The following is a 45,000-nucleotide window of genomic DNA, read 5'->3' as shown; positions in this document are numbered from 1 at the left end:
ATCTTATATCGTTCTTCATACTTATTGACCAGCTCTGAATCGGGTTTTACTGTATCCACGACTTTCACCAGTTTCTTCGCTGCCTCTTCCACGGAACTATACTCACCGCATCCAACTGCTGCAAGAATTGCTCCTCCATATCCAGGACCTTCTTCACTTTCTATAATATTAATTTCAAGATTCAGGACATTAGCCATGATTTTTCTCCAGAGCAGACTCTTTGCCCCTCCTCCGCAGATAGTTGTTTTCTTGATATCAATTCCCAGAGATTTTGCTATTCCCAGTGAGTCTTTCATTGCAAAAGCAACACCTTCCAGCACTGCCAGTGTCATATCCGATCTCTTTGTGTCCATAGACATGCCGATGAATGCCCCTCTGGCATCCGGATCATTATATGGGGAGCGTTCTCCCATCAAATATGGCAGGAAAAACACATGATTTTCTCCAAGCACCTGAAGAGACTCCTGCTCTTTTCCATACTCTTTTGTTCCAATGATATCTTCCATCCACCACTTATTGCAGGATGCAGCACTCAGCATACAGCCCATCAAATGAAAATGTCCGTCCGCATGGGCAAAAGAGTGAAGTGCATTATTTTTATCCACTCTGAAATTTTTGCTTGATATAAAAATAGTCCCTGATGTTCCCAGAGAAATATTGCATTTGCCGTCTCCCACGGTTCCTGTTCCGATGGCTGCTGCCGCATTGTCCCCTGCACCTGCTATAATTTTTACAGCTTCAGAAAGTCCCAATTCTTTTGCAGCTTCAGGCGTCACTGTGCCCACTGCTTCATAACTTTCATAAATATCTGCCATCTGTTCTCCCTTTATACCGCAGATATTCAACATTTCTTCCGACCAGCGTTTATGTTCCACATCAAACAGAAGCATTCCTGATGCATCTGAAACATCAGTACAAAATACACCTGACAGACGGTAGGCAAGATAATCCTTCGGCAGCATAATTTTATGAATCTTGCTGAAATTCTCAGGCTCGTGTTTCTGCATCCATAAAATCTTAGGCGCGGTAAAACCTGCAAAAGCAATATTGGCAGTATACTGAGACAGTTTTTCTGTGCCCACCACTTCATTTAGAAACTTACATTCTTCTGATGTCCTGCCGTCATTCCACAGAATTGCGGGACGGATGACATTATCGTCTTTGTCCAGAACGACCAGTCCATGCATCTGGCCTCCGAAGCTGATCCCCTTGATCTGATCTTTATCCACATCTCGGACCAATTCACGGATTCCATCCACAGCAGCATTCCACCAGTCCACAGGATTCTGTTCCGACCACCCTGGTTTTGGGAATGAAATGGGATACTCTTTGGAAATAATCTTACAAATCTCACCCTGCCCGCTCATTAATAATAGCTTCAGTGCAGAAGTCCCTAGGTCAAGTCCTATGTAATACATCTTCCAACTCCTTTCCTCTATTATGCAAATGGATTCTCGGAAGGATACAACATTCCCTTCGGCCGGTTAAAATCGAGTTCCGTCTGTTCCACCCCCAGATACCTAAATACCTCAAACAGAAGCTTTCCAAAATGTCCAAAAGCAACTGCTCCGTGATGCGGGAAATTCTTTTCTATAAGTACGTGACGGTAAAATCTTCCCATTTCCGGTATGGCAAAAACACCTATCCCTCCAAATGATCTTGTCCTCACCGGGAGTACTTCTCCCTGTGCGATATATGCTCTTAATTTTGAATCTGATGTACTCTGAAGCCGGTAAAATGTAATGTCTCCCGGTATGATATCACCTTCCAGCGTTCCCTGTGTAGATTCCTCGGGCAGCGTTCTCGTCATGATCAGCTGATTTTTCATTTCGCAGGAAGAGAGCTTTTCTGAAGCCGTATTTCCGCAGTGAAATCCCATGAACACATCTCTGCGGCTGTATTCATAACTATCCCTGATTTCTGACTCATACATATCATCAGGTACTGTATTGTTAATATCCAGAAGAGTCACAATATCCTGGCTGACTGCCATTCCGATAAATTCGCTCAGAGCTCCGTAAATGTCCACCTCACAGGACACCGGGATTCCCTTTGCCGTCAGCCTGCTGTTGACATAGCATGGAACAAAGCCGAACTGAGTCTGAAAAGCAGGCCAGCACTTCCCTGCAATGGCCACATATTTCCTGGAACCCCTATGCTTATCGATCCAATCCAGGAGGGTCAACTCATACTGTGCAAGTTTAGGCAGTATCTGAGGTTTTTTATTTCCCTCTCCCAGCTCCTTCTCCATGTCCTTTACCACATCCGGAATCCTCTCATCACCCTCATGTGCCTTAAAAGACTCAAACAAATCCAGTTCAGAATTTTCTTCAATCTCGGCTCCCAGATTATAAAGCTGTTTGATCGGTGCGTTGCAGGCAAGGAAATCCTGTGGTCTCGGACCGAAAGAAATAATCTTTAAGTTACGCACGCCGATCACTGCCCTTGCCACCGGTACAAAGTCATGAATCATGTCTGCCACTTCCTCGGCAGTCCCCACCGGATATTCCGGAATATAAGCCTTTACATTTCTAAGCTTTAAATTATAGCTGGCATTGAGCATACCACAGTAAGCATCACCCCGGTCATCGGTCAGCTTATTCTGTGTCTCTTCGGCTGCCGCCGCAAACATCACCGGCCCGTCGAATTCTTTAGCCAGTAATGTCTCAGCCGTCTCAGGTCCGAAATTTCCCAGGTAAACAACCAATGCGTTGCATCCTGCTTTTTTAAGCTCTTCAAGGGCTTTCTTCATGTCCAATTCATTTTCAATACAAGTCTCACATTCAAAGATTTCCCCGTATTTCTCCCGATAGGCTTTTGCAGCAAGTTTTCTCCTGTTCTCGGACAGTGACATAGGGAAACAATCCCTGCTGACCGCTGCAATTCCTAAAACTACTTCTGGTATATTTTCCATAAACGTCCCTCCTGGTCAATGGATTTAAGTAATTATGATATCTCTTTTATTTTACCACTGTTATACCTAAAGAGCCACAAAAACAAACCTATCGAATACCGAATGAATAAGTCGTCCGGTGACGGAAAATCTCTCCCTTTCTGAGAATGGGCTGAGGAAAATGAGAATAAGTAAGGCCTGAAGGAAAAAAGTGAGCTTCCAGGCAAAAACCATCACGTTTATGGTACACCGTCCCGTTCTTGCCCAAAGGCTCTCCATGGATATGATTTCCGCTGTACAGCTGCATTCCGGGAAGGGTTGTCTCCACAATAAGACTTATCCCCGTTGTGCTGCACCATGCCCTGGCTGCTTCCCCATAGCTTTCCTTTTCTTTTGCAAGTACAAAGTTATGGTCATATCCGCAGCCGTATTCCAGCTGTTGATTTTCTTTGTTTATATCTTTCCCTATTTGTTTTTCTTCTCTGAAATCAAACGGGGTGCCCTCCACACTCATAATTTCCCCGGTGGGAACAGAATCCGCTGCTCCCGGAGTATAGAAATCGCTGTTGACTTTCAAAAAATGGTTTTGGATGTTACCCGCATCATGACCCGCAAGATTAAAATAAGCGTGATTGGTCAGATTAATGATTGTATCCTGATCGCAGACGGCGGTATAATCAATATGCAGTGTATGGTATTTTGTAAATGAATAAATAACACTGACTTGTAAACTGCCGGGATACCCCTCCTCCATGTGGGGACTGAAAAGGGAAAAGATAATCTTGTTATCCCGGCTCTCTCCTTTCCATAACTTCTTCTGAAAGCCCGAATTGCCTCCGTGCAGGTGATTGCATCCTTCGTTCGCACACAGCCTGTATTCTTTTTCGTTCAAAGTGAAAGATGCCCCTTTGATCCTGTTTGCATGTCTTCCAATAACCGATCCCATAAACATATCCTGCTGTTCATAATCCTTGACATTCTCATATCCCAAAACAACATCTGTCATCTTTCCGTCTTTGTCAGGAACCACACAGGATACGATACTGGCTCCGTAGTCGGTGGCGGAAAATGAACTTCCGTCTTTAAATGCAATTGTGTATAAATTTGCTTCCTCTCCCGCAGAAGTTGTGCCAAATGGCTGTATTCCTATTTTCTTCATAATATATTCCTTTTCTGTGAAAAACAAATAGGACAAAGCCGTAAAACAAAATGTTCTGCGGCTTTATCCAAGTGCTGTTGGAAACAGACCCGGTTAGAGTCTGTCTCCGTCTAAGAAGGAGTAAAAAGTTACTTTTACTTTATGAAAAAGGATTTTCCGTCGGATATAACATACCCTTCGGCTGGTTGAATCCTATTTCACCGACATCCACACCGATGTACTTGAACACTTCATATAATGTTTTTCCAAAGTGTCCGAAAGCGACTGCCCCGTGATGCGGGTAGTTCTTCTCAATCAGTACATGGCGGTAAAATCTTCCCATCTCTGGGATGGCAAACACTCCGATGGATCCAAAGGATTTTGTCGCTACCGGAAGAACTTCTCCCTGTGCCACATAGGCCCTTAATTTTGTGTCTGCCGTGCTCTGTAAACGGAAGAATGTAATATCTCCCGGTGTTATATCTCCTTCCAGGGTTCCCTGAGTCACTTCCTCCGGCAGTGTCCTTGCCATGATCTTCTGATATTTCATCTCGCAGAAGGACAGCTTGCTCTTTGCAGTGTTCCCACAGTGGAATCCCATGAAGGTATCTTTCTGTGTATAGTCAAATGTTCCTTTGATATCTTCTTCATACATATCGGCAGGAACAGAATTGTTAATGTCAAGAAGCGTTACCGCGTCTTCACTTACCGCAGTTCCGATAAACTCACTTAGCGCTCCGTAGATATCCACCTCACATGACACAGGGATTCCCTGGGCAGTAAGACGGCTGTTTACGTAGCATGGAACAAAACCGAATTGGGTCTGGAATGCCGGCCAGCATTTGCCCGCGATGGCAACATATTTCCTGTAGCCTCTGTGCTCTTCCACCCAGTCTTTCAATGTCAGTTCATACTGGGCAAGCTTAGCAAGGATTTCAGGCTTCTTATTTCCCTGACCCAGTTCTTCTTCCATTTCTTTTATTATAGAAGGAATCCGTTCATCATCTTTATGATTGTTGAACGCCTCGAACAGATCCAGCTCTGAGTTTTCTTCAATTTCGATGCCCAGATCATATAATGGCTTGATCGGTGCATTGCAGGCCAGGAAGTTCAGCGGTCTTGGACCGAAAGAAATAATCTTAAGCTCACTCAGTGCTTTTACCGCTCTCGCGATCGGTACAAATTCATGGATCATATCCGCACATTCCTGCGCAGTTCCAACCGGATATTCCGGGATGTATGCCTTAATATTCCGAAGCTTTAAGTTATAACTTGCATTCAGCATTCCGCAGTAGGCATCTCCCCGTCCGTCCAGCAGATTGTTTCCGCTTTCCTCAGCCGCCGCAACGAACATTTTTGGTCCGTCGAAATGTTTGGCGAGAAGTGTCTCTGAGATCTCCGGTCCGAAGTTTCCGAGATATACTGCCAGCGCGTTGCACCCTGCCTTTTTGATATCCTCCAGTGCCTGCACCATATGGATCTCGCTCTCTACGATGCAGACCGGACATTCATAGATGTCTTCTTCCCCATATTTTTCTTTATAAGCTTTCACTAAAGCTTCTCTCCTGGAAACGGAAAGGCTTTCCGGGAAGCAGTCACGGCTGACTGCTACGATCCCGATTTTTACTTTCGGCATGTTATTCATTTTCCTACCTCCTGCTAATCTTCACTTTGGGCCAGCCGTTTTTCACGGATGGATTTAAATACGCTCTGTAAGATGACGAAGAAGCAAAGCAGGGCTGCAATGGCAATCCTCGTCCACCAGGATGACAATGTACCCTGGAATGTGATGATCGTTTCAATGATACCTTTGATCAGAGATCCGAAAAGTGAACCGATAACAGTTCCTACACCTCCGGTCAGCAGTGTTCCTCCGATGACAGCTGCCGCAATGGCATCCATCTCGAATCCGCGGGCCTGCTCTACAAATCCTCCGCAGGAGTTTAAGCAGAAAGCAAAACCGGCCAGGGATGCTAAAAATCCGTTTAATACATAAACCTTTAATTTTGTTGTTCTCGGATTCAGTCCCATGAGCAGTGCAGACTGTTCATTTCCACCCACGGCAAATACTGCACGTCCGAACTTTGTAAACTTCAATAGTACAAATGCAATTGCCACAACCAGGAGTGCGATAACAACGCTCAGGTAAATATACGGGTGCATTGCGATTCCTCTGTTGTTATAGTAAGTGATAAAGCTTAAGTAAATTTTATTATTTGCAAGGTTTAAGAACGTCTCATTTTTAATACTGATCATGTCAGAACTGATCACGGCGGTCAAACCTCTGGCAAAGAACATACCTCCCAGTGTTACGATGAAAGGCTGAATTTTTAAATATGCTACCAGGAATCCCTGTACCAGACCGAATATAATTCCAAATGCCAGCACTAAGACTATTGCCAGCCCTGCGCTCATATGTTTGATCTCCATCATCCATGCAAGCATCATACATACAACGCCGATGACAGAACCTATGGAAATATCAATCCCTCCAGTGATAAGGACAAAGGTCATGCCGACTGCTGCAATGATCAGCCCTGCGTTGCTGATAAACAGGTTTAAAAATACCTGAGGACTTGTGAAGTTACGGTCACCATAGGCGATGGCTCCTGCGATATACAAGATGAAGAACAGCACGATGGTGACAAACAGCAGGAAACCATTCCCGCGCAGTTTGCTCTTGATTTTCTCTATCATGATGCCACCTTCTCTCCAGCAGCTTTCGCCGCTCTTTTTGCTTTGTATCGATTCATAAATTTCTTGAATTCCGGAGACTGCAGTGTCACAATAATGATAACTACGATCGCCTTATAAAGCGGAAGCTGATCTCCGGTTACTTTCAGTGCATAGAGTGTCGTTGACAATGCCTGGATCGTGATCGCTCCGATGACACTTCCTCCAAGAGAAAACTTTCCTCCTGCCAGTGAGTTTCCTCCAAGGGCTACTGCAAGGATTGTATCCAATTCCATCAGATTACCTACGTTATTGGCATCAATGGATGAGATTCTTGATGTAGCGATCATACCTGCGATTCCTGCACAGAGTCCGCAGGCTGCATATGTCAGCCAGATGATCCTGTTGGAATTCAGTCCGAACAGACGGCTGGCTTTCGGGTTAATACCGACACTTTCAACATATAATTTTGTCGCTGTTCTGTTTAAGAATAAACTTACAAGCACTACCACAATAATTGCTACAAGAATCGGGGTCGGCACCGGAATATGCGGAAGAAATCCTCCTAAATATTTAAAGTTCGGCACTTTGATGTATAAAATATTTCCTCCGGTGATCAGCTGTGCCATACCGCGCCCGGCAGTAAACAGTATCAGTGTGGCCACCATGGGCTGTATTTTCATTTTTGCTACCAGGAATCCATTCCACATTCCGCATACGATTGAGACAAGAAGTCCGGCCAGGATTGCAAGAATCCACGGCATATTATATGTATTTCCTGTTCCCAGAAGATATACAGATACACCTCCTGCCAAAGCCATTGTAGCACCGACGGAAATATCGGTTCCTGCACTGGATGCCACACAGAGAGTCATCCCGACTGCCAAAATGATCAGCTCACTGGATCTGTTGAATATGTCTACCAGATATCCGTATAACACACCGTTGTTCATTGAAATCTTAAAGAATGACGGTGATTTAATAAAGTTAAACAGCAGTACGAGAAACAGACATACAAGAGGCCAAAACAGGCGGCAGGTTGTCAATTTTTTCAACTTATCCATTACTTGTCACCTCCTGCGATTGCTTTCATAACATTCTCCTGTGATAATTCACTTTCTTCCAGCTCTCCGACCTTTTTTCCGTCTCTCAGGATACCCATGTGATTTACGGTACGGAGCATTTCCTCAACTTCAGAGGAAATGAACATGACAGACATTCCTTCTCCAGCCAGTTTTACAACAAGCTTCTGAATTTCTGTCTTTGTACCGACATCAATACCTCTTGTAGGCTCATCCAGAATCAGGAAATCCGGGTCGGTCATCAGCCATCTTCCAAGAATGACTTTCTGCTGGTTTCCTCCGCTCAAAGTCTTGATTGGCACCTCTCTGTTGGCCGTCTTGACCTGGAGCATTTCAATATATTTATCTGTTAATTCTTCCTGTTCTTTCTTGCTCATCAGCTTAAACATTCCACGTTTTGCCTGCAGCGCAATGATCATGTTCTCTCGTACGGACAAGTCGGCGATGATACCTTCGGCCTTTCTGTCTTCCGGACAATATGCCATTCCTTTCTGCATTGCTTCGATCGGAGCCTTTACGTGAAGTTTCTCTCCATTCACATAGAGTTCTCCGCCTTCCGGTTTATCTGCTCCATAAATAACTCTTGCCAGTTCAGATCGTCCTGACCCTAATAGTCCTGATAATCCAATGACTTCTCCCTTATGTATAGTCAGATCAAATGGCTTGATAGATCCTTTATGATATAACCCTTTAGCCTCGATCACAGCTTCATTGTTTCTCCTGGAACCATTTCCGGCTTTATTCTTAATATCAGCCAGATCATCAAACTCTTTGCCCATCATGGTCGCAACCAATTTGACTCTCGGAAGTTCTTCAGTCTTGTATTCCCCTACAAAATATCCGTTTCGCAAAACAGTGATCCTGTCACATACTGCATAAACCTGTTCAAGAAAATGAGTAACAAACACGATCGCTGTTCCTCGTTTTTTCAGCATGTTCATAACTTCAAATAATTTTTCTACTTCTCCTTCATCCAGGCTGGAAGTAGGTTCATCCAGAATCAAGACTTTTGCCTGTGTATCTACAGCCCTTGCAATGGCAACCATCTGCTGGATTGCAACAGAATAGTTTTCCAGAAGCTCTGTGGCGTCAATTTCTAATTTTAAGTTGTCAAGGATTTTCTGTGCTTCCCTGTTGATCGTCTTCCAGTCGATATGTCCCATTTTCATAGGTTCTCGTCCGATAAAAATATTTTCCGCAACCGTAAGATTCGGACAGAGGTTTACTTCCTGGTAAACTGTGCTGATTCCATTCATGCCCGCTTCCTGCGGAGATCCGTTTACGATGCTCTTTCCATCCATAATGATTTCGCCGGTTTCAAATTCTTCCACACCAGTCAGGACTTTGATCAGAGTTGATTTTCCTGCACCGTTTTCTCCCATCAATGCATGAATCTCACCTTCCCGTAAAGTCAACTGCGCATCGGATAATGCTTTTACACCGGGGAAACTCTTACTGATATTTTTCATGGAAAGAACTGTCTTTTTTTCATCACTCATGACAATTCCACCTTTCTTTTCACTGTTATTAGGTCTGCCCCTGGGCAATCTAAGTATAAAAATTACAGGGTAGGCCAGAAATCGGCTTTCTGGTCCAGAGCCTGCAATTTTTATGTACATCCAGCTGATTTTTAGTACTGGCGTTCGTTGATAAACTTGTCTACGTTATCTTTTGTAAATACCTGTTCTTCTACATACTGAACCTTCTCTACTTTCTCACCGTTCATGAGCTTCTTAGCAAGGTCTGCTACGCGAGGTCCATGCAGCGGATTACATTCAAACTCAGCATTGATCTGTCCGTTCTGTACTTCTTTTAATGCTGCTTTTACAGCGTCGAAGGAAATGATTGTGACATCTTTTCCAGGTTTTTTACCTGCTGCCTTTAATGCATCAATCGCACCAAATGCCATGTTGTCATTCTGAGCCACTACGACATCAATGTTTTTGTACTGTTTCAGGAAGGATTCCATTACTTCCTGTCCTTTAGCCTGTGTAAACTCGCCTGTCTGAGAAGCTATGATCTTAAAGTCCTTAGCGTCTTTAATGCCTTCTTTAAATCCTTTTGTACGTCCGATCTCAGCGGAAGAACCGATTGTTCCCTGTAAAACTGCGATGTTGGCAGCTTTCTTACCCTTTTTTTCCATGTCTTTGATCAGCCATTTTCCTGCTTCCACTCCTTCTTTCTTGAAGTCGGAACCTACCCAGCAGGAAACCAGTGAATCATCAGATGTCTTGATCTGTCTGTCAACAGTGATTACCGGGATGCCTGCTTCCTTTGCTTCTTTCAGAACAGTTTCCCATCCGGTCTCTGTTACCGGCGCGATCGCGATGACATCCACACCCTGTGAAATAAACTCGCGGACAGCCTTTGTCTGGTTCTCCTGTTTCTGCTGAGCATCAGCAAAAGATAATTTGAAACCATTTCCCGCAGACAGTGCTTCCTTCATGGACTTTGTGTTGGCAACACGCCAGTCACTCTCCGCACCTACCTGTGAAAATCCGATCGTGATCTCCTTGTTATCTTTCTTAGCGGCATCCTTTTTTCCACCTCCGCCGCAGGCTGTCAACATGGTGCCCATCATTGCTGCACAAAGAGCAATACTAAGAACTTTCTTAAATCCTTTTCTCATGACTTTCTCCTCCTTAAATTTTCTGAACTTCATGCGGTTCTTACTTACAATATACATTTTACTTGTATCTGCACTTGTTTCAATGCAATATCTTTTGAGTTAAGTACACTTTTTTATTTTTTTTCAATATGAGGTTAAAAAAGTTTTTTTTCTTTTGAAATGAGTTCATTTTTTTACTTAAACATGGTTCATAGCCCTTAAGGTGAACATACAACATAGCACACAAGAAACAAAAAGTCAGAATGAACCATTTTTATTTCAGATTCATTCTGACTTTCATAAAATCAGGTCTCTCTTGGCAGAACAGCAATCACTCTTGTACCTGCAGATTCTTCACTTTCTACGATTAGTCCATACTCTTCTCCAAACTGCAGTTTCAGCCTCTGGTTTACACTGGACATTCCAAATCCGGTTACTCTGCGGTCCCGGCTTCCGCCCATCATCTCTTGATTGATTCTCGCCACATGATCTGCATCCATGCCCGGACCGTCATCTTCCACCGACAGATAAATATTATCCTCATCATAGACTCCATTGATCTCAATCTTTCCTTTTTCTCTCCGCCGCTTAATGCCGTGATACAGTGCATTTTCCACAAGAGGCTGAAGGGTCATTTTAATAATGTTGCTGCCTAAGATTTCTTCTGGCACGTCAATTGAAAAATCGAGTATATCCTGATAGCGGACACTCTGGATCTTAAGATAGCTTTCTACATGCAGAAGTTCATCCTTTAGAGAAATCAGGCCTTCACCCTTACTTAAACATTCCCTGAAAAATGTGGACAGATCCTGTACCATCTGAACCACCTGTTCATTCTGTCCGTCTGCCGCAAACCAGATGATCGTATCAAGAGTATTATACAAAAAATGGGGGTTAATCTGGGACTGGAGAAGTTCCAGCTCTGTTTTCCTCAGATTCATCTGCTCCTTAGTCACATCCTCCACAAGCTGTTCAATCCTTCTCACCATCTGATTAAAGTTTTTGCTCAGAATCCTGACTTCTTCTGTCTCACTGTTTAAGGCTCTTACTGTAAAATCCCCTTTTCCGACAAGCTTTGTCTTATTGCACAGATCCACGATCGGCTCCGAGATACTTTTGGCGATCCGATTTGTGAATATCCAGATAAAAACGATAAGAAATGCGGAAATAGCCGCAGAAACAGCGACTGCAGTCATAATATTTTTTCTCAGACCGCTCCTCAGTTGTTTTAAGTTGCCTGTCTCAAAATAAATATACTCGCTAATCTTCTTCTCAATGATTTCAGTAAAGATATTCACATCATCCCTTAAAATACGGTCATTGACCTTATAGTCTTTCATAATATCAGATGTCTGTATTTTCTGAATATACGTTTCCAAGCTGGCCAAAAGGCGGTTGATCTGATCCAGACGGTCTCTGCTCTCCTGTTTTAAAGCAGTCTTTCTGAGCTGTTCCAGTGTCATCCTGGCCTTAAAGATTTCCACATAAGGGTTCATTTCCTCAAAGGTATCTGCTCCTATTACTACCCTGTACATCTTGTTATCAATGTCTTCCCTGAACTGAAAATTAAATTCACTTGCCTGACTGATATTCTGTACACTTGTGTCATACTGTTCATTGAAACTGACCATCATGACAAGAAGAGCCAGCACCATTCCAAAGAATGGCACCAGCACACATAAACGAATCCAGTTTAGTTTTTTCTCCAGAGAGGATACTGAAAGCTTTATACTAAATCTTTTCATCAGATTCCTTTCATGCGGTACTCTTTCGGAGTACATTTCTGAGTCTTTTTAAACAGAAAACTAAAATAATGGGGATCTTTATAACCAATTCTGTAACCAATCTCCGAGCTTTTCAAACTTGTGCATTTGAGAAGTGTCTTCGCTTCCTCCATACGCACCATGGTAAGATATTCTACAAAGGTACTTCCAACCTCCTGACGAAAAACCGTGCTGAAATGGCTCGGGCTCAGCCCCACAATAGAAGCAACAACATTCAGCGAAATGTCATCATCACTGAAGTGCTTCCTGATGTAATCCGTAGCATCCTCGATCATCGGCTGATACTTTTTAACAACACTCTCGCTCCGCAGTTCTATGGCCATTCTTATTAATCTCTTTACATAAGCTTTTGTCTTATCCAGAGTATCCACATCGGTAAACTTATAGTTCTCTCCGAACATCTGATCAGCCACTTTCTTCTTTGCACCATGGATTTGTTCCAAAAATTCATTGATAATAAAACAAATATCAAGAATAATATACTGTCGGAATAAAAAAGACTCCATGTTCTTCTCTCCAAAAGCTTTGAAATAGTCCTCAACAAATTCGTCTACATCTTCTCCTGTTCCATTTTTCAAAAATTTGACCAGGACTGCTTTGTCTGTTTTTTCCATATTAATCTCCCGAAAATCAATATTTACGGAGACGTCCTCTATTTCTTCTCTTTTATCAAGCTGGCTGTAATATAAGACTCTGTTTTTGCCCATCTCATACTGCTTTGCGAAAGCCACACTTGCCGTGTCATAGCTGCGGGAAATCTCATGCACTCTGTGGACTGTCTCTCCGACTCCGATAAAATATCCAAGATCCTCAAAGCCGGAAGCAATTTCAACCACTTTTTTTACAAATCTCTCTCTAATCTTATCAATATCTTCGTCACTCTGTACCTTCAAAAGAAAGATGTATCCTTCTGTCGCTCTCTGGAACATAACAACATGTTCCTGACTGTCTGTATGTGAAAGCAGCCTGTTTGCTTCCTCTGCCTTCCGTTTTCTCTCTTCATCGTCCGAATGATTAAAATAGTACTTTAAAAGTATTACCGTATAAGCAGATGCCATCACAGAAATACCCAGTTCATTTCCCATTCTGATCAGCTTTGATACCGGCATCTTGCTGCGCACAAGTTCTCCGAAAAAACGGTATCGTTTGATCTGTATATTTTTCTGACTCTCCTGCTCAAGTCGTGTCATATTGTCTGTCAGTATCTTTTTCTTTTCAATCTGATTTTTCACTTTGTCAAGTGCGGCAATGAGCTGTTCTCCTGTGACAGGCTTCATCAAATATTCTTCCACCCCGATGGAGATTGCCTCTTTTGCAAAAGAAAAATCATCATAGCCGGTCAGAAAAATAACAGACAGATCCGGCATCTCTGTTTTTAAAATCTTTCCAAGTTCCACACCGTCCATGAAAGGCATTTTAATGTCTGTAATCAATATGTCCGGTTTCAGTTCTTTAATGAGCGGAAGCGCCATCTCTCCGTCGCCTGCTTCTCCAACCAGCTCATATCCATGCTTTTCCCACTCCACATTGTTCTTTATACTTTCCCGTATAATTACTTCATCTTCCACTAAAAAAACCTTTATCATATGCCGCATCCTCTCCTGCTGTAAAGCTCCAGGTACAACTATTATTTCCACCGATCAGATCCCAGATTCCGATCTCTATTGACCATAATAAGCGTTTTCCCCATGTTTGCGGAAAAAATGCTTATCCTGAATAACCCGAGGTGCAGGGCTGATCCCGTCTTTTAAATGCTCCGCCCGATACGCCATCTTAGCCACTTCCTCCAGTACAACTGCGTTATGAACTGCTTCACCGGCATCTTTACCCCATGTAAAAGGTCCATGATTTGTACAGAGTACTCCAGGTACATAGATGGGGTTTTTATCCTTAAATGTCTCTATGATGACCAACCCGGTGTTTTTCTCATAATCCTTTTCTATTTCTGCCTTTGTCAGTCCTCTGGCACAAGGAATATCCCCATAAAAGTAATCTGCATGAGTTGTTCCGTAACATGGAATACTTCTTCCTGCCTGTGCCCATGAAGTGGCCCACGGGGAATGGGTATGTACCACTCCGCCGAGATCTTTAAATGCCTTATATAGTTCCAGATGAGTCGGTGTATCAGAAGAAGGATTCATCTCTCCCTCGACCTTATTGCCGGAGAGATCCATCACAACCATATCTTCCGGTGACAGCTTTTCATACTCCACTCCGCTCGGTTTGATGACAAACAAACCTCTTTCCCTGTCAATCCCGCTGACATTGCCCCATGTGTAGGTGACAAGCCCCTTCTGTGGGAGCTCCATATTTGCCTCATAAACTTGTTTTTTTAACTCTTCTAACATATTATTTTACCCCACTTTTACATTTGTTTCAATGCATTCACTGCCGCACGTTCAATTGGAAGTCCCTCTGTATATCTTTTTATAAATGTATCAAAGCCTTTTACGTCTTTTTCATCCGGTTCCATACTGATTCCTTCGTCTTCTGCAAATACTTCTTGAATCAGATAATCATCCAGTGTTTCCCCTTCTGTTTTATTTTTCATATAAGATGCCAACAGGGCAATTCCCCAGGCTCCGCCTTCTCCCGCGGTTTCCATAACAGAAACCGGTGCGTTGACTGCCGCAGCCATAATCTTCTGACCGACACCTTTTGTCTTAAATAACCCTCCATGGCCAAGCAGCTTTTCCACCTGTACATTTTCCTGCTTCATCAGAATATCCAGGCCGGTCTTTAACGCACCGAGGGCCGTAAACAGGTGAACACGCATGAAGTTTGCCAGATTAAATTTGCTGTCCGGCTGTCTCACGAACAGAGGACGTCCTTCCTCAAATCCGGTGATATGCTCCCCGGAAAAATAGTTATATGCCAGAAGTCCTCCGCAGTCCGCATCCCCTTCCAGGGCTTTACTATATAACTTACCAAAGAGCTTGTTCATATCTGTGTTTTCAATACCGAAGCTTTCAGCAAATTCTTTAAACAGATTCACCCATGCATTCAGATCCGAAGTACAGTTGTTGCAGTGGACCATGGCCACCAGATTTCCGGTCGGCGTAGTTACAAGGTCAATCTCAGGATAAACCTTGGAAAGCTCTTTCTCCAACACGATCATGGCAAACACACTCGTTCCGGCAGAAACATTTCCAGTCTTCACGGCCACACTGTTGGTCGCAGCCATGCCGGTTCCCGCATCTCCTTCCGGAGGGCACATCGGAACTCCCGCCTTAAGTTTTCCGCTCGGGTCCAGGAGTTGCGCACCTTCTTCCGTCAATACTCCGGCATTTTCTCCTGCCACAAGGACTTCCGGAAGAATCTCTTTTAATTTCCACGGATATCCTTTGTCCGCAACAAGTTCATCAAATTTGGAAATCATTGTTTCATTGTAATTTTTCGTTTCGATGTCAATCGGGAACATACCGGAAGCTTCTCCTACTCCCAGAACCTTGCTTCCGCAAAGTTTCCAGTGCACATAGCCCGCCAGAGTCGTAAGATATGTAATCTCTTTCACATGCTCTTCCCCATTGAGAACCGCCTGATAAAGATGCGCGATACTCCATCTCTGAGGAATATGATAGTTAAATTCCTCTGTAAGTTTTTCTGATGCTTCCTCTGTCATGGTATTTCTCCACGTTCTGAATGGCACAAGAAGTTCTCCGTCTTTGTCAAACGCCATATAACCGTGCATCATAGCACTGAACCCAATGGCTCCAATGGTTTCCAATTCAATTCCATACTTGCTCTTCACATCCTCGGCCATCTTCCGGTAGCTGTCTTTAAGCCCGGTCCAGATATCATCCAGACTATAAGTCCAGATATTGTTCTCCAGCCGGTTTTCCCAGTCATGACTTCCGGATGCAATCGGAGCATTGTCCTCCCCTACGAGGATCGCCTTGATCCTTGTGGAACCAAATTCAATCCCAAGCGCTGTTTTCCCGTTTTCAATTGCACTTTTTACACTGTTCATTTCCATTTGATCTCCTCCTGCTGTGGACCCAAGGCCCTCAGAATTCTATCTGAAGGCTGCTTCGTTCCATCTTAATTCATTTTTAAAGTTACGGATATTGGTATTGGCATCTATATAAACAGCCTCAATTCCCATAGCATCTGCCCAATCTCCCATCTGCTGTGCGGTCAGATCATATGAGAACGCTGTGTGATGGGCTCCGCCTGCCAGAATCCACGCCTCGGCGCCTACCGGAAGATTCGGTTTCGGAGTCCAGAACGCAGTGGCAACCGGAAGCTTCGGCATCGGCTGTTCCGTCTTTTTGCAGTCAACCTCATTAATGATCAGGCGGAACCTGTGTCCGAGATCAACTAAAGATGTGGCAACTGCCGGCCCTTCTTTTGCCGTAAAGACAAGTCTTGCGGGGTCTTCCCTGTCTCCCATGGAGAGAGGATTTACTTTGATGCTTATCGGTCCCTCCGCAATCGTCGGACATACTTCCAGCATATGAGCCTGAAGAATTCCCTCTTTTCCAGGCACAAAGTTATAGGTGTAATCTTCCATGAAAGAGGTTCCCTTTGCGTCTTTCTTTCCTGCCGTCATAATCTTCATCAGACGCACCATAGCAGCCGTCTTCCAGTCTCCTTCCGCTCCGAAACCGTATCCTTTCTCCATCAGTCTCTGAATCGCAAGACCCGGAAGCTGTTTTAAAGAGCCGAGATCCCCAAAATGAGTCACAATGGCCTGATAATCTTTTTCCGTCAGGAATTTCTCGAATCCGAGTTCGATCTGAGCCTGAACGGCGGCATGTTTTTTAAATTCTCCGGCATCTCTTCCCTCCAGAAGAATTTCGTATTTGTCGTAATATTCTTCTACCAGCGCATCCGTATCACCTTTAGAGACAGCCTCAACATAATCTGCGATTTCATTGACTGGATATGCGTCGATCTCCCATCCGAATTTGATCTGGGCTTCTACTTTATCTCCCTCTGTGACCGCTACATTCCTCATGTTGTCTGCCACACGCGCCACACGTATATGGCTGCTCTCCATGATTCCGACAGCAGTTCTCATCCAGGAAGCAATTTCTCTCTTTACTCTCTCATCGTCCCAGAATCCTACGACAACTTTCCGCTCAATTCCCATGCGTGAAACAATATGTCCATACTCTCTGTCGCCATGTGCTGACTGATTCTCGTTCATAAAATCCATATCAATTGTCTGATACGGAATCTCCTGATTAAACTGCGTATGTAAATGAAGCAGCGGCTTTCTGTATTCCTGCAGCCCCAAAATCCATGATTTTGCAGGAGAAAACGTATGCATCCATGTGATGACTCCGGCACAGTTCTCATCTGAGTTTGCTTCATTAAAAGTTCTTCTTATGGATGCATTATCAATCAGAGTAGGCTTCCACACAATTTCATAGGGAAGGATACCTGACTTATTCAGTGCTTCCACGATTATTTTTGAGTGTTGTGCTACATGAAAAAGACATTCTTCTCCATATAAATCCTGTGATCCTGTTGCAAACCAAAATTGATATTTTTTTGTGTTCATCTTTTTTCCTCCATCCTGCGTCTGTCTTTACACGAGTTCCTGACGATGAGTTCAGGCTCGATCACTCTTGTTACTTTTGATTTTTCATTTGGTATTCCCTGAATCTGTTCCAGCAGAAGCTGTCCGGCCATCTCCCCGAGCTTTTTCTGCGGATGGGCAATTGTGGTCAGTTTAATGACTCCCAGCCTTGCCAAAGCCGAATTATCATATCCAGTGACAGATATATCATCCGGTATGCTGATCCCCAAAGCCTCCAGCTCGTAAATAATCTCCAGCGCGATCTGGTCGTTATAACAGACTACCGCGTCCATCGGGAATCCCTCTTTTGTCATTCTGTGAATTTCTCCCCTGGGCTTTGATGCCCTGTCTTCTGTGTGGAACCATATGACCGCATCAGGATTATACGGGATACCCGCCTCATTCAGAGCCATGACATAGCCCCTGTGGCGTTCTTTTCCCTGATAATCGTCCGCCTTAAAAATTCCTGCGATAAATCTGTGCCCTGTTTCAATCAAATGTTTTGTCAGAAGATATCCTCCCTTACAGTCATCCATTACGATATAAGGTTTATCTGTCATCTCAGAGTAAACACCCTGAATAAAAACATAGGGAATCTCATATTGATCCAGCGTCTGATAAAGATTCGGATGTTTACAAAACAGTTCACTCTTACTCGGTTCTATGATTAGACCGTCAACATCTTTCGTCAGAATATCCTCCAGACATTTTGTCTCATTGACACGGCTGTTTCCTGTTGTCTTAAACATCAGACTGTAACCGTTTTCCGTGAGAACCTGGTTAATCCCGTTTAGCACCTGCGGAAAAATATAATCTGATATATAAGTTGTGATAACGGCAATATTTCTGGACTGCTTTTTATGGATTGCCCGCTCCGTACAAAAAGTGCCCTTTCCGTGATATGCAACGATATACCCTTCGTCTTCCAGAATTGAGAGTGCTTTTCTCACTGTATGCCGGCTGATAGACAGCTCCCGCGCCAGCTGATTTTCTGAAGGCATTTTGTCTCCGGGCTTGTAAATTCCGGATAAAATATCATTTTTCAGATCTTCTTTCAGCTTAAAATATTTCATTGAACCCGCTTTATTAGCCATATGTTTCCTCCCTGCAAAATTTATTTTAAAACTTGTACGGTGGTACGCACAAGTTGTTTATATTGCATGATATTTTGTTAATGCGTCATATATTTTAGCTAAATTTACAAATTATATTACATAAAATCCTTCTTTTTGTTTTCCATTTTTGTATAAGATTGCGCCAATGTTTATGCTATAATAGAATTCTAAGAAGGAGTAACATAAGAATGGAGGAGACATTTATGAAACTACTTTGTATCACAAAATGCCCGACCGGAATGGTCCAAACCTATGTTGCTGCTGAACAGCTTGAATCGGCTGCTGAAGCCCTTGGTTATGAAATCAGGACAGAGACACACGGCGCACAGGGAATCGGTGGAGAATTTACTCCGGAGCAGATTGATGAGGCTGATTATGTAATCATCGCATCCAACACAGAAGTTGAAAAGACGACAAGGTTTGGGAACAAAAAGCTTCTTGTTGTTCCCCTGGAGGATGCCACAAATAACGCTGAGTCTGTGCTCGGACGTGTACTCGAGGAATCTGAAACATATGAACAATCAAAGAAACAGTTTCCCAAAATCCTGAAATAATCAAAAGGGGATTTCCTCAGTTGCTCAATTATTGAACAAAGACAGTCTCAATGAGTCTATACTGATTGAGGCTGCCTTTTTCTATCATCGGAAATTCTGTGTTTTCTGATATACAGCTATTGTATCTCCTTTTAATCCGCAAAAGGCACCTTCCACGCCTGCTTCTCTATTTGCAAACAGTGTTCGGTCTTTTCTGTCTCCTGTCTGAATTTCCAAAGGTTCATTCGTGTGCCTAACATTCACTGAAATCACTTTGAATCCATAGCTGTTGATATTACACGGAGTACAATGAAGTACTTCCGGATTGATCTTTAACGCAGTTCCCTTAGGAATAAAGAAGCCTTCCATATATTTTGTGTTATACACCTGATTAAACTCCATATTTTTCTTTTCTCCAAAAAACATGACACAATCGGAAGCCGTTATAAACAGCTGACAGGTTTTATGGTACTCCACCATATTGATTTTATGGTTATGTCCCAGACACCATCCCACTTGTATTTCCTTTCCGTTAAATAACTTTTCCTGCACTCAAGTTCTCTTGCAGATTCTGTCTGTTTGATGCCTTTATCAACTTGTACGCCTTTCATTAACTCCACAACACCGGTGAAATCAAACTGGTTTACTACTTCACCATACCTGCTGAATTTTTCATCAAATACATAGTTCATTTTTTACAACTCCTAATTTATCCCTTGTGTTTCCTGTTACTTTGTATTCTACAAGGTTCATGAATTTTTTCGACCTAATATCCTATGAACTTGTTTAAAATTTTTACGAATTTCATGTATATGTTTTCCATAAGTTGTTTAATTTTAGATTATAGTTTGTTTGTTTTTGAAAAAACACAAGACAAACCTGCGACAAGTAGACAACCTGGATAGCTTCATCAACCTATCGCTTTAAAGACTTTATACAAATTACATAAAACTCTTACAATTATTATATATATTTTTTACAAATTAAACGTTTAACATAAAATTATTATACCACGAAAGGATGTTAAAATGATACATAATAATACCTTCAAAGCAGATTTTTCAGACAAAGGGCAGCTCATCCGTCTGGAATTCAACAAAAATGCTTCATGCATGAACTGGGTAGTGGATCCCTCTTATCTATCTGAGGCAGGATATAAGGAAGCGGATAAACTTTTTGGTTCTTTTGATCTGTCCATAGGTGATCAGACTTACCAGACTCAGGATGTCTCCCCGTCTATTAATCTTTCTTCCCATAATAAAGCTGTGATCTCCTATGATTTTGACCGTTTCAAACTTAACTTTATCTATGACCTTAGTTCTGACCCTAACACTTTTGATTTCCATATCCCCCTTCTAAATAAAGAACAGGAACCTCTCGTAATCCGGGATTTCGGTGTTTGGACATCCTTTGCCTACATCATGTTCCGGGATAAGGATATCCTTAAAAACATCCGGCAGTCAGCCGCTTTCCGTCTGTCTCTCCCGACTATACGAAGATTGCCCTCCACAGGAGAAACAATCAGGGTCCCCATCTCGGAGTTTATCAGACGGCCGGAGAAACCTTTTCCGTAGGTACTTACTGTGCCTATGAAAATCTTTTCTTTGAAAATGTTTCCCCTTCTTTGGACGGGATTTTGTTTCACAAATTAATCCTGGCAGGAGGTTATGCCGAAGATGAGGGACCTTTAAAAGATTGGATTTACAAAAGAGAGCCGACTGAACTTCCAGCCGGTTCAGAAAAAACCTGGACATACCGCATGGCTCCTTATAATACAGAAAAACAATTTTATGAAAAGGGGTATTCTTTCGGACATCCTATTATTCATTACTCACCGATGACCTTATGCGGAGATTCTTTTATGATGAACGTAAAACTCCCTGAAAACCGCAGCATCAGCAGGGCCGACATGACTTTTGAAAAAGACCATGCGACCACGACCATGTGTCAGCTGAACAAGTGGGGAAGCTGCATCTACATACAGCGTAGCCGGGCCTCATATCAACCGCCCGGACCTTTCCAGAAACCGGTTCGGACAGTCCACTTTTGCCAAAGACGGAGGTATTTTTGCCCGACTCTTTACCGACAGCACCAGTACCCCTGACTGGGATATGGGAGAAGAAATAAATACGGAAAAAATTACGACACCGAACCTGACCGGCTCCGCAAAGATTGCCTGGGCAGTCATCACCTATATCACCGCAGGAGTGCTGTACTCCGGCATTTCAACGCCGATTACTTCTATCCTGCCCAACTTAAGCAGTGATGCAGACGAGAGAATCGTGCTGAACTCCTACCGTATGACAGGCGGAAATGTAGGATACTTTCTGACCGTTACCTTCATTCTCCCAATGGTCGGTATTCTCGGAAGAGGAAACGACCGTGCGGGCTTCACCCGTGCTGTTGCCATCTTTGCCGTCATCGGAGTCATTTTGTTTTTGTTTGCATTTACCTGTCTGAGAGAGGAAAACGCCCAGGCGGAGAAATCTATTTCCATCAAAAAAAGTATCGGCGCAATCAAGGGAAACTGGCCGTGGGTCATCATCGTTGGAGCCAACCTTTTTTACTGGCTTGCCAACACGGTTCGTACATCCTCCCTTGTCTATTATTTTCAGTATAATCTGGACCGAAAAGATTTGGTTCCCGTGATCAACGGTCTTTCCCTGATCCAGGTATTGGGCGTGGTTTTGATTCCTTTTATTACGAAAAAATTCAACAAATGTACTACCATGATCTTTGGCCTGGCTCTGACCAGTACCGGACATGTGATCATGGGCATTGCAGGCCCTGCGATTCCTCTGCTGGTAGCCGGATGGCTCATCGCCTGTGTCGGCACCGGTATCGCGGCTTCCTCCCTGATGGCAATTAAGTTCAACTTCATCTGGCTTCCAATCCTTATGTTTTTGGGCGGAGCAGTCGTCATGTTTTTCTACCACAGACATGAGGCCAATGAAATGACCATCAAAATGGAACTTGCCCAAAGAAGATAATCCACGTATAATGGGACTGTACAAGCAGTCCCATTTTTTATTCCATAGGAAGTTCGTCCTATGGAATAAAAAAGCCCTGCGGGCAGGATGCACAGCTTCGCGCGCGGAACAAAAGCTGTGCATAGAAAAAACTGATTTGCGAGGTGTGTAAAGCACACTTTTGTTCTATCTTCCATGAAAAGGATCCTATGATATGACTACTATCCGTGAAATCGCAGCTGCCTGCAATGTCTCCACCGCAACCGTCTCAAACATTCTGAATGGAAAGGCCAAAGCCAGCAAAGAGACCATTGAACTTGTGAGAAAGACAGCCCAGCGGCTGAACTATACACCGAATTATATTGCAAAAAATTTAAAATTAAAGACCTCCAACACGATTGGGGTAATCGCAGAGGATATGACTGTATTTAACTCCCCTGATATCATTGACGGTATTACAGAATACTGTGAAGAGCACAAATATCAGATCCTTTTAACAAACTTACGGCTGTTCCAGAAATTCGGAGATTTTTATTACACAAAAAACAATCTTGGGCAGCTCATAAATTATGAAATTAACGAGCTGAGATCCAGACAGGCCAGAGCCATCATCTATGTAGCTCCCCATGTACGTGACATTAAAACGGTGTCTTCCGGCCTGAATCTGCCGATTGTCATGGCCTACTGTACCAGCCCCGACCCGGGGGTCCCTTCTGTGCTGGCAGACGATGAGGACGGTTTCTACCGTATCACTAAATCAGTCCTAAAAAAAGGGTTCCGACATCCCGGACTGATTGCCGGAAAACCGGGAAGCTACCACACTGCGGAACGCCTGAAAGGCTTCCGGCGTGCTCTTCTGGAATTTCATTTCCCCTTTTCCAAAAAGTTTGTTTATTACGGCGAATGGAACCGCCGGACAGGCTGTGAGGGAGCTGCTGCCTTGATGGGGAAATCTGTGGATTCTATCTTATGTATGAGTGATATCATCGCGGGAGGAGTTTATGACTGGTGCCATGATCAGAACATCACACCCGGTAAGGACATTCCTGTCACCGGATTCGACAACCGGGAACTCTCCGCTTATTTATATCCTCCTTTAACGACTGTAAATCTTCCTTTGAAGCAAATAGGAAGAAAATCCTGTGAAGTCGCCGACCACATGATAGCGGATGGAGAAAATCATCGTTTGGAAAAGCAGTACCTAAAGATAAAGTGTAAGGTCGTTAACAGAACATCATTATAATATAAAAAGAAGCCATGCAGATGATGTGCAGTGGCTTCTTTTTATGAAATAATTAATTTTTTTCCTCAACTAAAAAGTACTTAGAGAAAGAATTAAGTTGATTGTATTTAGTTTAACCTAGTCCGTATAAAACTTCAATTGAATATTTTACGGACTTGTTTGAAAAATTTACGAAATCTATTTTTTTCTAATATTTTACAATTCAGCAATGTTATTGTAAAATTATAGGTGATATTGAAATTTTTGTCCATTCATGATAAAATAAAGGAGAACACAAAAAATGATTATGCTTTTACACAAGTAATGAAAAACCCTAAGATACTAAAAGGATTTCCTGGCAGTATTCTTGGCTTTAATCAATTTCCAGATACTGACTATTTTTATTCCTCCTTTCATATGCGGGAGGATAACAGACAGTCTTTGTACAGTGACCAATGGGAGATCCATGTCATTGAATTAAACAAACTTGGGGCTTCCCATGTACAGCCAAAGCATACAAAACTTTATCAATGGGCGCGTTTTATATCTGCTGAAGGAGATGAGGAACGTAAAATGCTAGAAAAAGATTGTTATATTGAAGAAGCTATCAAAGAACTTAAGCAGCTGGAACGGGACCCTGAACGTATGGATGAATATCTGTTTCGTCAGAAAAATTTATCAGATTATGCAATGCAGATGAAAGTCAGCAGAGAAGAAGGAAAAGAGGAAGGAATGAAAGAAGGGAGAAAAGAGGGAACAAAGACCGGACAGTATCTCAAATTAATTGAACAGACAGAGAAAAAATTGAGAAAAGGAAAATCGGTCGAAGAAATAGCAGATGCCCTGGAAGAATCTCCTGAAATCATTTCCACTATATGTCGCCTGATCGAAGCTCATCCCGCTTTTCGAAAGGAAGATATCCTGAAGTCTCTTTTGGATGAATCGAGTGTGTGAAACTTTTTCTGTAAAATAGAACTTAGAAGGTTCTTCTATGATAAAATAAAAATCATAGGAGGGCCTTTTATTATGGCAAGAGAAAAGAAACCAGTACACAAAGTACAAATGACGGAAGGGAAACGCAACATCATCCATCAGCTCCTGGAGGAATACCATATCCAAACAGCGGAAGATATTCAAGATGCCCTGAAAGATCTCCTTGGCGGAACCATCAAGGAAATGATGGAAGCGGAACTGGATGATCATCTGGGATATGCAAAATCAGAACGCTCCGACAATGAGAATTACCGGAATGGATACAAACCAAAACAGGTAAATAGCAGTTATGGTTCTATGCAGATCCCTGTGCCACAAGATCGGAAATCTACTTTCGAACCACAAGTGGTGAAAAAACGGCAGAAAGATATTTCTGATATTGACCAAAAGATCATTTCCATGTATGCAAAAGGGATGACGACCCGGCAGATATCAGAAACCATGGAGGAGATCTATGGCTTTGAAACCTCGGAAGGATTTATCTCTGATGTCACAGACAAGATCCTGCCCCAGATCGAAGACTGGCAAAACCGGCCGCTGGATGAGGTCTATCCAATCCTATATATTGATGCCATCCACTATTCTGTCCGTGACAATGGAATGATCCGTAAACTTGCCGCCTATGTCATTCTTGGGATCAATGCGGAAGGGAAGAAAGAGGTACTTACGATTCATGTTGGAGAGAATGAAAGCTCAAAATACTGGCTGTCTGTTTTGAATGAGCTGAAAAACCGGGGCGTAAAGGACATCCTTATCATCTGTGCGGATGGTCTTACAGGCATAAAGGAGGCCATTGCTGCTGCATTCCCCAAAACAGAATATCAGAGATGCATTGTCCACCAGGTGAGGAATACCTTAAAATATGTTCCAGATAAAGACAGGAAGGCGTTTGCAGCAGATTTAAAGACGATCTACCAGGCATCGGATGAAAAGAAGGCCCTTGCAGCCCTTGAACGTGTGACAGAGAAATGGACACCCAAATATCCGAATTCGATGAAACGCTGGAAGGACAACTGGGATGCTGTTTCTCCCATCTTCAAGTTTTCAGCAACCGTCAGGAAGGTGATATACACAACCAATGTCATAGAATCACTGAATTCCACCTATCGGAAGCTGAACCGCCAGAGAAGCGTATTCCCAAGTGATACGGCGCTGTTGAAAGCGCTGTATTTAGCGACATTTGAGGCTACAAAGAAATGGACGGTAACGATGCGCAACTGGGCACAAGTATATGGGGAGTTAAGCATCATGTACGAGGGACGACTTCCAGAGTAATTCAAAGACGGCCTAAAACGGGCGGATTTACCGCCTGCTGTTGACATGTTTTTTTGTAACTGTTATATATAAAGTAAGGGCGAAAAGCCTGTTTTTCAAGACTTTCGCCCTTCATTATCATAGAAGAATCTTATTTACAGACTTTTTTTCATAGTCTCGATGAATCATTATTCTTAAACCAGCCTTAATATACCTTTATAAATTTTTAAATCGAGTAGGAGGGAGTGACTAACTCCCGTCCTCTCACACCACCGTGCGTACCGTTCGGTACACGGCGGTTTCAATAGTTGACGTGCACAGACTGATAGGCTGTGGCTAAATCATAAAAGCCACTGTTTATTAGTCTTTCTTTTGTTAAGGCTCTGTTGACCGCTCCCATTCCCGATACATACCAGTATTTCCTGCGGCTGTTTGCCGCCTGTTGTGCAAAATATTCGGGTATCCCAAGTTTCATGAGATTTCTTTTCTTGGTTTTAGGTAACTTCCACTGTTTCCATATACACATGCGAATTCTATGGTACAGCCACGAGTTAAGGTCTTCTATCTTTTTTTTCATATCTGCTATTCCGTAGTAATTCAGCCACCCACGCATATTCCTCTCTATCTTCTTTAATGAAGGGCGTATGCTCTGACAAGACCTTCGGGAACTAAGCTCTTTCAGTTTTGACTTCATCTTCTTCCATGACTTTCCATGAACCCGGACATATATGCCCTTTCCGTTCTTTCCCAATGTAAAGCCAAGGAACTTGAAATTTCGAATTGCAAACACGCTCACTACACGACTTTTCTTTTGATTCACTTTCAGTTTCAGTGTCCCTTCCAGATACTTCGTGCTGGATTCCAGTAGTCTCTTTGCGGCTCTGTCACTTCTTGCCAACAGCACGATATCGTCTGCGTAGCGTACAAAAGCGACTCCTCGCCTTTCATACTCCTGGTCGAACTCATTCAGATAGACATTTGCCAACAGGGGTGAAATATTTCCTCCCTGTGGCGAACCTTCCTCTGTTTCCATGACTATCCCATTTTCCATGACGCCACTCTTTAGGTATCTCTTAATCCACTGGATTACCCTTTCATCCATTACTTCTCTGCGCAGAATATTTAAGAGCATTTCGTGATTGAGTGTATCAAAATATTTCGACAGGTCTAATGCCACTGCATGGGTATATCCCTGTTCTGCGTACTCTTTCACTTTCAAAATGCCATCTTTTGCGCTTCTTCCCGGACGATAACCGTAGCTGTTGTCCGAAAACAGCGGCTCATAGATTGGCATCATCTGCTGTGCTATGGCTTGTTGAAAAATGCGGTCTTTCACAGTTGGAATGCCAAGCTTTCGCACTCCACCCTCTGACTTGGGAATCTCTACTCGTCTTACCGGGTCGGGCGTATATTTTCCCCTTTTAATTCTCTCGATAAGCTCCTTTTGATTTTCCCGTAGGTAAGCGCCTGTTTCTTCTACAGTCATCCCGTCGATTCCCGGCGCTCCCTTGTTTGCCTTTACTCTCTTAAAAGCTCTGTTAAGGTTGTCCTTATCCAGTATCTTCTCCAAAAGTTCCGGCTGTGCACTGTCCCTTTCCTTCCATATCCGGCGGAAAGAACGGTGCGCTCTCACATACCCTTCACGTTCCGCGCTATCTCTTTGTGAGCAGCTTTCGTTGTTTTCTGTACCCAATGTTCTTTCCTCCTTTCCCGGTTGTACTAAAGACTCCTACTGATTCAGTCCTTCACCTCTCGGCTACTATGACCTCTGCTGACTTCTGCACGTTCAGCATTATCTTGCGACAATGGTTGTCCCTTTCGGGACATATCGTGCAGACCTCCCCGGGTACCACACGTTTCTTTTCCTCCACCTATCTGCCACATTTACCGTACATGATTCCGTGTAGTTATTGGACTTCGACCTGGCTTGCGGCCTTATCCTCATGCATAGCCTCATATGTGATTTCTGTTCGTCAGACCAGAGGTTTGCCCGTGAGTTAGTTTGTTCCCCACATCCAGCTTCCTTCAGATTCCACCTCACGATGGACACCCTTGCTTTCGACTATATCCTTCCCACTACCGGGCGGATTCCGGACTTTCACCGGTTAGAAACGTGCGCCGCCGGGCGCACAAGCAAAAAATCCTGAAAATGATAAATCACTTTCAGGATTTTTTATTGTTTTTATTTCAGTTTTAATGTTTTAGAAGAAGAATAACTTCCGTAAATATTCTTATCTGCCTTCTTGTATGCCCGGATCTTGAATGTATACTTCCTGCCTTTCTTAAGTTTTGTCTTCGTATACTTGGCTGTGGAGCCTTTTGTGATTGTCTTGACTCTCTTATATTTTCCATTTCCGGTCTTCATGTAGATTGCATAGCCGGAAGCACCTTTTACTTTCTTCCAGCTTAATCTTATCTTTGTTTTAGATGCTTTTTTTGCTTTTAATCCGGAGACTTTGCCCGGTGCTGTAGCTGTTTTTAATTTAGTATAAACACCGTAATAGGAAATTCCTCCGTCAATCTTTTTCACACGGATCTGATAAGTATAGATGGTTCCTGACTTTAATTTTTTATCGGTATAAGATGATGCTGATGAACTCAGTGTCTTGATCTTATCATATTTTTTCTTACTGCTGTTATAGCGGTACAGTTCATAGGAAGATATACCTGAAGCCTTGTTCCAGTTTAATTTTAGTGACGAAGTCTTATTGGAAGAAGATTTAAGTCCAGTGACTCTAGATACCTGTACTGCCTTTAATCCATCCATCGCTTTTTGGATTGCCCCTATATGGACAGCAGCCTGACTTTTTGTAAGAGAAGGATTCTTAGCAGCTTCCCCTGCCGCTTTTAATGCCTTCTGAAGCTGGTCAAAGCTTGCCTTCGTATACCCCTGCTGTTTGATCTTTTCTGCTGCCTGGATGACAATCTTTAATCCGTTGGTATTGGAAGTATCACCTTTTACTTCAAGCCCGGCCAGCGCATCATAGAATGCTTCTTCCGCTGCTTTTTGTTCTGCTTCTGTCGGATAAGTCAACGATTCCAGTTTCTGGGCCGCCTTTTTCAAGGCCGCAAAGCTTTCTTCTGTATACTTCGTTCCATTCAGCTTTTTGACTCCATTTATCATCTCTTTTAATGTTGCAAGCTGTGACTCGTTCTCTACAGCTTTTTGACTGAAAGCTCTGTTGTAAACTTTGATATTATCAAAGGAACCGTTGAAATATTTATCTCCGCTATAAAAAGATTTTCCCAAATATGCGGATAAATTCTTTCCCAATTCGGAAATGGACATTTTCGTATTTTCATTTGTTCCTGTCAGTACATTATTTACATATACCTGCATCTTCGGTCCGTCAAAGACAACTTTTACATTCTGCCACTTTCCTTTTGTACTTTCTTCGAGATTCTGATCAACACCGTTCTCTCCATTCCAGGAATTACTTGTGATCACACTTTTCACTTGTTTTCCGGCAAGTTTTAAGAACATATACTTCTTATCTGATTTTCCTAAACCAAAAGTAAAATAAGCTCCGGAATCCATCTCCGGTTTTACGTCCATAGAAATGGTCATCTTATTTCTTCCTTCAAATAGACTGGATGGAAGCTGTGCAAAGGTGCCGTCTGTACCGTCAAGTTTCAGTACATTAGATTTAGAATCGGAATCTTTCTCTATTTTTGCATTTGCCTTTAACTCGATGTCTTTTTCCCCGTCCTCAAAATTATATTCTGCAATTGGGGCCTGTTTAGATTCTTCCACCTTTTCCTCGGCGACATCTCCCCATTTTTTCATGACGGCATTATATTCTTCATTGGTTACCTGGATTGGGGTGCCGTGCCGCGCTCTGGACGGCATTTTATATGCGCTTTCAGGCTTTGTAAATACTCCGCTTGAGAGATCTTCTGTCACAACAGGATAGTATCCGCCCCCACCGAAATTATCAAGAAGCAGACACCACTTATTCTGTCCGATAAATTTAAACATAGTAGGCCCTTCCACCCACTGGTTTGCATTTAAAGAGTCTGATGAAATATGCTCCCAATCTCCATTTAAAAGAGTTTTGCTTCTCTCTATAAATATTGTTTTAGTCTTAGCATTCAGTTCATTATTAGAACTTCCCTCATTTTTTGTATAACGATAATAATATCCGTCAGCTTCATTGTATGATATTGTTGTATCTATACTTGACTGATTTTTTTCAATAAACACCTTTGGTTCTGTAAATGTATAAAAATCTCTTGTCTTAGAGTAGTATAGTTTTTGTTTTCCATAGTTATCATCAGAGGTTTTGGAAGCCCAATAAACAATATATTCCCCTGTCTTTTCATCATAAGTAGCTTCCGGTGCCCAGGTACATCCGGCTTTATCTGAATTTACTTTAACCATCCTCTGCTCAGACCAGTTCACAAGATCTTTGGACTCCCATACCATAAGACATTTGCTTCCTTTTGTTTGAGCATCACCCCATTTGTCTCCGCTTTTACCATTGATCTTCAGGTCCGTAGCGATCATATAAAATTTATCGCCTTCATGGGAACGGATAATATATGGATCACGCACTCCCTTATCACCAAGATTAGAAGTAAGTACCGGATTATTTTCATTCAGATCGTTCCAGTTTAGTCCGTCACGGCTTGACGCAAAATAGATCTGCTCGCCATCATCATAACCCTCTCCTGCAAAGTAAGTAAAGAAATATCCTTTCATATCAGCTTCCGTCAGTTTCTTTGCAGCTTTTTTTACAGTCAGTTCATATGTCTTATCTGTACTTTTTCCGTCTCTCGTAAACGTAGCTGTCAGAGTAACTTTTTTATCTGCGTCAGAAGGACGGTTTACAATTCCTGCCGGAACGGCATCATAATTTTCATTTGCTGTTTCCTTTGTAGAAATAACAGATTCATCAGAAGATTTCCATGAAATTTTTGTTCCGCTGGATGTTACTTTCTTTAGAGTTACATTGCCCCTGATATCATCTCTATCAGGAATCGCTGCCTCCTGAACATCACTCTGCTCAATTTTTTCAGAAACACGGTCAGCTGTCTCTTTTTTTGCATCCTTTTCACTTGTTGCAGTATCTTTAACAGCAATATGATCATAGACACCGTTTAAAAGAAAATTTGTATTATAGGATCGGGCAATCTTTCCTGTTATTCCGTCCATTTCACTTAACTTAAAACCTATTTCAGTCTGGTCTGATACTTTTTCTCCATTCATATAGACAGTGACCAGCCCGCTTGTCTCATTCTCGGTGTAAACCAAAGCTACAGAACACCATTTTCCTGTTTCTGCTTTGTTATTCAGATCCACCGTGTGTTCAGAAGTACCGCCTTCACATGCCCCGTATCCAAGCTTTCCTGACTGTGGCAGAATACGAATATTTCTACTGTCAGTTCCGATAACGAAAGCAGCTATTTTATCTTTTGTGTCATCACCAAATTCTGAAACTTTTATGTCAGACAGCAGAGTAAAATCAGTTTTTTTGAACAAAGTTTCCGGATTCTTAAATTCTGCGTGTCCCTTATTTTGATTATTATAGCCCGCTGTGATCTCCAGCATTTTTCCGGAATTATCATCATCAATCAATTTTGCACCCTCAGTAAGGGTTAACCCATCCTTATCTTCCAACGCATCACTTTGGGTTACTGTCTGACTTGCTTTTGCCACATTTTTCACTGCCGCCTGTCTGGCCGATTCGTTTGCAAACACCCCTTGTGCAGGTATGGAACCGGTAAAAACCATGGCGAACATCATAACTGCTAAAACTTGACTCTTTTTCATCAAACTATAATGCTCCTTTCCTCTTGACTGTCCTTTTTGTTTCTTTGTCCTATTATCATACCTTGTCTTGTATTGCTGTTCAATTCTGTTTCTTACGAACTTTTATTGATAATTTACGAATTTATACACATAAAATACAAAACTTATTATTTATTTTGAATTTGTTCTATTTTTTTATGGGTACTAAAATAATTGCGACAGACAAATGATGAATGAGAATTCATGTAAAAAATTGACATTATAGTGATTATATTGTAAAATAATAGATATTATTGAAATAATTGTTCTTTCATGATAAACTATAGGAGATAAAACAAAAGATGAGAAAAAATATTTTTGTATCTTTAAAAAACGACTATGCTTTCACTCAAGTTATGAAACAACCTAAAGTCCTAAAAGGCTTTTTGAGCAGTATCCTTCACATTCAACCAGAAAAAATCGGAAATATTCATGTAAAAGACCGGCATTTGCCTAAGGATATTCCGGAAGACAAATTATCTATTCTGGATCTATACACAATTGTTGAAGACATAGGGAAGATTAATATCGAAATGCAGGTATTACCCTATGCATATTGGGACAGAAGGGTATTTTCCTATTTGTCAAAAGTTTATACACAAGATTTAAAATCAGGGCATACTTATGATTCATGTTCTAAATCAATACATATCAGTATTCTTGGATTCAATCAGTTTACGGATACCAATTATTTTTACTCTTCCTTTCATATGAGGGAAGATCAACGATATACTCTATATAGTGACCAATGGGAAATCCATGTAATTGAATTAAAAAAGCTGAACAAATCTGAAGTAAAAGATAATCATAAAACCCTATATAAGTGGGCATGCCTTATCAGTGCAGACAGAGAGGAGGAACGTATGATAATTGAGAAAGATCCCTATATCGAGGAAGCCGTCAAGGAACTGGAAAAACTAGAACGTGATCCGAATCGCATGGATGAATATCTCTTCCGTCAGAAAAATCTATCCGATTACGCTACACAGATGAAGTTCAGCAAAGAGCTGGGAAAAACTGAAGGAAGGGCTGAAGGTGAGTATATGTTTGCATCTCTGATGCAGAGATTATTTCTGGATGGAAGAATTGAAGATGCCCGGCTTGCTGTCGGAGATGAGAATATGAGAATAAAACTTTATAAGGAATATCATTTAATAAAATAATATACATATAAAAAGGTAAGACAACTACAGAAATATTAGTGTCTTACCTTTTTATCTATTTTAAGCTTTCTTTTCTCTCCTGGCTTTCAAATCCTTCTGTACAGTCGGATAAATTTTATCAATTCCCAGGAACAGGTACCAGATGACGAGTACCGCCACAGTGATAATCAGAGGCATATACAGAAACAGCGACTTGATCGCAAAGATTGCGGAAGCACTCTGAACTGCTGCAGTCCCATCGTAGCTTCCTGCTGCCAGAATCCATCCCAATGTCGCATGTCCGATTCCCTGGAAAACCAGCCCTGCATAGAGAAACGGAAGTGAAGTCGGCATCAGAATTTCCAGTATTAATCCGGCTCCGTAAAAGGTAAATCCTGCAATCAAAGCCTTGATCTTACCAAACTTCTTTGTAAATACAGGGATTAAGAGTATCGTCAATATAGTAGGTATGTAGTTAAACAGAGTCATTGTACTGTTCAGATATTCATTTCCAAGGACATACTTTGCATAATAGATTCTTGATCCGGATGTCAGTCCCAGAGACACATAAATAACTGCAAATGCCAGAGTAATTAAAATAAAATATTTATTTCTGCATAATACTTTGATCGTCTTTAACGGATAAGATTTCTGTTTTGTGTCTTTTCTCCGTTTTCATCAAACAGTTCTTCCGGACGATAGCTTAATAACCATTCTTTCAGCTGATCCATATGTTCCGGCTGTTCCATCGTCATCGGCATCGGATCGCTGCCCTCTACGAAGTATGGCTTCCATCCGCATCCCTCGAAGAATTTTTCCAGTTCTTCATGAGAAATTCTTGAGAAGACTGTCGGGTTGCTGATCTTATATCCGTTTAAGTGAAGGATCGGAAGTACGGCTCCGAAAGAATGTGCCAGTGAATAACCGAGTTCTCCTCCTTCATGGATAGATCCCGGTGTCTCTGGTGCAACGTGGCTTGAAATTCCTCCCGGGAAAGAAAACTGTTTGAACAGTTTTTTCATTCCTTCGATATCACGGCTGACATTTGGGTAAACTTCGCTGTAAGTTCCTTCTAAGTAAGCATTGGCAACCATAAAGTTTCCGCCGTGACCAGGTCCTGAGATATAAATCATGTCCAGGTCATACTCTTTAATCAAACGGTTTAAGTGGGTATAGATAAAGTTCTGTCCCGGCACGGTTCCCCAGTGTCCTACGATTTTTTTCTTAATCTGTTCTTCCGTCAATGGTTCACGAAGCAGAGGATTATCCAATAAATACAGCTGTCCGGCAGACAAGTAGTTTGCAGCACGCCAATACGCATCCATCTTCTGAAGCAATTCATCGGATATATTCTGATTGTCTTGCATGATTTCTCCTTTCGATTTTAAGAGCTCTAAAAATAAACAACAAGTGTTAAAAAGGGAATTTGTTAATAATTTCAAAGAACGTCCGAGCATGACGTTTTTGTTTATTATTTAACGAAGAAAACAATAATACTTGTTGCTTGTGTGCGCAACTTGTTTCTCTTAAAATCCAGATAAATCGTCAAATTCTAAAAAAACATAAAAGAATCAAAAAAAACAGCACCAAATTAAATTTGATGCCGTTACTGGTCCTGACTTCTATTATACTGCTTCTGTATCACCCTTGAGCCCGTAAAACGCCCCTTCAATATCGGAATCTTTATGAGCAATCAGCCACTTGTTCCTTGCAAACAGAATCTTATCCTTTTCCGTCCTTACTTTCATACAAAATGGTTCACTTGTATGTTTTGGTGCAATACAGATAAGCTTAAACCCATATCCGTTTACATTGCATGGAGCACAGTGAAGTACGCCGCAGTTTAACTCCACGGCTGTGCCCTTCGGGACAAAAAACGCTTCCATTCTGGATGTATGATACTCGTGGGTTGGTTCGATATCCTGGCTCAGACCCAAGTACATAACACAGTCTGTCGCTGCAATATGTATGACTTTCGATTTGTGATACTCTACTCCATGGATTCTGTGATTATGTCCGCTCATATAACCAATCTGTACCGGAAGCTCATGAAACAGTTCGCACTGAATCTTATGACACACCGGCATTTTCTCCATCTCTTCGACGGACAGCTGTTCTTCCAGATATTTTGAAGCCGTTATACGGTCCATATACTGTTTCAGCTGGCTAAAATCAAAATCTTCTATTATTCTCCCATATTTTTTAAATTCGGGGTCAAAAATATACCTTAACATATTATCTGCTCCTTCTTGTCTTTCATTTTTTTAAGTATTTGTGAAGTACAAGTATAGTGTTGACAATATTTTAAAGATTATTCCAAAAATTTTGCTTTATAATCTTCAACTGCCGTTTCATACAAATTATTCCCAAGGCTGTCGATCACAACGATTACCGGAAGATTCTCAACTTCAAGCTTCCGAATTGCCTCTGTTCCCAAGTCTTCATATGCAACAACTTCAGATTTTTTAATGCACTTTGACAAAAGTGCTCCTGCGCCCCCTACTGCTGCAAAATAGACTGCGCCATTTTCTTTCATGGACTCGATCACATCCATAGACCTCTTGCCTTTTCCTATCATACCCTTTAGTCCAAGAGAAAGCATACACGGGGTATATTTATCCATGCGGCTGCTGGTCGTAGGTCCTGCCGAACCGATCACCTGGCCTTCCCTTGCCGGTGTGGGTCCGAGATAATAGACAATCTGATTTTTTAAGTCTACCGGCATCTCCTTTTTCTCCTCTGCCGTTTCATACAGTCTTTTATGAGCCGCATCTCTTGCAGTATAAATCGTCCCAGTCAAATAAACATAATCTCCTGCCCGCAGATTTTTCAGTTCACCGGCTCCGGCAGGCACTGTTACATATTTATTCATCTCTCTAACTCCTTATAAAACCCAATGTACATGGCGGTTAACATGACAGCATATATTTACGGCAAGAGGCATTCCTGCTATATGTGTCGGATAAGTCTCAATATTTACTCCGAGGGCAGTGGTGCTGCCTCCGAGTCCGCCCGGCCCGATTCCGAGCTGATTGATCTCCTGTAAGAGTTCTTCTTCCAAGGTACGAATATGTTCTTTTTCAGATCTCTGATCAAGGTTTCTGGTCAGAGCTTTTTTTGCCAGAAAAGCTGCTTTTTCAAAGCTTCCCCCAAGACCGACTCCGACGACCATCGGCGGACACGCATTTGGTCCTGCATCCTTCACGGCTTCCAAAACAGATTTCCTGACACCTTCCGCTCCGTCTGCCGGTTTCAGCATAAATACCCGGCTCATATTTTCGCTTCCAAATCCCTTGGGAGCCACTAAAATTTCAAGTTTATCCCCGGAAACGATGTCGATATGCACAATCGCCGGTGTATTATCTTTCGTATTTTCCCTGATCAGAGGATCCTTTACGACAGATTTTCTCAGATATCCGTCTTTATATCCCTGTCTGACACCCTCATTGACCGCATCGTGGAGATCCATACCTTCAATGTGCAGATCCTGGCCGATATTCAAAAATACCACAGCCATCCCCGTATCCTGACAGATCGGGATCTGTTCTTCTTCGGCAATTTTCATATTTTCATTGAGCTGGCAGAGGATCTGCTTTCCCAGCGGAGTCTTTTCTGCCTCTTTTGCACTTTTCAGCCTGCACTTCATGTCTTTCGACAAGGTCAGGTTGGCTTCAATACACATGTCCCTGATACTACGGATAATCTTATCTGTATGGATCGTTCTCATATTTCCTCCAAAAAATTATTCTCATCCACTCTTTATCTGTGATACGCGAAGTCAGAACACAGACTCCTGACGGCATGTTCTGACTTTTGATCTTTATTCTGTTTTTTCTTCTGAAATTTCGCTTTCTTCTTCCACTTCTTCATCCCGTACTTTTGCCAGGCTTGCTACAATCACATTGTCGTCTACATTCATGAGTTTGACTCCCGATGTATTCCGTCCAAGCATAGAGATTCCCTTTACTCCCATCCGGATCACGACACCTTCCGTAGTGATCATCATAACTTCATTTTCTTCATCCACAGCCTTCACTCCGACCACATCTCCTGTTTTCTCTGTGATCTTGTAGCAGCGGATACCCTTTCCGCCTCTATGCTGAGAAGTAAATTCGGTCATGGCAGTCCGTTTGCCCATTCCATTTTCAGATACAAACAGCAATGCCTCTCCCTGGGAATTCAGCTGCATGCCGATGACTTCATCGTCTCCGTCTAAGTTGATTCCCCTGACACCCATCGCCGTACGTCCGATAGATCTGACATCTGTCTCATGGAACCTGATGCACTGTCCGTTCTTTGTCACAAGAAATACATCCTGGTCATTGTCCGTAAACTTCACTTCGATCAATTCATCATTTTCTTTCAGCGTAATCGCCAGAAGTCCTGTCTTTCTTATATTTGCATACTCCATGATCGGTGATTTTTTCACAACCCCGCTCTTGGTAGCCATAAACAGGTAATGATCCTCTTTATATTCATTGATCGGGATGACCGCCGTTATCTTTTCCTCCGGCTGCAGCTGGATCAGATTCACGATCGCCGTACCTCTGGCCGTCCGGCTGCTCTCCGGAATCTCATAGGCTTTCATCCGATACACTCTTCCCATATTTGTAAAAAACATAATATAGTGATGGGAAGTTGTCATAAACAATTCCTCAATATAATCCTCATCAATGGTCTGCATTCCTTTAATACCTTTTCCGCCTCTGTTCTGGCTTTTGAAGGTATCCACCGTCATACGCTTGATATATCCGAGTTTTGTCATAGTGATGATCGTATTTTCTCTTGGAATCAGATCTTCCATGGAAATATCGTCTACATCAAATCCGATAGAGGTCCTTCTCTCATCCCCATATTTGTCACGGATCAGAACCAGTTCATCTTTGATCACTCCCAAAAGAAGTTTTTCGTCGGCAAGAATCGCCTTTAATTCTGTGATCTTTGCCATCAGCTCATTATATTCTTTTTCAAGCTTGGCGCGCTCCAAACCGTTCAGCGCACGCAGCCTCATATCCACGATTGCCTGTGCCTGTGCATCGGTCAGGGCAAAACGCTCCATGAGCTGTGTCTTCGCCTCCGTGATATTTGCTGCTGCCCGAATGATCTTGATGACTTCATCAATATTGTCCTGGGCAATGAGCAGACCTTCTAAAATATGAGCCCGTTCTTCTGCCTTATTCAGCTCATATTTTGTCCTTCTGGTCACAACGTCCTTCTGATGTTCCAGATAATAATTTAGCATATCAAACAGATTCAGGATCTTAGGTTCATTGTTTACCAACGAAAGCATGATAACTCCAAAAGTATCCTGCATCTGGGTATGTTTAAACAGACGGTTAAGGACGACATTCGCATTGGCATCCCTGCGCAGCTCAATACAGATTCTCATACCGGTACGGTCAGATTCATCCCTTATTTCTGTAATACCGTCTACTTTTTTATCTTTTACAAGCTCTGCAATCTTCTGAATGAGTCTCGCTTTATTGACCATATAAGGAAGTTCGGTTACGACAATTCTCTGTTTTCCGTTGGCCATCGGCTCAATATCCGTGACGGCACGGACTTTAATCTTTCCGCGTCCTGTCCGGTATGCCTGACTAATGCCCGCTTTTCCTAAAATCGTCGCACCAGTCGGAAAATCCGGTCCTTTTACAATATCTAATAACTCTTCAATATCTGTAACCTGGTTTCTCTCCACCTGATCATCGATAATTTTTACAACTGCATTGATCACTTCCGTGAGATTATGAGGCGGAATATTCGTAGCCATTCCGACCGCGATTCCCTGTGTACCGTTGACTAAAAGATTCGGAAACCTTGACGGCAGCACCTGGGGCTCTTTTTCCGTCTCATCGAAGTTCGGAATAAAGTTGACCGTATCTTTACCGATATCGGCCAAAAGTTCCATGGAAATTTTGCTGAGCCTTGCCTCCGTATAACGCATGGCAGCGGCGCCGTCTCCGTCCACAGAACCAAAATTTCCGTGGCCGTCTACCAGAGGATAACGGGTCGACCACTCCTGAGCCATATTAACCAATGCCCCATAGATAGAACTGTCACCGTGAGGATGATATTTACCCATAGCATCCCCGACGATACGTGCACACTTACGGTGCGGTTTATCCGGCCCGTTGTTCAGTTCGATCATCGCATAGAGGATTCTCCTCTGAACCGGCTTCAGCCCGTCCCTTACATCAGGAAGGGCCCTTGCAGCGATAACGCTCATGGCATAATCGATGTAGGAATTCTCCATTGTCTGCTTCAGATCAACGTCATGAACTTTATCAAAAATTGTATTCTCGTCCATATATTATATTCCTTCCTATACGTCCAGATTCTGGACATATTTTGCATTGGCTTCAATAAATTCACGCCTCGGTTCCACCTGATCACCCATCAGTGTCGTAAATGTCAGGTCAATCTCAGATGCGGAATCCTCATCGATGGTTACCCGCAGCAGCACTCTTTTATCCGGGTCCATAGTAGTATCCCAGAGCTGTTCTGCATCCATCTCACCCAGACCTTTATAGCGCTGGATCTTGTTATTATTGTCTCTTCCGATCTCATTGACAATATTGTTCAATTCCTGATCAGAGTAAGCATACCAAAACTTTTTATTTCTCTCCACACGGTAAAGCGGCGGCTGAGCCATATATACGTATCCCTCCTTGATCAGATCCGGCATGAACCTGTAAAAGAACGTAAGGAGAAGCGTTGCAATATGGGCTCCGTCCACATCGGCATCTGTCATAATAATAATTTTATGATACCGTAATTTCTCAATATCAAAATCGTCATGAATGCCTGTGCCGAAGGCTGTGATCATTGCCTGAATTTCTTTATTCATCAGAATCTTATCGAGTCTGGATTTCTCTACGTTAAGAATTTTTCCCCTCAGAGGAAGGATTGCCTGGGTTGCACGGGATCTGGCCGTCTTTGCGGAACCTCCCGCAGAATCACCCTCGACGATATAAATCTCACAGTTTTCAGGATTCTTGTCAGAACAGTCCGCCAGTTTTCCGGGCAGGCTGAACCCATCCAAAGCAGTCTTCCTTCTGGTAAGATCTCTTGCTTTTCTGGCAGCATCTCTGGCTCTCTGCGCCAAAACTGCTTTCTCACATATAATCTTTGCAACTGCCGGATTTTGTTCCAGAAAATAGGTAAGCTGCTCATTGACAATGCTGTTGACTGCTCCTCTGGCTTCGCTGTTTCCAAGCTTTTGTTTTGTCTGTCCCTCAAACTGAGGCTCGCCAAGTTTAATGCTGATGACGGATGTAAGTCCCTCACGGATATCTTCTCCGGAAAGATTACTCTCATTTTCCTTCAGCAGCTTATTCTTTCTTGCATAATCATTAAAGGTTGTTGTCAGCGCGTTTTTAAAGCCGGACAGATGGGTTCCCCCTTCCGGCGTAATAATATTATTGACAAAGCTTAAAGAGTTTTCGTTATAGGAGTCATTGTGCTGCATAGCAACCTCTACATAAACCCCGTCTTTTTCTCCCTCACAGTAGATTACCTGATCATAGAGGGCTTCTTTTCCTCTGTTTAAATAAGTGACAAACTCCTTAATCCCGCCTTCATAGTGGAATACTTCTTCGACAGGTTCTTCCTGACGGTCATCTCTGAGAATAATTCTCAGGTTTTTTGTCAAAAATGCTGTCTCACGCAGACGCTGTCTCAACACTTTATATTCAAATATTGTTTCTTCGAAGATTGTATCATCGGGCAGGAAGCTTACTTCGGTTCCGTTTAATTCAGTCTCTCCCACAACCTTCAGAGGATAACATACTTTTCCCTTTTCATATCGCTGATTATATATTTTCCCATCTGTATGAACATTGACTTCCAGCCAGTTGGACAGAGCATTTACTACGGATGATCCCACACCGTGAAGTCCTCCGGAAACCTTATATCCTCCGCCTCCGAATTTTCCTCCTGCGTGAAGAATTGTAAATACGACTTCCACGCTGGATACGCCCTTTTTCTTATTCATCCCTACCGGAATACCCCTTCCGTTATCACGCACTGTAACAGAATTATCTTTGTTCAGTGTCACATAAATCGTATCACAGTAACCTGCCAGTGATTCATCGACCGCATTGTCCACAATTTCATATACCAAATGATGAAGCCCTTTGGCGGATGTACTTCCAATGTACATTCCGGGCCTTTTCCGTACAGCTTCCAGTCCCTCCAGGATCTGAATCTGATCCGCACCATATTCTCCTTTTTTCTCAGTGCCCATACGTTCCTCCTAATTTTCTCTGACAATTTTACCTGATTTGACCTGAAACATTTTGTCAATCTGCAGATGACTGTTAATAAATTCTTCCAGTCCCGTGCATGTGATCAAAGTCTGAATGTCTTTAATACTGTCCAAAAGATAATTCTTCCGGCTGCTGTCCAGTTCTGACAGCACATCATCCAAGAGCAGAATCGGTGTCTCTCCGGTCTGCCTTTTTACTAACTCAATCTGAGCAAGTTTCAATGAAAGGGCCGCTGTCCTCTGCTGCCCCTGTGACCCAAATCTGCGGATATCAATTCCGTTTACCAGAAATTCAATATCATCGCGGTGAGGCCCTGCCCCTGTGGAAGCATATTTTAAATCAATCTCTCTCTTTCTCTGTAAAACGGTCAGAAATTCATCATAGTTTACACTATAATCATATTTCAAAACAATTTTTTCTTTTTTTCCCGTCAGATTCTTGTGGATCTCCCTGATGATCTCGTTGAGATCCTCTATAAATTTCCGGCGGTATCGGATAACCTCCGATCCATATTTGACAAGCTGGAGATCCCAACTGTCTAATGTATCCAAAAGTTCACGCTGGTAAACCAGCTGCTTTAACAGGTTATTCCTTTGTGCCATTACCTTGTTATAGCTGGAAAGCTGATGAAGATACATTTTTTCAAGCTGTGAAAGCTCGATATCTAAAAACTTTCTCCGCTCAGAAGGCCCGTTTTTTATAATACTCAGATCTTCCGGCGAAAAAAATATGACAGGGACAAAGCCAAGAAGATCACTGGATCTCTTGATGGGTATCTGGTCAATAGCCGCACCCTTTGTCCTGCTCTTTTTCAGATGCATGTCAATCTGGTGTCCGATGTCCTGTTTCATCAGATGAATCCTTATATGGGATTCATTTTCTCCGAAACGGATAATCTCCTTATCCTTGCTTCCGCGGTGGGACTTGGTCGTTGCCCCCAGATAAACTGCCTCAAGGATATTCGTCTTTCCCTGTGCATTATCACCGTACAAAATATTGGTGCCGCTGGAGAACTCAATGATCAGACGGTCATAATTCCGATAGTTTTTTAACTCTAAAGACTGAATATACATAAGTCACCCGACTATTTCACGATTTTTACAGCCTGTCCGTCAAATTCGATGACTTCTCCGCCGTACAGTTTTTTTCCCCTTCTCGTGTCAATCTCTCCGTTGACACTGACCAGTCCGTCCTGAATGACGATCTTTGCCTCCACCCCGGAACTTACAAGACCGGCAGCCTTTAATGCCTGGCCGAGTTTTATATACTCTTCATTCAATTTAATCTGCTCCATCAAGATTTCCTTTCTAGTGATTGAAATTTACCGGTAGTATTAAGTAAATATAGGATTCGGAATCATCCTTGATAAAGCAAGGCGCTTTCGGATTAACAAGGTAAATATTGATTTCCTCGTCGTCAATGACACGCAGTACATCCATCAAAAATTTCGGATTAAATCCGATCAGAATATCCCTTCCCTCTTTCTGAATCAGTATATTTTCCTCCATAGATCCAAAGAAAGATGAAATACTCAGTTCCAGGGAATTATCCGTAATATTGATAACAATAGGTTTCTTGTCAGATTCTCTGATCAAAAGACTGGCACGGTCAATACAGTCCAAAAATTCCTTTTTGTTAATCGTGATTTTAGTCTCATAATCACTGGACAGCATCTGACTTATCTTATAGTATTCCCCTTCCAAAAGTCTTGAGACAACTCTGGTCTGATCAAATTCAAATAAGATATGCTTATTCGTTACATAAATTATAACATCTTTTTCTGCATCACCTGAAATAATTTTTGTAATTTCCTGAAGTGTCTTTCCTGGAACGACAACTTTAAAGGAATCATAACTCTCTTTTAATTCAATATTTCGGATGGAAATCCTGTGTCCATCCAATGATACAACATTTAATTTTTTGTCTTCAACCTCAAACAGCTCTCCTGTCATAAGTTTATTATTTTCATTATCAGATATGGAAAATATTGTTTGTCTGATTACTTCTTTTAGAGTAAACTGTGACAAAGTGATGCTTCTTTCTTTTTCAATCTCCGGAAGATAAGGAAATTCTGATCCTTCCTGTCCCACAATATGAAAACATGCTTTTTCACAATTGATAGTTGCTTTGTAATCAGAATCGGTTTCGATTGTAACATCATTATCCGGCAGTTTTCTGACGATCTCAAAAAATAACTTGGCATCCAGAGCGATTTTTCCCTGTTCTAAAATGTTTCCTTTGATGTTTGTCTCAATGCCCAGTTCCATGTCATTAGCAGTCAAAGTAATCGTACCGGCACTTGCCTCCATGAGAATGCATTCAAGAATAGGAAGTGTTGTCTTATTGGAAACGGCTTTGGATACGATGCTGACACCGGAAACCAGGTCGCTTTTATTACAAACGATTTTCATATTGTGTATAACTCCTTTCAGGTTCAAAAATACTTAAATATATATTAAAAATCCGCAGTATAAGCCGTAGGGGCTGTGGATTTGTGAATAACCCTGAAAAACGGCTTAATTTAAGGCTGAATCAGGGTTAATAACTTGTTAAAAAGCCACGGATAAAGCTTTCATAACTTGAAGGTTATCAACAAGCCTGAAATTAAGGTTTTCATTATCAACACAAAAGGCACAGGTTATCCACAAGATTCTGTGTATAAGCCTTATGATGGGTTCATTTTTTTTATAATAACGTCAAGGGTCGTGGATAAAGAAGAATCTCTCTGTAAATCCTTCTCAATCTTCTCTGAACCATGAATGACCGTAGAGTGGTCTCTTTTTCCGAGGTATTCACCGATCTTTACAAAAGATGTATCCGTAAGCTTCTTGCACAGGTACATACAGATCTGCCTTGGATATGCGATGTCATGGCTTCGTTTTTTTGATATAATATCAGCCGGCTGGATGTTAAAATGTTCAGCCACCGTAGTGATGATCAGATCTGGTGTAATTTTTACAACAGTATCGTTGTCCACAAGGTCTTTCAGGGCAATTTTAGCCAAATCAAGATCAATCGGCCTCTTTTCGAGTTTGGAATATACCCTGATCTTGTTCAGTGCTCCTTCCAGTTCTCGGATATTTGATTTAATGTTTGAAGCTATGTAGTCAAAAATAGCATCGTCGATATAAATGTGGTCCAGCTCGGCTCGTTTTCTTAAGATCGCAATTCTTGTCTCATAATCAGGGGGCTGGATATCTGCCGTAAGACCGCATCCAAAACGGGTTCTCAAACGTTCTTCCAAAGTCTCGATTTCTTTCGGAGGCTTATCGGAAGATATGATAATCTGGCTTTTGGAGTTGTAAAGGGCATTAAATGTATGGAAAAATTCTTGCTGAGTGCTGTCCTTACCTATTATAAACTGAATATCATCAATCAGCAGAACGTCGATGGTCCTGTATTTGTTTCTGAGTTCTTCCTGTTTGTTATGATGAATCGCATTGATGACTTCGTTGGTGAAATCTTCACTGGTCACGTAAAGGACCTTGAGCTTGCTGTTATTTTCCATAATGTAATGGGCGATAGAGTGCATCAGATGGGTTTTTCCCAATCCGGCGCCGCCGTATAAAAAAAGCGGATTATAAGCTTCCGCCGGAGCTTCTGCCACGGCAATGCAGGCGGCATGAGCCATTTGATTGTTTGTTCCGACGACGAAACTGTCGAACGTATATCTTGGATTTAAATTATTAGAATCCTGAAGCTGGGTATCCGTGCGGGATGCAGGAGCCTTTTTCTTCTTAGCTTCTTCCAGAACAAAAGAAATTTCGTATTTTTTACCTGTTATATCCTGAATGGCCAGAGAAATATAAAAGTCATACATCTTACTCTCAATAAAATGTATGCCTCTGGCATCAAAATTACTGTTCAATGACAAAACAATCTGATCGTCGTTCACTTCTTTAATATTGAGGGGTTTAATCCAGGCGTTGATGGCAGCACTTGAAATATCGTGTTCCTGTTCAAGTTTTAACAAAACGTCATCCCAGATCGCTTCGATTTTTTTCTTCAT

General features: G+C 42.2%; 37 protein-coding genes (1 of these 37 only partly in view). 8 read left to right on the top strand and 29 right to left on the bottom strand.

Annotated features, from left to right (window positions below):
- From xylB to P8F77_RS00120, 14 genes are all read right to left on the bottom strand, one after another.
- A protein-coding gene (gene xylB / locus P8F77_RS00185) for a xylulokinase (RefSeq protein ID WP_347256221.1) crosses the window boundary here: on the bottom strand, positions 1 to 1,418 show its 5' portion. It extends 49 nt beyond the left edge of the window; the window shows 1,418 of its 1,467 coding nt (coding positions 1–1,418); its start codon is at positions 1,416 to 1,418; its stop codon lies off the left edge, out of view.
- A gap of 20 nt (positions 1,419 to 1,438) precedes the next feature.
- Positions 1,439 to 2,914, bottom strand: coding sequence for an L-fucose/L-arabinose isomerase family protein (locus tag P8F77_RS00180; RefSeq protein ID WP_024729023.1), 1,476 nt, complete (start codon positions 2,912 to 2,914; stop codon positions 1,439 to 1,441).
- Positions 2,915 to 3,002: 88 nt separating this feature from the next.
- On the bottom strand, positions 3,003 to 4,052 hold the full coding sequence (locus P8F77_RS00175; RefSeq protein WP_148459812.1) for an aldose epimerase family protein: 1,050 nt from the start codon (positions 4,050 to 4,052) through the stop codon (positions 3,003 to 3,005).
- A gap of 139 nt (positions 4,053 to 4,191) precedes the next feature.
- Complete coding sequence (locus P8F77_RS00170; protein ID WP_024729025.1) at positions 4,192 to 5,676, bottom strand: L-fucose/L-arabinose isomerase family protein; 1,485 nt, start codon at positions 5,674 to 5,676, stop codon at positions 4,192 to 4,194.
- Between the two features lie 14 nt (positions 5,677 to 5,690).
- On the bottom strand, positions 5,691 to 6,728 hold the full coding sequence (locus P8F77_RS00165; protein ID WP_347256220.1) for a sugar ABC transporter permease YjfF: 1,038 nt from the start codon (positions 6,726 to 6,728) through the stop codon (positions 5,691 to 5,693).
- Positions 6,725 to 7,768: an ABC transporter permease gene (locus P8F77_RS00160; RefSeq protein ID WP_347256219.1), complete on the bottom strand. Its 1,044-nt coding sequence runs from the start codon at positions 7,766 to 7,768 to the stop codon at positions 6,725 to 6,727. The genes P8F77_RS00165 and P8F77_RS00160 overlap by 4 nt, the downstream gene beginning before the upstream one ends.
- Entirely contained in the window at positions 7,768 to 9,285 is a 1,518-nt protein-coding gene (locus tag P8F77_RS00155) for a sugar ABC transporter ATP-binding protein (protein ID WP_347256218.1), read from the bottom strand. The genes P8F77_RS00160 and P8F77_RS00155 overlap by 1 nt, the downstream gene beginning before the upstream one ends.
- 131 nt (positions 9,286 to 9,416) lie before the next feature.
- Complete coding sequence (locus P8F77_RS00150; RefSeq protein ID WP_024729029.1) at positions 9,417 to 10,415, bottom strand: ABC transporter substrate-binding protein; 999 nt, start codon at positions 10,413 to 10,415, stop codon at positions 9,417 to 9,419.
- Positions 10,416 to 10,699: 284 nt separating this feature from the next.
- Positions 10,700 to 12,139, bottom strand: coding sequence for a sensor histidine kinase (locus P8F77_RS00145; RefSeq protein ID WP_347256217.1), 1,440 nt, complete (start codon positions 12,137 to 12,139; stop codon positions 10,700 to 10,702).
- A complete protein-coding gene (locus tag P8F77_RS00140) occupies positions 12,139 to 13,764 on the bottom strand; it encodes a response regulator (protein WP_347256216.1) in 1,626 nt (541 codons plus the stop codon). Before P8F77_RS00140 ends, P8F77_RS00145 begins: the two co-directional genes overlap by 1 nt.
- 75 nt (positions 13,765 to 13,839) lie before the next feature.
- Positions 13,840 to 14,526 carry an L-ribulose-5-phosphate 4-epimerase gene (locus tag P8F77_RS00135; protein ID WP_024729032.1) on the bottom strand — a complete coding sequence of 229 codons (687 nt, stop codon included), beginning with the start codon at positions 14,524 to 14,526 and terminating at the stop codon, positions 13,840 to 13,842.
- Positions 14,527 to 14,543: 17 nt separating this feature from the next.
- Positions 14,544 to 16,154 (bottom strand): FGGY-family carbohydrate kinase, encoded by a 1,611-nt coding sequence (locus P8F77_RS00130; protein WP_024729033.1) that lies wholly within the window; start codon positions 16,152 to 16,154, stop codon positions 14,544 to 14,546.
- A 39-nt stretch (positions 16,155 to 16,193) separates the two neighbouring features.
- Positions 16,194 to 17,687, bottom strand: a complete 1,494-nt coding sequence (gene araA / locus P8F77_RS00125; protein WP_024729034.1) for an L-arabinose isomerase — start codon at positions 17,685 to 17,687, stop codon at positions 16,194 to 16,196.
- Positions 17,684 to 18,799, bottom strand: coding sequence for a GntR family transcriptional regulator (locus P8F77_RS00120; protein WP_024729035.1), 1,116 nt, complete (start codon positions 18,797 to 18,799; stop codon positions 17,684 to 17,686). The genes araA and P8F77_RS00120 overlap by 4 nt, the downstream gene beginning before the upstream one ends.
- A 224-nt stretch (positions 18,800 to 19,023) precedes the next feature.
- Between P8F77_RS00120 and P8F77_RS00115 the strand changes: the two genes are divergently transcribed.
- The gene (locus P8F77_RS00115; protein WP_024729036.1) at positions 19,024 to 19,374 is read left to right on the top strand and encodes a PTS fructose transporter subunit IIB; all 351 of its coding nucleotides are present in this window, start codon (positions 19,024 to 19,026) and stop codon (positions 19,372 to 19,374) included.
- Between the two features lie 84 nt (positions 19,375 to 19,458).
- Here P8F77_RS00115 and P8F77_RS00110 read toward each other — a convergent pair whose 3' ends face one another.
- Together P8F77_RS00110 and P8F77_RS00105 are read right to left on the bottom strand one after the other, a co-directional pair.
- The gene (locus P8F77_RS00110) at positions 19,459 to 19,869 is read right to left on the bottom strand and encodes a DUF4867 family protein (RefSeq protein ID WP_158221724.1); all 411 of its coding nucleotides are present in this window, start codon (positions 19,867 to 19,869) and stop codon (positions 19,459 to 19,461) included.
- Complete coding sequence (locus tag P8F77_RS00105; protein WP_024729038.1) at positions 19,797 to 20,045, bottom strand: hypothetical protein; 249 nt, start codon at positions 20,043 to 20,045, stop codon at positions 19,797 to 19,799. Before P8F77_RS00105 ends, P8F77_RS00110 begins: the two co-directional genes overlap by 73 nt.
- Before the next feature lie 336 nt (positions 20,046 to 20,381).
- On the opposite strand from P8F77_RS00105, the gene P8F77_RS00100 reads away from it, so the two are divergent.
- From P8F77_RS00100 to P8F77_RS00075, 6 genes are all read left to right on the top strand, one after another.
- Positions 20,382 to 20,927, top strand: a complete 546-nt coding sequence (locus P8F77_RS00100) for a hypothetical protein (RefSeq protein ID WP_024729039.1) — start codon at positions 20,382 to 20,384, stop codon at positions 20,925 to 20,927.
- Between the two features lie 62 nt (positions 20,928 to 20,989).
- Positions 20,990 to 21,457, top strand: a complete 468-nt coding sequence (locus tag P8F77_RS00095; RefSeq protein WP_024729040.1) for a hypothetical protein — start codon at positions 20,990 to 20,992, stop codon at positions 21,455 to 21,457.
- 7 nt (positions 21,458 to 21,464) lie between these two features.
- Positions 21,465 to 22,343 (top strand): MFS transporter, encoded by an 879-nt coding sequence (locus P8F77_RS00090; protein ID WP_347256215.1) that lies wholly within the window; start codon positions 21,465 to 21,467, stop codon positions 22,341 to 22,343.
- Between the two features lie 193 nt (positions 22,344 to 22,536).
- The gene (locus P8F77_RS00085; RefSeq protein WP_347256214.1) at positions 22,537 to 23,565 is read left to right on the top strand and encodes a LacI family DNA-binding transcriptional regulator; all 1,029 of its coding nucleotides are present in this window, start codon (positions 22,537 to 22,539) and stop codon (positions 23,563 to 23,565) included.
- A 303-nt stretch (positions 23,566 to 23,868) separates the two neighbouring features.
- Positions 23,869 to 24,498 (top strand): PD-(D/E)XK nuclease family transposase, encoded by a 630-nt coding sequence (locus P8F77_RS00080; RefSeq protein WP_347256213.1) that lies wholly within the window; start codon positions 23,869 to 23,871, stop codon positions 24,496 to 24,498.
- Positions 24,499 to 24,570: 72 nt separating this feature from the next.
- Positions 24,571 to 25,812 carry an IS256 family transposase gene (locus P8F77_RS00075; protein WP_302582943.1) on the top strand — a complete coding sequence of 414 codons (1,242 nt, stop codon included), beginning with the start codon at positions 24,571 to 24,573 and terminating at the stop codon, positions 25,810 to 25,812.
- A gap of 280 nt (positions 25,813 to 26,092) precedes the next feature.
- Here P8F77_RS00075 and ltrA read toward each other — a convergent pair whose 3' ends face one another.
- Together ltrA and P8F77_RS00065 are read right to left on the bottom strand one after the other, a co-directional pair.
- A complete protein-coding gene (ltrA, locus tag P8F77_RS00070) occupies positions 26,093 to 27,484 on the bottom strand; it encodes a group II intron reverse transcriptase/maturase (RefSeq protein WP_287519362.1) in 1,392 nt (463 codons plus the stop codon).
- A 489-nt stretch (positions 27,485 to 27,973) separates the two neighbouring features.
- Complete coding sequence (locus P8F77_RS00065; RefSeq protein ID WP_287519364.1) at positions 27,974 to 31,564, bottom strand: LamG-like jellyroll fold domain-containing protein; 3,591 nt, start codon at positions 31,562 to 31,564, stop codon at positions 27,974 to 27,976.
- Positions 31,565 to 31,884: 320 nt separating this feature from the next.
- On the opposite strand from P8F77_RS00065, the gene P8F77_RS00060 reads away from it, so the two are divergent.
- Positions 31,885 to 32,745 carry an Rpn family recombination-promoting nuclease/putative transposase gene (locus P8F77_RS00060; protein ID WP_287519366.1) on the top strand — a complete coding sequence of 287 codons (861 nt, stop codon included), beginning with the start codon at positions 31,885 to 31,887 and terminating at the stop codon, positions 32,743 to 32,745.
- Between the two features lie 60 nt (positions 32,746 to 32,805).
- On the opposite strand, the gene P8F77_RS00055 is transcribed toward P8F77_RS00060, so the two are convergent.
- The 11 genes from P8F77_RS00055 to dnaA all read right to left on the bottom strand — a co-directional run bounded on the left by P8F77_RS00055 (position 32,806) and on the right by dnaA (position 45,000).
- The gene (locus tag P8F77_RS00055) at positions 32,806 to 33,318 is read right to left on the bottom strand and encodes an MFS transporter (protein ID WP_347256448.1); all 513 of its coding nucleotides are present in this window, start codon (positions 33,316 to 33,318) and stop codon (positions 32,806 to 32,808) included.
- Between the two features lie 41 nt (positions 33,319 to 33,359).
- Positions 33,360 to 34,091, bottom strand: coding sequence for a hypothetical protein (locus P8F77_RS00050; RefSeq protein WP_330625661.1), 732 nt, complete (start codon positions 34,089 to 34,091; stop codon positions 33,360 to 33,362).
- A 258-nt stretch (positions 34,092 to 34,349) separates the two neighbouring features.
- Complete coding sequence (locus P8F77_RS00045; RefSeq protein WP_024729046.1) at positions 34,350 to 34,958, bottom strand: DUF4867 family protein; 609 nt, start codon at positions 34,956 to 34,958, stop codon at positions 34,350 to 34,352.
- 77 nt (positions 34,959 to 35,035) lie between these two features.
- Positions 35,036 to 35,596 carry a Fe-S-containing hydro-lyase gene (locus P8F77_RS00040; protein WP_024729047.1) on the bottom strand — a complete coding sequence of 187 codons (561 nt, stop codon included), beginning with the start codon at positions 35,594 to 35,596 and terminating at the stop codon, positions 35,036 to 35,038.
- 12 nt (positions 35,597 to 35,608) lie between these two features.
- Positions 35,609 to 36,451, bottom strand: a complete 843-nt coding sequence (locus tag P8F77_RS00035; RefSeq protein ID WP_287519369.1) for a fumarate hydratase — start codon at positions 36,449 to 36,451, stop codon at positions 35,609 to 35,611.
- A gap of 93 nt (positions 36,452 to 36,544) precedes the next feature.
- A complete protein-coding gene (gene gyrA / locus P8F77_RS00030; RefSeq protein WP_287519371.1) occupies positions 36,545 to 39,031 on the bottom strand; it encodes a DNA gyrase subunit A in 2,487 nt (828 codons plus the stop codon).
- A gap of 15 nt (positions 39,032 to 39,046) precedes the next feature.
- Entirely contained in the window at positions 39,047 to 40,969 is a 1,923-nt protein-coding gene (gyrB, locus tag P8F77_RS00025; RefSeq protein WP_006565392.1) for a DNA topoisomerase (ATP-hydrolyzing) subunit B, read from the bottom strand.
- Positions 40,970 to 40,978: 9 nt separating this feature from the next.
- Entirely contained in the window at positions 40,979 to 42,064 is a 1,086-nt protein-coding gene (gene recF / locus P8F77_RS00020; RefSeq protein ID WP_024729051.1) for a DNA replication/repair protein RecF, read from the bottom strand.
- Between the two features lie 11 nt (positions 42,065 to 42,075).
- The gene (locus P8F77_RS00015) at positions 42,076 to 42,285 is read right to left on the bottom strand and encodes an RNA-binding S4 domain-containing protein (RefSeq protein WP_148459817.1); all 210 of its coding nucleotides are present in this window, start codon (positions 42,283 to 42,285) and stop codon (positions 42,076 to 42,078) included.
- A gap of 13 nt (positions 42,286 to 42,298) precedes the next feature.
- Entirely contained in the window at positions 42,299 to 43,402 is a 1,104-nt protein-coding gene (gene dnaN / locus P8F77_RS00010) for a DNA polymerase III subunit beta (protein WP_270431335.1), read from the bottom strand.
- Positions 43,403 to 43,656: 254 nt separating this feature from the next.
- The gene (gene dnaA, locus P8F77_RS00005; RefSeq protein WP_024729054.1) at positions 43,657 to 45,000 is read right to left on the bottom strand and encodes a chromosomal replication initiator protein DnaA; all 1,344 of its coding nucleotides are present in this window, start codon (positions 44,998 to 45,000) and stop codon (positions 43,657 to 43,659) included.

It is taken from the genome of Anaerostipes sp. PC18 (assembly GCF_039789045.1).
GTDB classification, from domain to species: Bacteria; Bacillota; Clostridia; order Lachnospirales; family Lachnospiraceae; genus Anaerostipes; species Anaerostipes hominis.
Note: the sequence above shows the minus strand (reverse complement) of the source record. Positions and strands in the feature narration are given on the sequence as shown.

What these genes read in the sequence shown, in the direction of transcription:
- P8F77_RS00105 (WP_024729038.1), bottom strand. Translation starts at nt 20,045, where the DNA reads ATGAACTATGTATTTGATGAAAAATTCAGCAGGTATGGTGAAGTAGTA.
- araA (WP_024729034.1), bottom strand. Translation starts at nt 17,687, where the DNA reads ATGAACACAAAAAAATATCAATTTTGGTTTGCAACAGGATCACAGGAT.
- P8F77_RS00080 (WP_347256213.1), top strand. Translation starts at nt 23,869, where the DNA reads ATGAAAAACCCTAAGATACTAAAAGGATTTCCTGGCAGTATTCTTGGC.
- P8F77_RS00145 (WP_347256217.1), bottom strand. Translation starts at nt 12,139, where the DNA reads ATGAAAAGATTTAGTATAAAGCTTTCAGTATCCTCTCTGGAGAAAAAA.
- P8F77_RS00175 (WP_148459812.1), bottom strand. Translation starts at nt 4,052, where the DNA reads ATGAAGAAAATAGGAATACAGCCATTTGGCACAACTTCTGCGGGAGAG.
- P8F77_RS00140 (WP_347256216.1), bottom strand. Translation starts at nt 13,764, where the DNA reads ATGATAAAGGTTTTTTTAGTGGAAGATGAAGTAATTATACGGGAAAGT.
- P8F77_RS00120 (WP_024729035.1), bottom strand. Translation starts at nt 18,799, where the DNA reads ATGGCTAATAAAGCGGGTTCAATGAAATATTTTAAGCTGAAAGAAGAT.
- P8F77_RS00050 (WP_330625661.1), bottom strand. Translation starts at nt 34,091, where the DNA reads ATGCAAGACAATCAGAATATATCCGATGAATTGCTTCAGAAGATGGAT.
- P8F77_RS00065 (WP_287519364.1), bottom strand. Translation starts at nt 31,564, where the DNA reads ATGAAAAAGAGTCAAGTTTTAGCAGTTATGATGTTCGCCATGGTTTTT.
- P8F77_RS00040 (WP_024729047.1), bottom strand. Translation starts at nt 35,596, where the DNA reads ATGAATAAATATGTAACAGTGCCTGCCGGAGCCGGTGAACTGAAAAAT.
- P8F77_RS00165 (WP_347256220.1), bottom strand. Translation starts at nt 6,728, where the DNA reads ATGATAGAGAAAATCAAGAGCAAACTGCGCGGGAATGGTTTCCTGCTG.
- P8F77_RS00060 (WP_287519366.1), top strand. Translation starts at nt 31,885, where the DNA reads ATGAGAAAAAATATTTTTGTATCTTTAAAAAACGACTATGCTTTCACT.
- P8F77_RS00035 (WP_287519369.1), bottom strand. Translation starts at nt 36,451, where the DNA reads ATGAGAACGATCCATACAGATAAGATTATCCGTAGTATCAGGGACATG.
- P8F77_RS00075 (WP_302582943.1), top strand. Translation starts at nt 24,571, where the DNA reads ATGGCAAGAGAAAAGAAACCAGTACACAAAGTACAAATGACGGAAGGG.
- dnaN (WP_270431335.1), bottom strand. Translation starts at nt 43,402, where the DNA reads ATGAAAATCGTTTGTAATAAAAGCGACCTGGTTTCCGGTGTCAGCATC.
- gyrB (WP_006565392.1), bottom strand. Translation starts at nt 40,969, where the DNA reads ATGGGCACTGAGAAAAAAGGAGAATATGGTGCGGATCAGATTCAGATC.
- P8F77_RS00015 (WP_148459817.1), bottom strand. Translation starts at nt 42,285, where the DNA reads ATGGAGCAGATTAAATTGAATGAAGAGTATATAAAACTCGGCCAGGCA.
- P8F77_RS00100 (WP_024729039.1), top strand. Translation starts at nt 20,382, where the DNA reads ATGATACATAATAATACCTTCAAAGCAGATTTTTCAGACAAAGGGCAG.
- P8F77_RS00085 (WP_347256214.1), top strand. Translation starts at nt 22,537, where the DNA reads ATGACTACTATCCGTGAAATCGCAGCTGCCTGCAATGTCTCCACCGCA.
- P8F77_RS00180 (WP_024729023.1), bottom strand. Translation starts at nt 2,914, where the DNA reads ATGGAAAATATACCAGAAGTAGTTTTAGGAATTGCAGCGGTCAGCAGG.
- P8F77_RS00090 (WP_347256215.1), top strand. Translation starts at nt 21,465, where the DNA reads ATGGGAGAAGAAATAAATACGGAAAAAATTACGACACCGAACCTGACC.
- gyrA (WP_287519371.1), bottom strand. Translation starts at nt 39,031, where the DNA reads ATGGACGAGAATACAATTTTTGATAAAGTTCATGACGTTGATCTGAAG.
- P8F77_RS00130 (WP_024729033.1), bottom strand. Translation starts at nt 16,154, where the DNA reads ATGGAAATGAACAGTGTAAAAAGTGCAATTGAAAACGGGAAAACAGCG.
- P8F77_RS00045 (WP_024729046.1), bottom strand. Translation starts at nt 34,958, where the DNA reads ATGTTAAGGTATATTTTTGACCCCGAATTTAAAAAATATGGGAGAATA.
- recF (WP_024729051.1), bottom strand. Translation starts at nt 42,064, where the DNA reads ATGTATATTCAGTCTTTAGAGTTAAAAAACTATCGGAATTATGACCGT.
- P8F77_RS00150 (WP_024729029.1), bottom strand. Translation starts at nt 10,415, where the DNA reads ATGAGAAAAGGATTTAAGAAAGTTCTTAGTATTGCTCTTTGTGCAGCA.
- P8F77_RS00170 (WP_024729025.1), bottom strand. Translation starts at nt 5,676, where the DNA reads ATGAATAACATGCCGAAAGTAAAAATCGGGATCGTAGCAGTCAGCCGT.
- P8F77_RS00160 (WP_347256219.1), bottom strand. Translation starts at nt 7,768, where the DNA reads ATGGATAAGTTGAAAAAATTGACAACCTGCCGCCTGTTTTGGCCTCTT.
- P8F77_RS00135 (WP_024729032.1), bottom strand. Translation starts at nt 14,526, where the DNA reads ATGTTAGAAGAGTTAAAAAAACAAGTTTATGAGGCAAATATGGAGCTC.
- P8F77_RS00115 (WP_024729036.1), top strand. Translation starts at nt 19,024, where the DNA reads ATGAAACTACTTTGTATCACAAAATGCCCGACCGGAATGGTCCAAACC.
- dnaA (WP_024729054.1), bottom strand. Translation starts at nt 45,000, where the DNA reads ATGAAGAAAAAAATCGAAGCGATCTGGGATGACGTTTTGTTAAAACTT.
- P8F77_RS00155 (WP_347256218.1), bottom strand. Translation starts at nt 9,285, where the DNA reads ATGAGTGATGAAAAAAAGACAGTTCTTTCCATGAAAAATATCAGTAAG.